Origin of the sequence: Streptomyces sp. NPDC002825 (assembly GCF_040295385.1) — a bacterium.
GTDB lineage: Bacteria > Actinomycetota > Actinomycetes > Streptomycetales > Streptomycetaceae > Streptomyces.
Map to the genome: position 1 here is coordinate 113,031 of NZ_JBEOVH010000013.1, position 54,847 is coordinate 167,877.

Below are 54,847 nucleotides of genomic sequence, written 5' to 3' on the forward strand. Positions count from 1 at the left end.
GGCCAGGGAGGCGGGGGCCGTCCCGGTCGTCCCGGTCTCCGGCGGCTGCTCGCTGACGCTCATGACGGCACCCCAATGTCGGCCTTGCCACGGTTTGCACCAGCATCCCACTGGCCTCGCGTGGCTGCGCCGGGAGCCGCTCGCCCGGTAGGCTTTCCGTGTGATCTTCAAGCGCATCGGAAACGGAAAGCCGTATCCCGACCACGGCCGGGAAAGCACCCGGCAGTGGGCGGACGTCGCCCCGCGCCCGGTCCGCCTCGACCAGCTGGTGACCACCAAGGGCCAGCTGGACCTGGAGACCCTGCTCGCCGAGGACTCCACCTTCTACGGCGACCTCTTCGCGCACGTCGTGAAGTGGCAGGGCGACCTCTACCTCGAGGACGGACTGCACCGCGCCGTCCGCGCGGCGCTCCAGCAGCGCCAGGTGCTGCACGCCCGCGTCCTGGAACTCGACTGAGCCGGGCCGGGGTCTGCCCCGACTGAGCCTTTCGGGGTCAGTTCGCCCCCATCCGGACGCGATCACATGATCATCAAGTAGGCATCGCCGACGGGCGGCATTACGCTGCGTTCATGAGCATGCTCACTCCCCCCGGCATGGGCGGTAAGTACCGCATCACGGGGGATGTCTACCCCCGCATGCGCCGCCCCCACCGCCGGCGCAGGATCGTCCTCGCGTCCGCCGCCGCCGTGGTCGTGCTCGGCGCGGCCGGCTGGGGAACGCTCCAGCTCGTCGACGTCTTCTCCGGCGACGGGGGCACGAAGACGACGGCCGGGAAGCAGGCCGACTGCAAACCCGCGCCCAAGCCGACCCCCGCGCCCGCCGCCTTCCCCAAGCCCGCGCAGATCACGGTCAACGTCTACAACGCGACCCCGCGCAGCGGACTCGCGAAGACGACCGCGGACGAGCTGAAGAAGCGCGGCTTCAAGATCGGCAAGGTGGGGAACGCGCCCACCGCCTACGACAAGAAGGTCCCGGGCGCCGGCCTGATGCTCGGCGCGCCCGCGGCCACCAAGGGCGCCTTCCCGGTCCTCGGCACCCAGCTCGCGGGCGCCACGACCAAGACGGACACCCGGGGCACGGCGGACGTGGACCTGATCATCGGGAACGCGTTCAAGACGCTGTCCCCGAAGGCGACGGCGGACGCGGCCCTGGTCGCCCTGACCAAGCCCGCGCCCGTACCGACCGGGAAGTGCTGAGGGCCTCATACCCGGCCGAGCAGGCTGTGCCTTGCTCGGCCGCGCCGACTGTGCCTTACTCTCCGCCGAGCCGACTGTGCCTTACTCGGCAGAGCCGACTGTGCCTTACTCGGCAGAGCCGTACATGCGGTCGCCCGCGTCGCCCAGGCCAGGGACGATGTAGCCGTTCTCGTTGAGCCGCTCGTCGACCGAGGCCGTCACGACGGTGACCGGCGTGCCCGCGAGCTCGCGCTCCATGACCTCGACGCCCTCCGGGGCGGCGAGGAGCACGACCGCGGTCACGTCGTCGGCGCCGCGCTTGATGAGCTCCTGGATCGCCGCGACCAGCGTGCCGCCGGTCGCCAGCATCGGGTCCAGGACGTAGACCTGGCGGCCCGAGAGGTCCTCCGGCATCCGCGTCGCGTAGGTCGACGCCTCCAGCGTCTCCTCGTTGCGGATCATGCCGAGGAAGCCGACCTCGGCCGTCGGGAGCAGCCGGACCATGCCGTCGAGCATGCCGAGCCCGGCGCGCAGGATCGGGACCACCAGCGGACGCGGGTGCGACAGCTTCACGCCGGTCGTGGGCGTGACGGGGGTCTCAATGTCGACCTGCTCGGTCCGCACGTCCCTCGTGGCCTCGTAGGCGAGCAGGGTGACCAGCTCGTCGGCGAGACGGCGGAAGGTCGCGGAGTCCGTGCGCTTGTCGCGCAGGGTGGTGAGCTTGTGGGCGACCAGGGGGTGGTCGACGACGTGGAGACGCATGACTCAACAGTAGCCCGCCGCGCACTGGCGTCGACCCACGGCGCTGGGGGAAAGTGGGGGCACAGGGACCCAGCGATGGGGTGGTGTGGCCGATGCCCGACCTGGAAGAACCGGCCGAGGAAGCCGCCGAGGGGGCGGCCCGCACGCCGGCACCGGAGACCGACGCGGAGCGCCGCAGGCGCCGCGCCCAGTTCCTCCGCGAGCTGAACGAGGCCAAGGCGCTGCGCGAGCGCGTGCAGCCGCGGCGCGCCCGGGCCGCCCGGATGCGCCAGGCGATGCGCATGCGGACCTTCCGCTGGTGAGGCCCGGCCGGTGATCCCCCGTGCCGATCGTTGTGCGCCCCCTTCGTGCGCCGGGGTCGCACGCCCGCCCGATCGCGGGGTCGTTCAGACTGATGCACGACGCAAGAGCCGAAGACCTCTCCTGACGGCGTCGTATCTGTCACGATGCCGATTGGGCGGGGCATCAGGCTCGCGCCGCCGGAACGTCACACCTCTGATCAGTGGGAGAGAGTCAGGTGTACTTCGCCGCACTGCTCGCGCGCACCGAAGACGGGTGGGAAGCGAGCGACACGGAGCTCGACGACGTGGAGACCCTGTCGGATCTGGCCGAGCTCGCCCGTGAGGCCTCGGACGACGACACGGTGATCGTCTTCATCGAGCAGGAGGACGCGTGGTTCGGGATCGTCCGGATCGAGGGTGAGGAAGACCCTCGCATCTACGTCTCGGACGGGGCCGCCGCCGCCCGTTCCTCGTACGGGGAGATGCTCACCCGGGAGCTTCTCGGTGACGACATGGACGACCTGGTCGACGAACTGGACGACCTGGACCTGGACGGCACCGAGGACGGGGAGCCGCTGGACGCCGACACGGACGAGGACGACGAGGCGGGCTCCGTCGCCGCCGAGGCCGTCCCGGCCGCTCCGGTGGGCGACCGGCTGATCCTGGCGGACCTCGGCATGTCGGCGGAGGACCTGCTGGCCCTCGACACCGACGCGCTCGCGGAGATCGCGGACGCGCTCGGCGCCGCGGACGTCCTGGAGGCCGTCCGCTAGTGGCACCCGCGGTACCTGCAGTTCCCGACGCGACGGGCGACGCGACGGGCGACGCCACGGCGAAGGCCATGACCGAACCCGTACGGGAGACCGGCCCCGAACCTGTGCGGGACGCCGGTCCCGACGCCGTACGGGACCTCGGCCCCGACGCCGTACGGGACCTCGGCCCCGACGCCGTACGGGACGCCGGTCCGGGCGCCGGTCCCGATCCCGTACGGGATCCCTGGCGGGAGGCCATGCGGCTCGCGATGGACGAGGCCGAGGCGGCCGGGCCGGCCGGTGACGTACCGGTCGGCGCGGTCGTGCTCGGTCCCGACGGCGCCGTGATCGCCCGCGCGCACAACGAGCGGGAGGCCACCGGCGACCCCACCGCGCACGCCGAGGTGCTCGCCCTGCGGCGGGCCGCCGCGGTGACCGGCGAGTGGCGGCTGACGGGCTGCACGCTCGTCGTGACCCTGGAGCCGTGCGTGATGTGCGCCGGCGCACTCGTCCAGTCGCGGGTCGAGCGGGTGGTGTTCGGGGCGCTCGACGAGAAGGCGGGCGCGACCGGTTCGCTCTGGGACCTCGTGCGGGACCGCCGGCTCAACCACCGCCCCGAGGTGATCCAGGGCGTCCTCGGCGAGGAGTGCGCCGAGCAGTTGACGGCCTTCTTCCGGACCCGCTGACGGACCGGCCGACGGACCCGCTGACGGACCCGCTGACGGACCGGCCGACGGACGCGCGGCCGACCCCGCCGACGGGCCCGCGGCGACCGGCCGACGGACCCGCGGCCGACCCTCTGACGGACCCCCCGGCCGACCCTCCGACCCCCCTTCTGACCTGCCGAGGGATACGGATTTCATCGCAGCGCCAAGTTGGGCTAAGCTCTCTCTCGGTAGCGTGTCCGAGCGGCCGAAGGAGCTCGCCTCGAAAGCGAGTGTGGCGCAAGTCACCGAGGGTTCAAATCCCTCCGCTACCGCTTCGATCGAAGGGCCCGGTGCATCAGCATCGGGCCCTTCGGCGTATCTCCCGCGCCCCCGCGGCTCCGTACGCGAAAGGCCCCGGTCCGCGCGTGGCGCGGCCGGGGCCTTTCCAAGTAGGACGGGGGGAACGGCATCGGGGGGACAAGCCGCTCCCCCCGATGAGAACCGGACCTGCAAGCCCGTGCCGCAGTCAGGGGGGAAGCATGCGGCGCGGACCCCGCAGTGCGGGCCGGTTCCAGGAGCCCCCCGGATTCCTGCCAGATCCGCCGGGCTCGACATCCATACTGCTCGCCCGTCACCCTTCCGGGGGGCGGCGAAAGGCCCCGATCGCCGGGTCCTTGGTCCATAAAGCCTCGGTTAGAGTGGCGCGGTCGTACGGCGGGGGAACAGGGGAGGGCTGGGCAGATGGCGCAAGCGAAGAAGGTCGCGCTCTACGCGGTCGTGGTCTTTGTGCTGTACACGATCGTCACTTCCCCGGCCCGGGCGGCCGACCTGGTGCAGGTAGGGTTCGAGGGCATTTCCAGCGCTGCCCAGGGAGTCGGTCAGTTCATGACCGAACTCGTCAACTAGGAGCTTTCCGTGATCCGCCATCTGGTCCTCTTCAAGCTCAATGACGGTGTCGACCGCGACGAGCCCCGTGTGGTCGCCGGCGTCGAGGCGTTCCGCGCGCTCGGCGAGCAGATCCCGGAGCTGAAGTTCTGGGAGTGCGACTGGAACATCACGGACCGGCCGATCGCGTACGACTTCGCCATCAACTCGGCCGTCGAGGACAAGGACGCGCTCCAGCGCTACCTCGACCACCCGGCGCACCAGGCGGGCGTCGCCCAGTGGCGCGAGTTCGCTACCTGGGTGATCGCGGACTACGCCTTCTAGTCGTCCTCTTCACCCCCAGGCCCCCTGCCGTCGCGGCGGGGGGCCTTTTCCGTGCGTGACCTCCCCTTTTTCCGCCAACATGCCCTCAACACGTGACTATGCGGTGCTTGCACACAGTGGACATGTCTTGTGATGCTATGACCGCTTTTGACGGATGAGTTGACCGTAGTTGACCCAGTCGACCAGCAAGACCAGCCAAAGGGGTGGCGTGAACGTGCCGGCCAGTACAGCACCTCAGGTCCCGCCCCAGCACGAGGCGGGCGGGCCTGCGGACACCCCGCGGCCCCGGCCGCAGAGCAGCCGCGGCGCCGACACCCGGGCGCTCACCCAGGTGCTCTTCGGGCAGCTCAAGAACCTGGAACCCGGGACCCCCGAGCACCACCGGGTCCGCGGCGCCCTCATCGAGGCCAACCTGCCGCTCGTGCGGTACGCGGCGGCCCGCTTCCGCTCCCGCAACGAGCCGATGGAGGACGTCGTCCAGGTCGGCACCATCGGCCTCATCAACGCCATCGACCGCTTCGACCCCGACCGGGGCGTGCAGTTCCCCACCTTCGCGATGCCCACGGTCGTCGGCGAGATCAAGCGGTACTTCCGCGACAACGTCCGGACCGTGCACGTGCCGCGCCGGCTGCACGAGCTCTGGGTCCAGGTGAACGGCGCCACCGAGGACCTGACGACCGCTCACGGCCGCTCCCCCACGACCGCGGAGATCGCCGAGCGGCTGCGGATCGGCGAGGACGAGGTGCTCGCCTGCATCGAGGCCGGCCGCTCGTACCACGCCACCTCCCTGGAGGCCGCGCAGGAGGGCGACGGACTGCCCGGACTGCTCGACCGGCTCGGCTACGAGGACCCCGCCCTGGCCGGAGTCGAGCACCGCGACCTCGTCCGCCATCTGCTCGTCCAGCTGCCCGAGCGGGAGCAGCGGATCCTGATGCTGCGCTACTACAGCAACTTGACCCAGTCTCAGATCAGCCAGGAACTCGGCGTCTCCCAGATGCACGTGTCAAGGCTCCTCGCCCGCAGCTTCGCCCGCTTGAGATCCGCAAACAGGATCGAGGCGTAACCAGAACGGGTAGACCGGTTCGGAGCAGTTCTCCGACGCCCCAAATGCCGTACACCCCTTGTTTCCTGCGGAAATGCCAGCTCTCCGTGTCGACAAGTCACTACAGCGTGTTGCCGACATGTGACATTCTGCTGGAACCGAGTTTGCCGCAGCCCCGCCGCCGGTATTCAGGTGGAGGCTGCGTTCCTCAGATGGTCGCGGCCACCGCGACCGTCCGCGACCTCAAGGGGGTGGCATGTCCACAGAACTGGGCAGCTCGAAGGTGCTCACGCTCACGCCCGTTCCCGTGCCCACGCAGACGACGGCGCCGACCGCGACCGACAGCACGGAGACCGCGGAGACCGCGCCGCCGCCGATGACGGTCGCGCCCGGAGCCCTCGACACCCGCACCCTCTCCCGCTCCCTCTTCCTGCGGCTGCGCGCCCTGGACTCCGAGGGCGCGGCCGCCGACAGCCCGGAGCGGACCTACGTCCGCGACACCCTCATCGAGCTCAACCTCCCCCTCGTGCGATACGCGGCGGCCCGCTTCCGCTCCCGCAACGAGCCGATGGAGGACATCGTCCAGGTCGGCACCATCGGCCTGATCAAGGCGATCGACCGCTTCGACTGCGAACGGGGCGTGGAGTTCCCGACGTTCGCGATGCCGACCGTCGTCGGCGAGATCAAGCGCTTCTTCCGCGACACCTCCTGGTCGGTGCGCGTCCCGCGCCGGCTCCAGGAGCTGCGCCTCGCCCTCACCAAGGCAAGCGACGAGCTCGCGCAGAAGCTCGACCGCTCCCCCACCGTCCCCGAACTCGCCGCCGTGCTCGGGGTGTCGGAGGAGGACGTCGTCGACGGCCTCGCCGTGGGCAACGCGTACACCGCGTCCTCGCTCGACTCCCCCTCGCCCGAGGACGACGGCGGCGAGGGCTCGCTCGCGGACCGCCTCGGCTACGAGGACACGGCCCTCGAAGGCGTCGAGTACCGCGAGTCGCTCAAGCCGCTGCTCGCCAAACTGCCGCCCAGGGAACGGCAGATCATCATGCTCCGCTTCTTCGCCAACATGACCCAGTCGCAGATCGGCGAGGAGGTCGGCATCTCACAGATGCACGTCTCGCGGCTCCTCACCCGCACCCTCGCCCAGCTGCGCGAAGGCCTCATCTCCGACTGACTTCCCCCAAACCGCTGCCCTGTTGACGCATCGTCAGCCACACTGGGGCGCATGAGGCGAAGGAAGCCGGGACTTGCGGCGGTGGCGCTCTGCCTCGGCGGGGCGCTGACCGCGTGCGGTGGCGGAGGAGACGGCGAGGGGTACGCGGCGGTAGGCGCCGGCCCCTCTCCGAAGGGCGCGGTCGCCCCTTCGGGCGTGGTCACCCTGGTCCCCCTGGAGCCCTCGGAGAGCGGGACGACGTCCAGCACGTCGTCCCCGTCCCCGGCGGCCCCTGGGAGCCCTGGGAGCCCTTCCGGGGCCGGGAGCGAAGCGTCTCCGGGCTCTTCGGGGACGCCGGGAGCGCCTGGAGCCTCGCAGGGGACCTCCGGACCTTCCCGTACGGGATCCAGTACGGGTACGGGATCGGGTACGGCTCCGACGACCGCGCCCGGCAGCGGCGGCACCGGCACCCCGCCCCGTACCCCCTCCAGCACGCCCCGTCCCGCACCGCCCGACACCGGCACACCGCCGTCCTCCCCCGAGCCGACCACCCCGCCCGGGCCCGCCGTGCTCACCGTCTCGGAGCCCGGCCTCGCGGACGCCGACACGCGCTGGTGCCAGCGGGTCACCGTCACCTTCCGCAACACCGGTGGCACCGCCGCCACTTCGGGCACGGTCGGCTTCGCGACGCACATCATCGGCCTGCTCGGCACCGACTGGGGGACGGTCGCCTCCAGTCAGCCGCTGCCCGCGCCGATCGCCGCCGGGACGGCACGGACGCAGACGTACACGGTGTGCGTGGACTCCTGGCGGGTGCCGCTCGGCATGCGCGTCGACACCCGCGAGGTCACCGCCACCTGGCGGTGAGGCGTCACCGGGCGACGAGCCCGTACCGCACCCCCGTCAGCCCCTCCGACAGCTCCCACAGCCGCCGGCCCGTCCCGGAGTCGCCCGCCGCTTCCGAAAGGCGCACGCGGGTCGGGGCGCCCCGGAGTTCGCCCATGCCGTCCGGGCCGATGAACTCGCCGCCCACGACGGACGGTTCGGTCGCCGCGTACAGCTGGGGCAGCGCGCCCCGCTCCGGGCACTGGGCGAGCAGCGGATTCCCGATCCGCCCGAAGAACAGCTTCGCCAGGCCGGAGGTGTCCTTCATCTGGAGGTTCGTCGCCGTGTAGCCGGGGTGGGCGAGCACGCTGCGGACCGGGCTCGCGGTGGCCGTCAGACGACGGTGCAGTTCCTTGCCGAAGACGGCGTTGGCGAATTTCGACTGGTTGTAAAAGGCCATCGGCGTGTAGCCGTGCTCGCCGTTCAGGTCGTCGAAGCGGAGGCTTCCCTGGCGGTGGTTGATCGAGCTGACCGTCACCACCCGGGGATCCGTCCCGGCGGCGAGCAGATCGAGCAGCAGGCCGGTGAGCGCGAAGTGCCCGAGGTGGTTCGTCGCGAACTGGAGCTCGTGGCCCTGGGCGCCGAGCGTGCGGGGCGGCGCCATCACGCCCGCGTTGTTCACCAGCACGTCCAGGCGCGGGTGCTCCGCGCGCAGCCCGTCGGCGAAGGCGCGCACCGAGTCGAGGTCGGCGAGGTCGAGCGGGCGGACGTCGAGGAGGCGCGCGTCGACGGCGGGGTGTCCGTCGGCGCCGGGGCCCGTCCCGGCGACCAGGGCCTCGGCGGCGCGGCGGCCCTTCTCCTCGTCGCGTACGGCGAGGATCACGCGCCCGCCCCGGCGGGCGAGCTCGCGGGTGGTGGCGAGGCCGAGGCCGCTGTTGGCCCCGGTGACGACGAAGACCCGTCCCGTCTGGTCCGGGATCAGGTCGGCGGTCCAGCGCTGCTTCTCAGTCATGCGGCACACGTTGCCGTTGGTGTCACCGAGTGTCAAGCATGGCTGTGGATGCCATGAACGTCACCGCGTTACTATCGGGCCCGTGACCACCCTCGCCCAGCGCAAACGCCAGCTCGTCGCGACCGAGCTCACCGAGGCGGCGCTCCAGCTGCTCGCCCTCCGGGGTTTCGACGCGGTGACCGTCGACGAGATCGCGACCACCGCGGGGGTCTCCAAGCGGACCTTCTTCCGCTACTTCGCGTCCAAGGAGGACGTGGTCGTCCAGTTCCTGGCCGGCATGGGCGCCGACATGCGCGCGGGGCTCGCCGCCCGGCCCGCCGGGGAGCGCCCCTCCGAGGCGCTGCTCCACACCGTCTCCGGACCGCTGAACACCTGCGGCGACCACGCCGAGCGCGCGCTGCCGGTGGTCCGGCTGATCCTGCGGACGCCCGCCCTGCTCGCCCGCTTCCTGGAGCACCAGGCCCGGTGGCGCGAGGAGCTGACGGAGGAGCTGGCCGCCCGGCTCGGGCGCGACCCCGGCACCGACCTCTACCCGCGGCTCGCGGCGGGCATGGCGCTCGCCGCCTTCGACGCCGTGCTGCACCGGTGGAGCGGGGGCGACGGCGCCGAGGACCCGGGCGAGCTGATCGGAGAGGCCTTCGCGGTGCTCGCGCCCGCCCTGGACTCCGTAAGCGCATAAGAAAGTGGGCCGAGTCCGCACGATGCGGATCCGGCCCACCTCTACGGGGGTACGGAACGGTGGTCAGCCCAGGGCCAGCCAGGCGACTCCCGCCAGGACGACGATCACGGCGACGACGCCCACGATCAGGCCGACCCGGGGGCCGCCCGACGCGGCAGCGGCCTGCGGCTGCTGGCGCTGCGGGGTGCCCTCGTCGACGAAGGCGCGGAACATCTGCGTGCTGCCGGCGGGGTCGTAGCCCTCGGGACCCTGAGGGGGCTGGCCCTGGCCGTACGGTGCTTGGGGGTTGTGTGCCATGGGCCAGGACCCTAGCGAAGTCGGGGTGAGGGGCCCAAGCCCCGGCACCACCCCTTCACCTTTACCGATTCTTTAGCGCCGTTTGACCGATTTAGTTTGCCTGAAGCAACCATCCATCTCTATGGTTGCCCTAAGCAACAAGATGGACGGGGGTGCCCGATGGCGACACGGACCACGTACGAGGAGCTCGCCCGCTCGGTGAGCGCGATCGGAGCCGTGAAGCGCGGACTCGCCCGTGCCCTTCCCGTCGAATGCCAGGGCGGCCCGGCGGCCGTACTCGCCCTGGTCAAGCACCACGGAGAGATGCGGATGAGCCGGCTCGCCGAGCTCATGGCCGTCGACATGTCCGTGTGCAGCCGCCATGTGGCCCACACGGTGGACCACGGCTGGATCGAGCGCCTGCCCGACCCGGCCGACAAGCGCTCCCGCATCCTGCACCTCACGGAACCGGGCCACGCGATGCTCGGCGAACTCGACCGCCGCGTGACCGAGGCCTTCGCCCGCCACCTCACGGAGTGGTCCGACGACGACGTCGAACTCCTCACCCACCTGCTCGCCCGCCTCCGCGACTCCTTCGGGGACTGCCGGGCCCACCACGCTTGAGAAAAAGGAAGTTCATGGCTACGACCACGCCCGACACCGGTGCGCGGGACGGCGTCACCGGTACCGGCGGTGGCGGCGACTCCGCCCCGATGACGCACCGGCAGATCATGGAGGCGCTGTCCGGGCTGCTGCTCGGCATGTTCGTCGCCATCCTGTCCTCGACGATCGTCTCCAACGCCCTTCCGCAGATCATCACCGACCTGGGCGGCGGCCAGTCCGCCTACACCTGGGTCGTGACCGCGGCCCTCCTGGCGATGACCGCGACCACCCCGCTCTGGGGCAAGCTCGCCGACCTCTTCTCCAAGAAGCTGCTCGTCCAGATAGCCCTGATCGTCTACGTCGCGGGCTCGGTCGTCGCCGGTCTCTCGCAGAGCACCGGCATGCTCATCGCCTGCCGTGTCGTCCAGGGCATCGGCGTCGGCGGTCTGACCGCCCTCTCCCAGATCATCCTGGCCGCGATGATCGCCCCGCGCGAGCGCGGCCGGTACAGCGGCTACCTCGGCGCGACCTTCGCCGTCGCCACCGTCGGCGGCCCGCTGCTCGGCGGCGTCATCACCGACACCGACTGGCTCGGCTGGCGCTGGTGCTTCTACGTCGGCGTGCCCTTCGCGATCATCGCCCTGATCGTCCTGCAGAAGACCCTGAAGCTCCCCGTCGTGAAGCGCCAGGTCAAGGTCGACTGGGCCGGCGCCCTCTTCATCAGCGCCGCCGTCTCCCTGCTCCTCATCTGGGTCACCTTCGCGGGCGACAAGTACGACTGGATGTCCTGGCAGACGGCCGTCATGGTCGGCGGCTCGGTCCTCCTCGGCGCGGTCTTCGTGCTCGTCGAGTCGAAGGCGAGCGAGCCGATCATCCCGCTGCGCCTCTTCCGCAACCGGACCATCACCCTCGCCTCGCTCGCCTCGCTCTTCGTGGGTGTCGCGATGTTCGCCGGCACGGTGTTCTTCAGCCAGTACTTCCAGCTGGCGCGCAACGAGTCGCCGACGATGTCCGGCGTCCTCACCATCCCGATGATCGGCGGCCTGTTCGTCTCCTCGACCGTCTCGGGCCTGATCATCACCAAGACCGGCCGCTGGAAGGCGTGGCTGGTCAGCGGTGGCGCCCTGGCGGCCGGCGGCCTCGGCCTGCTCGGCACGATCCGCTACGACACGGCGTACTGGCACATCGCGCTGTTCATGGCGGTCCTCGGCCTCGGCCTCGGCATGATGATGCAGAACCTGGTCCTGTGCACCCAGAACCAGGTGGCCCCCGCCGACCTCGGCGCCGCCTCCTCCGTCGTCACCTTCTTCCGCTCCCTGGGCGGTGCGGTCGGTGTCTCGGCGCTCGGCGCGGTCATGGCCCACCGGGTCACGGACTACGTCAAGGAAGGCCTGGCCGAGCTCGGCCCGAAGGCCGCGGCGGCCCTGGGCAAGGGCGGTTCGGGCGGCGGCATCCCCGACATGGACAAGCTGCCGGCCCCGATCCGTACGGTCATGGAGGACGCGTACGGGCACGGTGTCGCGGACGTCTTCCTCTACTCGGCGCCGTTCGCGCTGCTCGCCTTCGTGGTGACGCTGTTCATCAAGGAAGTCGCGCTGAAGAGCAACACGGCGAAGGTCTCCGAGAAGGCCTAGAAAAGCTCCCGGGCGCGCTTCGAGCGGAGGCGCGGCCGGGTCCGGTACGGAGCGGCGGGCAGGGGACGGCCCGCCGCTCCGTCATTTCTCCGTGTCGCCCGCGGCTTCGCGCGCGACCATGACCTCGATGCCGGCGATCAGGACGTCCAGGGCGTAGTCGAAGTCGCGGTCCCAGAGGGCGCTGAGGTCGTCGTGCGAGGTCCGCTCGTCGAGGATCTCCCGCAGGCCCTCGATCCGGTCCGTGAGTTCCGGGTCGTCCCGGAAGGCGTTCACCGAGTCCACGTAGAACTCGTCCTGCGACATCCCGGCCTCCGCCGCGCGCCGGCCGAACTGGGACTCGACCGTGCCGTAGCCGTACACGAACTGGAAGACCGCCGACATCGCGCTCGGCCTCCGGTCGAGGGAGAGACCGGTCTCCTTGATCGTGTCGTGGATCTTGTGGCCGACGGCGATCGAGTTCGGGCCGATGTTGAGGTACTGGCCGGCGCTCGGCGACATCCATCCGTGGCGGACGAGCATCCGCCGGTAGTCCAGGGCGAGCAGCCGGATCCGCTCCTGCCAGGTCCCGGCGGCGTCGACCGCCGCGAGGTCGATCTCGCCGTAGACGCTGTCCATGGCGTACTCGATGATGTCGTCCTTGGTGTCCACGTACCAGTAGAGGGACATGGCCGTGACGCCCAGCTCGGTCGCGAGTTTGCGCATCGACAGCTTGGCGAGGCCCTCGTCGTCGAGCATCCGGACCGCGACGGCGACGATCCGGTCCCGGTCGAGCCCGGCCGGGCCGCCGCCGCTGCGGGTGGCCCGCTTCTCCAGCCACACGCTGGAACGCGCCGGGTTCTTGGCCCGATCGGCTGCCTTGACCATCGCGTTCCTCCGTCTGTCAGCGGTCCGTCACCATGCTAGGCAGCGACGGGCTGCTCGGTGTTCACGGCCTTCTCCGTGCGCTCGGCCCGCTTGAGCAGGGCCGCCGCGAGGAGGCCGCCGGCGAAGACGGCGATCGCGCCCACCAGCTGGCTGGTCTGGAGGCCGGAGGCGAAGGCGTCCGAGATCTGCCGGCGCTCGGCCTCGCCGCCCGCGGCGGCCAGGGCGGCGGGGAGGGAGGTCGCGGTGACGGCGACGAGGGCGGCGAAACGGGCGTTGAGCACGGCTCCGAGGACGGCGACGCCCAGGCCGTTGCCGAACTCCGCGAGGGTGCCGTTGATCCCGGCGCCCACGCCCGCCTTCTCCGGCGGGATCGCGCTCATCACCGCGTTGGCCATGGCCGGTGAGGAGACGGCGATGCCGACGCCCATGAGGACGAGGCCGAGCAGCATCCCCCCGTAGCTGCCGTCCGTGCCGCCGCCGAGCAGAGCGATCGAGGTGAGGCCGGCGGCGACCAGGGTCATGCCGAGGACGACGGTGGGCGGGGTGCCGAGCTTCATGACGATCTTCGGGCCGACGCCGGTCAGGTTGAGGCCGACGATCGTCAGGGCGAGCGGCGCCATCCGGAGACCGGCTTCGAGCGGCTCGTACCCGAGGACGAACTGCAGGTGCTGGGTGAGCAGGAAGAGCGAGCCGCCCATGCCGAAGACGACCAGGATCGAACCGCCGATGGCGCCGATGAACTTCTGGTTCCGGAAGAAGTGCATGTCGAGCATCGGGTACGGGGTGTGCAGCTCCCACAGTGCGAAGGCGCCGAGCCCGAGGACACCGATCCCGGCCGGGACGAGGACCTGCGCGGAGAGCCACCCGTGCTCGGGGCCGCTGATGATCGCGTACACGACGGCGGTCATGCCGATGGTGGAGAGCAGCGCGCCCAGCAGGTCGGGGCGCTCGCCCTGGCGGTTCTTGGACTCCGGGACGAGCTTGAGGACGGCGACGAGGGCGAGCGCCGCGACCGGGATGTTGATCAGGAAGATCATTCCCCACCAGAAGTGGTTCAGGATCACGCCGCCGATCAGGGGGCCGCCGGCGAAGCCGAGCGAGGCGACCGTGGACCAGAGCGCGATGGCCTTGACCCGCTCCGAGTCGTCGAAGATCTGCATCACGACGGCGAGGGTGGTGGTCATCAGGAGCGCGCCGCCGACGCCCATGCCCGCGCGGGCGGCGATCAGCTGGCCGGTGGAGCCGGCGAGTCCCGCGGCGAGCGAGCCGAGGCCGAAGAGCGCGAGACCGGTGGCGAGGAGCTTCTTGCGGCCGTAGCGGTCGGCGGCGTTGCCGGCGGTGAGCAGCAGGCCGGACTGGACGAGCGAGTACGCGTTGATCATCCACTGGATGTCGGTGGTGGAGGCGTGCAGCTCGGAGGTCAGCGAGGGGATGGCGACGCTGAGCACGGTGTTGTCGAGCAGCACGGTGAGCTGGGCGAGACAGATGACGCCGAGGATCAGCCAGCGCTGGGGGTGGCCGCCGGTAGCTGTCATGGGAGGGGACTCCTATACGGTGTACGAGGCCAAGGCTCGTACACCGTATAGGAGCTCTCTTACGGTGTATAGGGATTTTCTTCTTCGGGCTACTTCCTGCTGGTCAGGTCGTAGAAGGTGGCTCCGTCGACCGTGGTCTTGTCGAACGTGGACTCCACCCACGACGTGATCTCGGCCGAGCTGCCGCCCGCGCCGAAGCCGCCGCCGGAGGCGAGGAAGTAGTGGATCTTCCCCTCGGCCACGTACTGCTTGAACTGCGCGAGGGTCGGTGACGGGTCGCTGCCGTTGAAGCCGCCGATCGCCATGACCGGCTTCCCGGTGGCGAGCTGGTAACTGGCCGCGTTCTGCGCGCCGATCGCCGCGCCGACCCACGTGTAGTCGTCGGCGTCCGCCATGAGCTTCCGCTTGGCCTCGGTGCCGACGTCGGCACCGTTGAGCAGGCCGCCGACGGCGCCGGGCCGGGCGCCCTCGGGGAGCTGCGGGCCGGCGGGAGCCTGACCGCCGGGAGCCTGACCGGGGGCCTGACCGCCCTGACCGCCGGGAGCCTGGCCGCCGCCCGGCGGCCGGCCCTGGCCCAGACCCTGCCCCTGCCCCTGCCCCTGGCCCATGCCCTGGCCGCCGCCCGGTCCTGGGCCGTAGAGGACGAACACCGGTCCGCCCCGCATGCCCGGGCCCCGGCCGCCCATCGCCGCGCCGGCCGGACCGGCCGTCACGATCGAGCCCTGATGGCCGTCGGCCAGGGTCGCCAGGGTGTACGCGAAGGGGCCCGCGAGGCCCGCCGCGAGGCCGAGGCCGGCCGCCGCGAGGCCGAACCGCCGGTCAGCCCCTCGGATGCGAACCGCGAGCAGCAGCCCGAGCGCCGCCGCGCACCCGGCGACGAGCACCGTCCAGCGCAGCCACGGCAGCCAGTCCGGCGTACGGCCCAGCAGCATCCAGCCCCACACCGCCGTCACCGCGACCGAGGCGGCGAGGGCCGCCGAGGCGGGGAACCGGGTCCGCTCCTCCCACAGCACCGCCGCGCCCATGCCGGTCAGGGCGGCGAGGTACGGGGCCATGGCCACCGTGTAGTACTCGTGGAAGATGCCGGCCATGAAGCTGAAGACGGCCGTCGTCACCAGCAGCGAGCCGCCCCACACCAGGAACGCCGAGCGCGCCGTGTCCGTACGCGGCGCCCGCCAGGTCACCACGAGCCCGGCGACGAGGAGCAGCAGCGCGGCCGGGAGCAGCCAGGAGATCTGGCCGCCGACCTGGTCGTTGAACATCCGGCCGATGCCGGTCTCGCCCCAGCCTCCGCCGGCGCGGACGGGCAGTTCCATCCCGCCCGGCAGGTTCTCCGTGACCCTGCCGGCGCCGCCACGGCCGCCGACGCTGCCGACCTCGTCGCCGTTGATGCGGCCGAGGCCGTTGTAGCCGAAGGTGAGCTCCAGGAAGCTGTTGCTCTGCGAGCCTCCGACGTACGGACGGGAGGACTGCGGCCACAGCTCGACCAGGGCCACCCACCAGCCCGCCGAGACGAGCATCGCGAGCCCGCCCAGGGCGATCCGGCCGAGCCGCCGCCCGAGGCCGCCGGGCGCGCACACCACGTACACGAGGGCGAGCGGCGGCAGGATCAGGAAGGCCTGGAGGGTCTTCGCGAGGAACGCGAAGCCGAGGGCCACGCCCGCCCGCACGAGCCACTTCGCGCTGCCCTCCTCCCGCTCCAGGGCGCGCAGCACGCAGTACACGGCGACCGTCATCAGGAGCGCGAGCAACGCGTCCGGGTTGTTGAAGCGGAACATCAGCGCGGCGACGGGCGTCAGGGCGAGGACCGCGCCCGCGATCAGGCCGGCGCCGGCGCCGAAGCGGCGCCGGACGGCCGCGTAGAGCACGGCGACCGTGCCCACGCCCATGAGCACCTCGGGCACGAGGATCTGCCAGGAGCCGAGGCCGAAGAGCCGGACGGACAGGGCCATCGGCCAGAGCGCGGCCGGCGGCTTGTCGACGGTGATGGCGTTGGCCGCGTCGAGGGAGCCGAAGAAGAAGGCCTTCCAGCTCTCGGAGCCCGCCTGGACGGCGGCGGAGTAGAAGGAGTTGGCGTACCCGGAGGCGCTCAGGTTCCACAGGTAGAGCAGCGCGGTGGCGGCGAGCAGGCCGAGGAAGGCGGGCCGGACCCAGGGGGCGTCCTCGGCGCGGCCGCGCCACAGCCGCGCGAGCGGGCCGCTGCGGGGCGCCGCGTGGACGGCGATGGGCGGAGTGGTCATCGTTCGTTCCTTGTGGGGGCGCGGTCCGGGAAGACCCAGAGCCGGAAGAGGAGGAAGCGCAGGACGGTCGCGGCGAGGTTGGCGACGATCAGGACGGCGAGCTCGGTGGCGTGCGCCGGATCGCCGGTCGCCGCGTCGAGCGCGGCGAGCGAACCGCTGGTCAGGGCGAGGCCGATGGCGAGGACCACGAGCCCCTGCGCCTGGTGGCGGACGGCCCGGTCCCGGCCCCGTACGCCGAAGGTGAGGCGCCGGTTGGCGGCCGTGTTGGCGACGGCGGAGACCAGCAGGGCGGCGGCGTTGGCGAGCTGCGGGCCGACGCCGAGGCGGAAGGCCGAGTACAGCGCCAGGTAGAACAGCGTGGACAGGGCCCCGACCACGCAGAAGCCGACGAGCTGGCGGGCGAGTCCGCCCGGCACACCGTTCAGTTCACGGTCGCGGGGGTCGTCGCCGAAGGGCCGGGCGAGCCGGTCGAGGGGCAGCGAACCGGTCGCGAGGGCCCGCCCCACCCGCCAGACGCCCTTGAGGTCGTCGGTGGCCGTCTTCACGATGTGCACGGTCGAGTCCGGGTCGTCGACCCAGTCGACCGGCACCTCGTGGATGCGGAGCCCGGCCCGCTCGGCCAGCACCAGCATCTCGGTGTCGAAGAACCAGCCGGTGTCCTCCACCATCGGCAGGAGCCGCTCGGCGACCTCCCGCCGTATGGCCTTGAAGCCGCACTGCGCGTCGGAGAACCGGGCGGCGAGCGAGGAGCGCAGGATCAGGTTGTAGGCGCGCGAGATGAACTCCCGCTTCGGCCCGCGCACCACCCGCGAGGAGCGGGAGAGCCGGGAGCCGATCGCCAGGTCCGAGTGGCCGGAGATGAGGGGCGCGACCAGCGGGAGCAGGGCGTTGAGGTCGGTGGACAGGTCCACGTCCATGTAGGCGAGGACGGGCGCGTCCGAGGCCGACCACACGGTCCGCAGCGCCCGCCCGCGGCCCTTCTGCTCCAGCCGCACGGAGCGCACCTCGGGCACCTCGGCGGCGAGGGCGGCTGCGACGTCGGGGGTCGTGTCGGTGGAGGCGTTGTCGGCGACGGTGATGCGGAAGCCGTACGGGAAGGTCCGGAGGAGGTGCTCGTGGAGCCGGCGGACACACGGCTCCAGGTCCTTCTCCTCGTTGTAGACGGGGATGACCACGTCCAGGACGGGCCGTCCGGCCACGTTCACCGGCAGGTGCTCCCGGGCGGGAAGGGCTTCCCCGAGGGTTTGGGTTCGCATGACAGGGACCCTCCCGGGCCCCGCTGTCACGGCTGTGTGATGAGCCTGTGGCCTGCCTGTGAGTCCCGGGCGGCGTCCTTCTTCGCGGCGGGCAGCCGGACGGTGAAGACGGTCCGGCCGGGGGCGCTCTCGACGGTCACGTCTCCGCCGTGGGCGAGCACGACCGCGCGGACGATGGCGAGACCGAGGCCGGTGGATCCGGCGTTCCGGGAGCGGGAGGCGTCGCCGCGCGCGAAGCGTTCGAAGACGGCGGGGAGCAGCGCGGGCGGGATGCCGGGGCCGTCGTCCCCGATCTCGACGAGCGTGGCCGTGGCTTCGGTGCGGACGCGTGCGGTGACCTTGGTGCCGGGCGGGGTGTGGGTACGGGCGTTGGCGAGGAGGTTGACCAGGACCTGGTGGAGCCGGGCGCCGTCGGCCCGTACGACCGCGCCGTCCGTGGGCAGTTCGAGGCGCCAGTGGTGGTCGGGTCCGGCGGCGCGGGCGTCGCTGACGGCGTCCACGACGAGCGGGACGAGGTCGATCGTCTCGTACGACAGGGGCCGGCCCGCGTCGAGCCGGGCGAGCAGCAGGAGGTCCTCGACCAGGCCCGTCATGCGGGTCGCCTCGGACTCGATGCGGAGGAGGGCGTGCCGGGTGTCGGGGCCGCACTCCTCGTGGCCGCGCCGGGTGAGCTCCGCGTAGCCCCGGATCGAGGCGAGCGGGGTGCGCAGCTCGTGGCTGGCGTCCGCGACGAACTGCCGCACCCGGGTCTCGCTCTGCTGGCGGGCGTCGAGGGCCGAGTGGACGTGGTCGAGCATCCGGTTGAGGGCCGCGCCGACCTGGCCGACCTCGGTGCGCGGGTCTGCCTCGGCCACCGGGACCCGCTGATGGAGCGCCACCTCCCCGCTGTGCAGCGGGAGTCGGGTGACCTGACGGGCGGTGATGGCCACCCGCCGCAGCGGGCGGAGGGCGACCCGGACGAGCAGGGTCCCGGCGAGCGAGGCGGCGACGAGCCCGGCGCCCGTGACGCTCAGCTCGACGAGGACGAGGGTGGACAGGGCGTCCTCGACCTCGGTGAGGGGGATGCCGGTGAGGAACTCGCCGTGGGCGCCGGCGGAGTACTGGACCCGGTACGAGCCGAGCCCGCCGGGCAGCTCGACGGTGTGCGGCCTGCCGTCCCGCGGGACGGCTTCGAGCGCGGCTCCCTGGGCCGCGCTGACCTTCCTGACCTGGAACTTCGCCCCGTACACCCCGCTGTCCTCGGTCTCCGACTGATATCCGGCGGAGGAGACGCCGTCGCTGGTGAGCACGGCGCCGAGCGTGCCGTTCGGCACGCCCGGCCCGACGACGAAGGCGAGCGGCTCCCGGTCCCCCAGCGGATCGGGCGCGCCCAGGGCGACCGGCGGCCCGGCGGCCCGGTTCGAGACGGCCCGCACCTGCTCGTCGGCCTGGTCGTACAGGTACGAGCGGAACGCGATCGTCGTGACCGTACCGATCACCGCCGCGACGACCGCGATGAGCGCGACCGCCGACACGACGAGCCGGGTCCGCAGCGACCACGGCCGCCCGCGTCGTACGCGCACGGAAGCTACTCCCCCGGCTTGATCAGATAACCGGCTCCGCGCCGGGTGTGGATCATCGGCGAGCGGCCCGCGTCGATCTTCCGGCGCAGATAGGAGATGTAGAGCTCGACGACGTTGGCCTGGCCGCCGAAGTCGTACGACCAGACCCGGTCGAGGATCTGCGCCTTGCTGAGCACCCGGCGCGGATTGCGCATGAGGTAGCGCAGCAGCTCGAACTCGGTCGCGGTGAGGTGGATGGACTCGCCGCCCCGGGTGACCTCGTGGCTGTCCTCGTCGAGGGTCAGGTCCCCCACGGCGAGCAGGGACTCGCTGCGCGTCTGCGCGGCCCCCGACCTGCGGATGAGGCCGCGCAGCCGGGCCACGACCTCCTCCAGGCTGAAGGGCTTGGTGACGTAGTCGTCGCCGCCGGCGGTGAGCCCGGCGATACGGTCCTCGACGGCGTCCTTCGCCGTCAGGAACAGCACGGGTACGTCGGGCAGCTCGCGGCGGATCGAGCCCAGCAGGCTCAGCCCGTCGACGTCCGGGAGCATGATGTCGAGGATGACGACATCGGGCCGGAACTCGCGCGCGGAGCGGAGCGCGGCGGCCCCGTCTCCCGCGCTGCGGACCTGCCAGCCCTCGTAGCGCAGGGCCATGGAGAGCAGCTCGGCGAGCGAGGCCTCGTCGTCGACGACGAGCACCCGGACGGCGGTTCCGTCGGCGCGGAGCAGATCGGCGTGGGTGCCGGTGCGGCGTGTGGTGACGGTCATGGCCCCACGGTGTCGGCCGCCGCTGAGAGGCCTCTTTCCCTTTCCTGTGAATTCCCTGAGAAAGCCCAGGGGTTACGGAGCGTGTTTCACGTGAAACAACGCGGCTCCGTTCCCGTACAGGACCCGCCGGAGCCAGTCGTCCCCGAGCCCGAGGCGTTCGAGGGCGTGGAGCTGGTGGACGTAGGGGTACGGGATGTTCGGGAAGTCCGAGCCGAGGAGGATCCGGTCGCCCAGGTCGAGCAGCCGCTTGCGCTCGGCCTCCGGGAAGGGCGCGAGCCGCTCGCTGAAGTCGGTGAAGGCCATGGTGGTGTCGAGGTGGACGCCCTCGTACCGCTGGGCCAGGTCGAGGAACTCGCCGTACTCCGGCATCCCCATGTGGGCGACGATCACCCGCAGCCGGGGGTGGCGGGCGAGCAGCCGTCCCATGGGCCCGGGGCCGGTGAACTCGCCCGGGGTGGGGCCGGAGCCGCAGTGCACCACGACGGGCGTACGGCTGTCGGCGAGCGTTCCCCAGACGGAGTCGAGCCGGGGATCGCCCGGATCGAAGCCCCCGACCTGGAGGTGCACCTTGAAGACCCGGGCGCCGGCGGCGAGCGCCTGGTGGACGTACGCGTCGACGCCCGGCTCGGGGAAGAAGGTCGCCGTGTGCAGACAGTCGGGGGTGCGGGCGGCGAAGTCGGCGGCCCAGGAGTTCAGCCAGGCGGCCATGCCGGGCTTGTGCGGGTAGAGCATCGCGGTGAAGGCGACCGCGCCGAACCCGCGCAGGAGGGCGAGCCGGCGCTCCTCCTCCTCGCGGTAGGTGATGGGCCACTCGACGCCGGTCAGGGGGCCGACGGCGTCGAAGTACGCCCAGACCTTGTCGAGGACGTTCTGCGGCATGAAGTGCGTGTGTACGTCGACGAGTCCGGGGAGCCCGAGACGCGTCAGCAGCCCTTCGGTCTCACTCGCGCTCAAAGCCGTAGCTCCGCTCGACCTTGCCGATGTGGACGCTGTAACTGTCGTACCAGTGCTTCCGCCCGTGCGCCTTGGCCGCCTGGTGCTCGGCGTGGAGACGCCAGGTGTCCAGGGACTCCAGGTCGCGGAAGTAGGCGACGGTGATGCCGATGCCGCCGGGGGTGCGGGCGGACTCGTAGCCGAGGAAGCCGGCGATCTCCTGGACGACCTCCTGCATCCGGGCGGAGGTCTCGGCGTAGCCCTCGGGGGCGTCGGGACGGACGGAGGTGAACACGGCGGTGTAATAGGGCGGTTCGAGGCCCGCCACCAGCTTCGGGGTCATGTGATCACCCTCGCCGGGGCGGAGGCGGGATGTCCACGGCGGCCCGGGAAAGGGATCCAAGACTTTACGAACGGAGAATCCACGGCTCGGAGAAGGATCCGGGCTCGACCAGGACCTGCGGCTCGGCGCAGGACCCGGGATCAGCGAAGGACCCCGGGATCGAGAAGCACCCGCGGCTCAGCGAAAGACCGGGCTCAGAAGAGCCCCTCCTGGGCGCTCTCGGCCACGGGCGGAGCCACCGCCGTCACCGGCACCGAGAAAGCCTCGTCCGGCCCGGCGGCTTCGAGGATCCAGCCGCCCATGAGCCGGGTGTCGAGGGCGAGACAGCGCCCGTCGGGTACGAGGAGGTGCAGGTCGGGACCGGCGGCGGCGAGCAGTCGCCCGGTGACGACACCGCCGCCGACGAGCTCGGCGACCATGCCGGCGAGCGGGGGCAGTCCGTCGAGGTGGAAGGCCTCCGCGTGGTCGCGCGCGGCGAACTCCAGCGGCTCCAGGGTCTCCGTCCAGCCGCCCACCGCCCGGGCCCGCCGGTACAGCTCCTCGACCTCACGGGCCCGGTCCGCGGCGGGCGGCAGGGCGTGCCGGGCGGCCCGCTTGCGCTCGTACGCCACCCGGTCGGGCACGCCGAGGGCCTGCCGCAGGACCTCCTCGGTGCGCCGGGCGGCCATCAGCGGGCCCCGGCCGAGCCAGCTGAACGCGACGGCGCCCTGCTCCAGGAGCCGGGCCTCGCCGCGGGCCTCGGCGGTGATCCCGACCTTGGTCATGCCGGGCCCGAACCAGGCCAGGTAGACGCGGTAGGGCTGCGGGTCGTCCGCGACGGTGTCGGCCGCGACGGAGTGCGCCCGGTCGAGCCGCGCGCACTCCGGGCACCGCCCGCCGGTGGCCCGCCCGGGGACGACGGCCTCCAGCGGGCAGGGATTGCCGCGGGCACCGGGGCACCGCCGGACGCCGACGGCCCGGAAGGCGAGCGCCTGCCCGTACGTGAGCGTGCTGACGCGCCCGCCCCGCCACCGCAGCCCGGGCACGCCGCCGGCCCAGCCGATCCCCCGGCACCACCACTCCACGCCGCCCGCCCTCCTGAGCTCCCCGGATGCGCCATCCTCCTTGAATGCCCAGTCTCCGCCACATCCGCTTCCAGTCCCCGACCAGAAGCCCGCGGGGCCACCACCCCGGGGTCTTCGGCCTCGCCAACGCCCTGGCCAGGGACGGAAGGCTCTCCGCCGACGAATACGCCGTCTGGCGCGCCTCGAACGACTGGTACGACGCGCACTTCCCCGACCCGACGACGGTGGACCCGACGGTCTACGACCCGGCGGTGAACCCGGGGGCGGCCGCCTGGTTCCGGCCGTCGGCGACCGAGGCGCTGGCCCGGGTCGCCCCGTACCTGCGCATCCTGCGGGACCACGGCGTGCCCTGCGTACGCCTGGAGTCGGCGGACCCGGGCAGGATCGTGTACGAGGACGCGTACCAGGTGGTGGCCGTGGGGCGGAAGGATCAGGGCAGCACGTAGATCCGGGTCCCGTCCGGGGCCGGTCTGCCCACCTCGCGCATGCAGCCGCGTTCGAGCAGGAGACGGACGCAGTCACGGACGCGTTCGCAGGAGAGGCCGGTACAGCGGGTGACGTCCTGGGGCCGGTAGCGCACGCCGCCCCGGACGAGCGCGGGCGCCAGGCAGGAGGCGACCGTCCGCATGTCCCCGGTGATGGCCCAGGACTCGACGAGCTCCTGCGGGGTGAGCGCGACGGCGGCGCCGGTGCGCTGGCGGGGAACGGCGAGCCGCTCCAGGGAGTCGGCGACCCTGGAGAGGTTCTGCCGGGTCTCGCGGAGCAGCTCCGCGTACTCGACGTGTTCGGCGTAGGCGGCGGCCCGTTCGTCGAACCGCCCCTCCAGTCGTACGAGGACGTCGACGAGCTCCGGAGGCAGCAGGTACCCGGCGTGCACCGGCGAGGGTTCGAGCCCGTATCCGCCGTATCGCTGGACCGCCGCGACGACCCCCGCCGTCCACGCCCGGAACGGCCCGGCCTCGGGTCTCCGGCAGGCCCCCACGAGCTGGACGAGCCCCTCCAGGCTCACCATCCGCGTCGACGCCCGGATCCCGGTGGACCGGCCGGGGAAGTCCGCTCCCCCGCCGACGTCCCGCGCGGCCGCCAGGCACTCCTCGGGCAGCGTCACGGTCCGCAGCGCCTCCCGCGTCCCCGCGTATCCGAGCCGTCTCGCCACGTCCGCCAACGGGAACCAGTGGGTCCCGTCCGGCGAGGTCAGCCGCCGCAGGCGCGCTCCGGTGGCGACGTACGCCAGGTCATCGATGTCGATCGCATCCATCGATCATCACCTCCGCCTCGAAAGCTAGGCCGAGGGCATATTCAACTGACATGCAAATCAGACAGGTTCACCCAAAAGGGGAGGGTTTTCAGGGATTCCCCCGAAAACCCTCCCCAGGCGCGCCCACTCGGCGACAAGCAGGCGCGCTTACTTGGCGACGAGCAGGCGCGCCTACTTGGCGACGAACTGCGTCAGGATCGCCTGCACCTCGTAGATGTCGACGCCCTTCGTGAAGGTCTTCTGGATCGGCAGCTGGCTGCCCGAGATCCAGATCTTCAGCTCGGCGTCCAGGTCGAACGTGCCGGCCGTCTCGACCGCGAAGTGCGTGATGCTCCGGTACGGGATCGAGTGGTACTCGACCTTCTTGCCGGTGATCCCCTGCTTGTCGACGAGCACGAGCCGCCGGTCGGTGAAGAAGATGGTGTCGCGGATCAGCAGGTACGCGGCGTGCACCTGCTCCCCCTGGCCGAGCAGCCGCGCGAAGTCCTGCTGCGCCTGCGCCGGATCGATCTTGTGCGCGTTCCCGAAGAGCGCCATGCCCCAAACCCCCACATCGGATGAGAAAAGAAAGATCATCAGACCCTAACTCCCGTCCCCTGAGGGCCGCTACGGCCGTGTGCGGTCTGCCGCGGGGAGCCCCGCCCGGACTAAAATCCGGACCATGCCTCTGACCATGAACGACGTGGACCGGTTCGAGGCCTCGCGGCCCCGCCTTGAGGCGATCGCCTACCGCCTCCTGGGCTCGGCGAGCGAGGCCGAGGACGCCGTGCAGGACACCTTCCTGCGCTGGCAGGCAGCCGACGTCGACCGCATCGAGGTCCCCGAGGCCTGGCTGACGAAGGTCCTCACCAACCTGTGCCTCAACCAGCTCACCTCGGCCCGCGCGCGCCGCGAGACGTACGTGGGCGAGTGGCTGCCCGAGCCCCTGCTCGCCGGCGACCCGATGCTCGGCCCCGCCGACACCGCCGAGCAGCGCGAATCCGTCTCGTACGCCGTCCTCGCCGTCATGGAGCGCCTCTCCCCCAACGAGCGCGCGGTGTACGTCCTCCGGGAGGCCTTCGACTACCCGCACCGGGAGATCGCCGAGATCCTCGACATCAGCGAGGCCGCCAGCCAGCAGATCTTCCACCGCGCCAAGAAGCACGTCGCCGACGGCAAGGCCCGTACGGAGATCGACGAGGCCGAGGCGCGGCGGATCGTCGAGGAGTTCCTCGCCGCGGCCACCAGCGGCCGGACCGAGCCGCTCGTACGGCTCCTGACGGGCGACGCCGTCGCGATCGGCGACGGCGGGGGCAAGGTCCCGGCCCGGGCGAGGGCGTTCGAGGGGGCGCTCGCGGTGGCGACGTTCATGCGGGGCCTGTTCAAGCCCGGCATCGCCAAGCGCAAGGTGATCGGCGGTTCGCCCGACGTCTACGCGACGACCGCGAACGGCTCCCCCGCCGCGGTGGCGGTGCTCGACGGCAAGGTCGTCGGCATCATGTGCCTGGAGGTCACGGCCGAGGGCATCACCGCCTTCCGGAACCAGGTGAACCCGGACAAGCTCGAGCGCGCGACGCGGCACTGGGCGACGACGGACCACGGCGCCCCTCTCGTGGAAGCGGCCTTCTGAGAACCATGTGACCCAGCTCACATCCCACTCCTGTCAGGAATCGCGGGGCTGCCCGGTTCAAGGGTCGAAACCGCGTGAGACAGGAGCAGGCACATGCAGCAGCACCGGATCATCGTCCTCGGAGCCGGCTACACCGGAGCCATCACCGCCGGACGCCTCGCCAAGCAGCTCCACAGCGAGGACGTCGCCATCACCCTCGTCAACGCCGAGCCCGACTTCGTCGAGCGCGTCCGCCTGCACCAGCTGGCGGTCGGCCAGGAGCTCACCCCCCGGCCCTTCAGCGAGATGTTCGCGGGCACGGGCGTCGAACTGAAGCTGGCGAAGGTCACGGCGGTCGACGCCGACCGGAAGACCGTCTCCGTCACGACCGGGACCGGCGCCGAGGAACTGGAGTACGACACCCTCGTGTACGCCCTCGGCAGCGGCTGGAACACCCAGGGCGTCCCCGGCACGGCCGAGCACGCCCACGAGATCTCCAGCCGCCCCGGCGCGCTCCGGCTGCGCGAGCGCCTGGCCGCCCTGGAGGCCGGGCAGTCCGTGGTCGTCGTCGGCGGCGGCCTCACCGGCCTGGAGGCGGCGACCGAGATCGCCGAGGCCCGCCCCGACCTCGACGTCGCGCTCGCGGCCCGCGGCGGTCTGGGCGACTGGCTGTCGGAGAAGGGCCGCGCGCACGTACGGAAGGTCTTCGCCGGCCTCGGCATCACGACGTACGAGCACACCGCGGTCACGGCGGTCGAGGCGGACCGCGTGACCACGGCCGACGGCACCACCGTCCCGGCGGCGGTCACCGTCTGGACCACCGGCTTCGCCGTGCACCCGATCGCACGGGCCACCACCCTGGAGGTCGCCGAGAACGGCCAGATCGTGGTGGACGCGACGATGCGCTCGGTCTCCCACCCGGACGTGTACGCGGTCGGGGACGCGGCCCTGGCGATGGGCCCGGGCGACAAGCCGCTGCGGATGTCGTGCGCCTCGGGCACCCCGATGGCCTGGCTGGCGGCCGACGGCATCGCGGCCCGCCTGACCGGCGGAAAGCTCCCGAAGACGCAGCCGCGCTACCACAACCAGTGCATCTCGCTGGGCCGCAGGGACGGCCTGATCCAGTACGTCACCGCCGACGACCGCTCGGTCAGCGCGGCCCTGACCGGCCGGCTCGCCGCCCGCTACAAGGAACTGATCTGCAAGGGCGCGGCCTGGGGCGTGGCCAACCCGAAGCTCGGCGTCCCGACCCGCCGCCGCCGCATCCTCCGCACCCCGGCCACCCCGGCCCCGGCCACGGCCACGGCCTGACCCGGGTAAGGCGAAGACCCCGAGGGCATCCAGGAGACCTGGAGGCACCTCGGGGCCTTCGCCCTACGACTCACGCCACAACGGTCAACGCGTGGTCCACGCCGGTCGAGAAGTCACCGGCGCTCCCCCGGATCCGCAGCCGGTGCTTCCCGGGGGCCAGAGCGGGCAGCTGGAACCACAGCCCGCACCCGACGGCGTCGACGGTCCCGCCGTCTCCGGTCACCGCGTTCCCCGCGACGCTCCGCACGGCGATCGGGTCACCCTGACGGGTCTCCGGCTCGACGGCCTTGCCGTCGAGCACGACGCTCCCCTTCGCGCTCCGCATGAACTCCTCACACTGTGAGGAGTCTCCGAAGGAATTGACGACGGGAGCGGCGATCGGCCGCCGGGCGCGAACCTCGCACACCCGCTCGACCTGTCCACCGGCCCTCCCGGTCCCAGACGAGATCACAGCGCAGTCCGAGCAGGAAACTCCCGGGTTCCGAGCGGAACTCATGCTCCAGGGTGTTCAAAGCCTGATCCATGCGCGGCATCGTGCCAGCTCCCTCCACGACGGCACCGGCCCCGCTCCGCTTCGCCGTGCGTGCCCGTCGCGCCGAAGTGCGCGTGCTCCCGCTCCGGAACACCCGCCGCACGTGCAGCTCGCTCCTGCTCCCGGAAACGCAAGAGGCCCGGACTCTCGTCCGGGCCTCTCACCTGTGTGCACTCGGCAGGATTCGAACCTGCAACCTTCTGATCCGTAGTCAGATGCTCTATCCGTTAAGCTACGAGTGCTTGTTTTTAGTTCTTGTCTCCGTTTCCCGGCCCTTTCGGCCCGCTGTCCCGGCGACAGGAAGAACATTACATGAGTCCCGCCGTCATGTGAAATCCATTCCCCACACCCCTTGTGACCTGCGAAAACGTCGAGGTGGGGGTCGAGTGAGGGTCGGCGGGCGGGGTCGTCGGGGCGGGTTGCGCGAGGGGAAAACGCGCGGAAAGAGACCGGGGTCACACCGTCGGAGGGTGGAGGCGGAACAGGGCCGGGAACGACCGAAGCCCCGGCCTTGGGGCCGGGGCTTCGGTATGGGGCGGAGGCGGAGGGATTTGAACCCTCGATGGGCTTTAAGACCCAAACCGCATTAGCAGTGCGGCGCCATAGACCGGACTAGGCGACGCCTCCATGCACCTCGCGCATACGCGGGTGGTGCGTGCAGATGATGACACAGGCGAACCCGCTGTCACCAATCGATTCTCACCGTACTAGTGCTCCGGGGTCCAGGGCAAAGCCCCGCCCCGCCCGGCGCACCACCGGTTGCGCAACGCCGGGGCGCCCGGAGCGTTAGAGGGGGCGGGCGCGTCGTGCACCCGCGCCCGTCGTACCCCCGTGCTTCTGGAGATCCGCATGCTGCGCAGTCTCGTCCTCGCGACCCTCGCCACCGCCGCCGTCGGGACCGCCGGCCTCGGCCCGCTTCCGCCGCTGAACCTGTTCTCGTCACCAGACTCGCTGACCGTGACGGTCGAGAAGAGCGGCCACCCCAACGCCGACGGCACCTTCGAGCTGACCTGTGGCGACCGCGCCAAGGGCAACCACCCCGCCGCCGAGAACGCCTGCAAGCGCCTCGACCAGCTGGCGCAGCAGGGCGGCGACCCGTTCCTCCCCGTCCCCAAGGACCGGATGTGCACCCAGATCTACGGCGGGCCCGCCCTCGCCCACGTCACCGGCACCTGGCAGGGCCGCAAGGTCGACGCTCGTTTCTCCCGGGCGAACGGGTGCGAGATCGACCGCTGGGAGAATCTGGAGCCTCTGCTTCCCCTCGTCCGGGGGTGACCCCCGGAGGCTCCCTTAGACTCCCCTCAGTGACAGGCTGCGGCCCGAGGGGCAAGATGGGGCCGGCCGGCCGATAGGCAAGCACGTGCAGTGCGTCAGGGAGGAAGCGTCGTCGTGAGCAGCAGGCCATCCCGAGGCGCTGCTCGCCTCGCAGCCATACTCGACGCCCTCCCCGACGGCCTCGTGCTCGTCAACTGCAACGGCACGGTCGTCAACGCCAACACCATCGCCCTCGGCATGTTCGAGACGCCCGGCACCGCGCTCGTCGGGCGCGGCCTGCTGGATCTCCTGCCGACCTTCGACTCGCGCCTCATCCCGGGCTCCATGCGCCGCCCCGACGGCGCCGACGAGCGCGGCCGCACCAAGCCGACCCGGATGATCGCCCGCCGCACGGACGGCTCCGAGTTCCCCGTCGAGGTCACCAGCGCCAGCCTGGAGGACGGCCGCGAGGCCTACGACTCGTACGGCGGCTACACCGGCGACGAGCTGCTCATGCTCGTCGTACGGGACCTCACCGGCACCCTCGACACCGAGGCCGAACTCGCCCGCTCGCAGCGCCAGACCGAGATGATCCTGCGCGCCGCGGCCGAGGGCGTCGTCGGCACCGACACCGAGGGCCGGGTCGTCCTCGTGAACCCCGCCGCCGCGCAGATCCTCGGCTACCGCGCCGGCGAGCTCGGCGGCCAGGAGCTCCACCCGCTGATCCTCGCCAAGCGCGCCGACGGCGAGCCCTTCCCGTACGAGGAGTCCCCGCTCGCCGACACCCTCAAGTCCGGGCGCAAGCACCGGGTCCGGGGCCAGGTCCTGTGGGCGAAGAAGGGCGACCGGGTGCCGGTCGACCTGACGACCGCTCCGGTACGGGACGGCGACCAGCTCGTCGGCGCCGTGATGACCTTCACCGACCGCAGGCCGTACGAGCAGCTCGTCGAGGAGCACGCCGCCGAGCTCGCCGGCCTCGCCGAGCGGCACGCGGCGGAACTCGCCGACCGGGCCGAGCGGCACGCCGCCGAGCGCGAGGCGCAGGCCGAGAAGTACGCCTCCCTCGCCGCCCGCCACGAGCAGCTGACCGCCGTCCTCGCCGAGTCCCTGCGCGGGCCCCTGGAGGAACTCCGCACCCAGCTGGGCACCCTCGCCGCCGACGACGCCGGACAGCTGTGGCCCGAGGCCAACCAGGTCCTGCACCACCTGGCCGCCGGCTACGCCCGGATGACGGCCCTCGTCGACAACGTCCTCGGCTACCAGCGGCTCGACTCCGGTGCCGAGGAGCTCGACAAGGCCGTGGTGCTCCTGGACGGGATCGTGACCGCCGGCATCGACGGCGCCGTCGAGCTCATCGGGCCCGGCCGCGCCCAGTTCGCCGTGCACGCGCCGCCCATCGAGGCCGAGGTCGACGCGGCCCGCCTGACGACCGCGCTCGCCCACCTCGTCGCGGACGTCGCCGGCGTCGACGCGACCGGCAAGAGCAAGGCCGAGCGGACCCCGAGCGACTCCACGATCGTCGTCGCCGCCGCGCAGCGCGGTGACGTCGTACGGATCGAGGTCCGCGGCCCGTACGCGGGCGGCGACCCGGTGCACGGGCCCGTCGTGCGCGGCATCGTGGCGGCGCACGGCGGTGTGGTGCAGACCCACGAGGTGCCGGGCACGAGCGGCGGCGCGTACGTCCTCGAGGTGCCGGTCGGCGCGGGCCGGGGCACCGTCCCCGCACCGCCGCGGGAGGACGCGCCCTCGGGCGGCCGCGAGGCCCTCGCCCTGCCGGCCCAGGCCTCGGGCCCCGACTCGGGGACGCACTCGGGGACGCGGTCCCCGCTGCACTCGGCGACGCCTGTCGCCCCTGGCCTCGCCACCGGTCCTGTCCCCGCCTCCGCTTCCGGTCCTGTGCCCGTGTCCGGCGGGCTGCCCGTCCCCGGTGCCGCCTCCCCGTCCGTCGTCGCTCCCGGCGGGATCCCCGGCGCCGGTACGGCTCCGAGCGCGTCCCCCGGTGCCGCCGTCGCCCCCGAGGGCTCCGGCAGCGGGCGCCGGCGGGCCCGGCGGGCGTCCACCGATGCGTTCCTGGAGAGCGCGGTCGCGCCCGAGGGTCAGGTGGCGGGCGGTGCCGAGCCGAGTGGGCGTCGCCGTGCCCGTACGGGAGAGGCCGCCGAGCTGATCCCCGCCCAGCAGAACAGCGCCGTCGACTCCCCCGTCGAGCCCACCGGGCGCCGTCGGGGCCGGCCCGCCGAGGGCTCCGTCGTGACGGCCGCCGAGGGTGCCCAGGGGCGTGCAGCGCTCGGCGCGGCCGTTCCGCCGCAGGGCGTCGCCGTCGAGCCGGCCGGGGCTCCCGCGCCGGCCCGCGCCCTGCCCGCCGTCGCATCCGAGGAGGCCCCGCCGCAGCCCAGCGGGCGCCGTCGGCGTGCGCTGGCCGCCGCGCAGGAGCGGGCCGCCGCGGCCGAGGCCGGGCCCCGTACGCCGTTCGCGCTGCCGCCCGCCGATGCCGACCGTGACGCCGAGACGGCCGTCGCCGCTCCCGCGGCCGGTCCGCTGCCCGTCTCCGACGAGGGGCAGCACGAGGCCGTACGGGGCGTCCCGGGCGACGGGCACACGCCGCCGCACGCGCATCCGCCGCACGCACACCCGCAGGCCGGGTCCCCGGTCGAGCCGACCGGGCGGCGCCGGGCCGTGGCGGTCCCGCAGCCGGAGGCCGCGCCGCGGCCCGCGCCGCAGAACAGCACGGGTTCCGGGACCGGCACCGGCTCCGTACCGCTGCCTCCCGAGCTGCCGATGCCGATGACGGTGTCGAAGGACTCCACCCAGGGGCGGGCGTTCAGCGTCCGTACCCTCGGGCAGGGCGTTCCCTTCGTCCCGCCGGCCGCGTCCGCCGCACCCGTCGCGCCCGTCCCGCCTCTCGCGCCCGCCGCGCCCCCCGCGCCCTCCAACGGCTCGGGGCGGAGGCGCAGGCTCGCCACTCCGCCCGAGGTCGACCCGCCGGTCGCCGCGGCCGAGGCCAGGCCGCACCCGCAGCCGACCGCCCCGGCCCCCTCGCCGCACGACACCCCGGCCGAGGGCCGCGCCTACGCCATAGGGGCGCCCGCCGCGGGCTCCGCCGAGGGGCCCGAGCCGCTCGACGGTCCCGGCGGCGCGGTCGAGGTCGCGAACCGGCCCGCCCCGCGTCCCGTCGACGACGAGCTGCCCCCGGAGCCGCTGGACAACCCGCGCCGGCTGCTCGTCTGGCCCGCGCCCGACGTCACCACCCAGCAGGCGCTGAGCGACCGCGGCTACCGGCCGGTGATCGTGCACTCCCGCGAGGAGGTCGACGCGCAGATCGCCGCCTTCCCGGCCGCGCTCTTCGTCGACCCGCTGACCGGTCCCATCACGCGTACGGCCCTGCAGTCGCTGCGTCAGGCGGCGGTGGCCGCCGAGGTGCCGGTGCTGCTCGCGGCCGGGCTCGGGCAGGCGACCCGGGAGGCGGCGTACGGCGCCGACCCGGCCGTGCTCCTCAAGGCGCTGGCGCCCCGCGACAGCGAGCAGCACCCCTCGCGGGTCCTGCTGATCGAGGAGAACGAGACCGTCGCCGAGGCGCTCGCGGCCACCCTGGAGCGGCGCGGGATGCAGGTCGCGCAGGCGGAGACGGACAGCGAGGCGGTCATGCTGGCCACCCAGACCCGGCCGAACCTGGTGGTGATGGACCTGATGCAGGTGCGCCGCCGCCGGGCCGGGATCATCGACTGGCTGCGCGCGAACGGCCAGTTGAACCGCACTCCGCTCGTCGTCTACACCTCGGCCGACCTCGTCGAGGAGGAGCTGCCGAAGCTCGACTCCGGCGAGAACGTCCTGTTCCTCGCCGAGCGTTCGAACAGCGCCGAGGTGCAGGCGCGGATCGTGGACCTGCTCGCGAAGATCGGCACCAACTAGCCCCTTCGGGCGCGTTGGTGCCGGCCTCGGCGGATCGGAGCCGCGGGTGGATCAGAGCTGGGTGACGTCCAGCTCGCCCTCCGCGTACTGCTTGCGGATGACCTTCTTGTCGAACTTGCCGACGCTCGTCTTCGGCACCGCCGGCACGATCGCCCAGCGCTCCGGCAGCTGCCACTTGGCGATGCCGCCCTCGTCGGCGAGGAAGGCCCTGAGCGTCTCGTAGTCCGCCGTCGAGCCCTCCTTGAGGACGACGGTCGCCAGCGGCCGCTCGCCCCACTTGTCGTCCGGCACCGCGACGACGGCGGCCTCGGCGACCTCGGGGTGGGCCATGAGGGCGTTCTCCAGCTCGACGCTGGAGATCCACTCGCCGCCCGACTTGATGACGTCCTTGGCGCGGTCGGTGAGGGTGAGGTAGCCGTCCGGGCTGATCACGCCGACGTCGCCGGTCTTCAGCCAGCCGTCCTCGCTGAACTTGTCGGCGGGGCGCAGCTCCTCGGCGTCGACGCCGCCGAAGTACGAGCCCGCGATCCAGGTGCCGCGGACCTCCAGCTCGCCCGCCGACTCGCCGTCCCAGGGGAGGTGCTCGCCGCCGGGTCCGACGAGGCGCGCCTCGACGCCGGCGGGGAAGCGGCCCTGCGTGACGCGGTAGGGCCACTCCTCCTCGGGGGTGAGGCCGTGCGGCGGGTGGGCCATCGTGCCGAGCGGGGAGGTCTCGGTCATGCCCCAGGCGTGGCAGAGGCGGACGCCGAGCCGGTCGTACGCCTCCATGAGGGAGGGCGGACAGGCGGCGCCGCCGATGGTGACCTGGGTCATCGAGGAGAGGTCGCGGGGGTTCGCGGTGACCTCGGCGAGCAGGCCCTGCCAGATGGTGGGGACGGCGGCCGCGTGGCTCGGCCTCTCGCGCTCGATCATCTCGGCGAGCGGGGCCGGCTGGAGGAACCGGTCCGGCATGAGCATGTTGATGCCGGTCATGAAGGTGGCGTGCGGCAGGCCCCAGGCGTTGACGTGGAACTGCGGGACGACGACCAGGGTCGTGTCCTTGTCGGTGAGGCCCATCGACTCGGTCATGTTCACCTGCATGGAGTGCAGGTAGATCGAGCGGTGCGAGTAGACGACGCCCTTCGGGTCGCCGGTGGTGCCGGAGGTGTAGCACATGGCCGCGGCCGTGCGCTCGTCGAGCTCCGGCCAGTCGTACGAGGTCGGGCGGCCGGCGATCAGCTCCTCGTACTCGTGCACGCGCGGCGCGGCGCCGTCCAGGAGGGAACGGTCGCCCGGGCCCGCGACGACGACGTGCTCGACCGTCGGCAGGTGCGGGAGCAGCGGGGCGAGGAGCGGGAGCAGCGAGCCGTTGACGATCACGACCCGGTCGGCGGCGTGGTTGACGATCCACACCAGCTGCTCGGGGGGAAGGCGGAGGTTGAGGGTGTGGAGGACCGCGCCCATCGAGGGGATCGCGAAGTACGCCTCGACGTGCTCCGAGTTGTTCCACATGAGGGTGGCGACGCGCTGGTCGCCGGTGACCCCGAGTTCGTCGCGCAGGGCGTGGGCCAGCTGGTGCGCGCGTGTTCCGGCCTCAGCGAACGTGCGGCGCTGCGGCTCGGGCTCGCCCGTCCAGGTGGTGATGGTGGACTTTCCGTGGATGGTCATCCCGTGCTGGAGGATGCGGCTCACGGTCAGTTGTACGTCCTGCATGGTGCTGTACACGGGGCGTCCTCCCGGTGGGCGCTACGTGGCAGAAAGGGTGGTGAGATTCTGCGCACGTACCGCGCGGTATGTCACTACCCGAGAGTACGTAAATTGCCAGTGATTACTGGCGGGAGCCGCTGGATGGCGTGTCCCCTCACCGCACGGGCGTCAGCTCCGGGTCCTCGCGGAGCTTGCCGAGCGCCCGGGACACCGCGCTCTTCACCGTCCCGACCGACACCCCGAGCACCTCGGCCGTCTGGGCCTCGCTGAGGTCCTCGTAGTACCGCAGGACGACCATCTGACGCTGCCGCTCCGGCAGCTTCAGTACGGCGCGCCACATCGCGTCGTGCAGCACCTGCCGCTCGGCCGGGTCCGGCTCCGGGAGACCGGCGGGCTCGGGCAGCTCCTCGCAGACGAACTCGTCGACCTTGCGCTTGCGCCACTGCGAGGTGCGCGTGTTCAGCAGCGCGCGGCGGACGTAGCCGTCCAGGGCGCGGTGGTCCTCGATGCGCTCCCAGGCCATGAAGGTCTTGGCGAGCGCGGTCTGGAGGAGGTCCTCCGCGTCCGAGGGGTTGGCGGTGAGGGAGCGCGCGGTGCGCAGGAGCACGGGTCCACGCGCCCGTACGTACGAGGTGAAGGTCGGGTACGACGCGTACTGCGAGGCACCGGCGCAGACGGGGCCAGAGGGTGGCGGAGTCATGACTCCACGCTAGGAGCGCACGGACAGCGGCGGATCGGCCCCAGGTCCCGACCCGCCGTCCGCCTCAGGTTGTAGGGGTGGGGATGGCTCCACCTCCTCTGGGTGGAGAGCCCGGGTCCCCGGCTCAGGGTCAGGGTGGAGACCCAGGGGCACCGGCTCGGGGTCGTGGGCTGAGGGAGACCCCGGGTCACCGGCTCGGGGTCGGCGGTGGGGAAAGGCCCCGGGTCACCGGCTCGGGGTCGGCGGTGGGGAAAGGCCCCGGGTCACCGGCTCGGGGTCGGCGGTGGGGGAAGGCCCCGGGGCACCGGCTGAGGGTCAGGGGTGCCGGCCCGGGACGAAGGACAGGGGGACGGGGACGCGGGCGGCGAACCGGGCGGGCGCGGCGACGCGGGCCACGGGCGCGTCCATCGCGTTGCGGTCGATCGACAGGGTGCGGCCGCCGTACGTCTCGGTGACGTTCCCCGCGTACTGGTGGATCCGGGCGTGCGGCGTCCAGGCGTCCGGGTGCAGCACCGACTCGGTGAGCAGCGCCGGCTGGCCCCGCCAGCGGGCGAACCACATCACGTCCGGCAGGTCCTTCGTCCCCGCCCTCCGCTGCGTCTCCATGTCCCGCACGCCCGTCTCGGCGCTGCTGTAGAAGCCGGGGAGGTAGCCGAGGCGCCGCACCTCCCGGTTCCAGGCGCGGACGAACGCGAGGGTGGTCGCGGCGCAGCTCGCGTCGCCCCGCCGGTAGGCCTCGATGTCGAGGTAGAGCGGGCTGCTCGTGCCGATCCCGAGGGCCTTCGCCGCCCGTACGGCGTCCCCGCCCTCCTTGGTGCCCTGGGTCGCGGGCGCGCTGCCGATGGCGAACTTCCGCTTGGCGAGGGAGTCCACGCACGGGGCCTGGGAGCCGACGAAGAGCGGCAGCAGCCGCCAGCCCATGGAGTGGGCGGAGGCGACCCAGGCGGGGGTCAGCTCCTTCTGTACGGGGCAGCCGCGGCCGCGCCCGCCGAAGTAGATCCCGACGGCCCCGTACGGCGACCCCCGCCAGGCCTTCATCACCGCGAGGGACGGCGCCTCACAGGTGTCGAACGCCTTGCCCGAGAAGCGCACGGGAGCGGCGACGGCCAGGGCGGGGGGCGCCGCGGGGGCGGGGGGCGCTGCGGCCGCGCCGGGAGCGCCCCGAGCGGTGAGGGCGCGCGGCGCGGTGACGGAGGCGGGCGCGGTGGCGGAGGCGGGCGCGGTGCCGTCCCCTGAGCGGGTCGTGGGGGCGGAGCCGGGTCCCGTGGCGGCGGCGCCCGTGGTTCCGGACTCGGCCCCCGTGGCGGCCGCTTCCGTGGTCGAGTCCGGTGTCGTCGTCGCGGGTGGGCGTTCCGTTCTCGCGGTGGCCGGAGGCGGGGTGGAGAGGAGGGTCGTCCCGGCCAGCGCCACCAGCATCGCGGCGACCACGGTCCGCGCCCCGGGAGGCGGCGTGGAGCGTGGGCGGGCCGGTGCCGACGGCGGGGCCGGGACGTGCGCGGGGGCGGCTTCGGATGCGGGCGGCGTACGAGTGCTCATGGCGCGAGTGAAGATCCACCCGCCCCGCCCGGCCACCGCTCAGGCCGTCCCCTCAGCCGTCCGTGCCCAGGATCAACCCGGACGTGGGAACCCCCGTGCCCGCGGTGACCAGGGTCCGGGCCGCGCCGGGCAGCTGGTTCACGGACGTGCCGCGGATCTGCCGCACCGCCTCCGCTATGCCGTTCATCCCGTGGAGGTAGGCCTCGCCCAGCTGCCCCCCGTGGGTGTTCAGCGGAAGCGCCTCGGCCGCGACGAAGTCCGCCGCCTCCCCCGGCCCGCAGAAGCCGAACTCCTCCAGCTGCATCAGCACGAACGGCGTGAAGTGGTCGTAGAGGATGCCCACGTCGATGTCGGAGGGCGCGAGCCCGGACGTCCGCCAGAGCTGCCGGGCCACCACGCCCATCTCCGGCAGTCCGGTCAGCCCGTCCCGGTAGAAGCTGGTCATGGCCTCCTGCCTCCGCCCGGCGCCCTGGGCCGCGGCGAGGATCACGGCGGGCGGGCGCGGCAGGTCGCGGGCGCGCTCGACGGAGGTGACGACGACCGCCTGGCCGCCGTCGGTCTCCTGGCAGCAGTCGAGGAGCCGGAGCGGCTCGACGATCCAGCGCGAGGCGGCGTGGTCGGCGAGGGTGATGGGCTTCCCGTGGAAGTGGGCGGCGGGGTTGTTCGCCGCGTACTTCCGGTCGGTGACGGCGACATGGCCGAAGGCGTCCGGGGTCAGTCCGTAGGTGTGCAGGTAGCGCTGGGCGGCCATGGCGACCCATGAGGCCGGGGTGAGCAGCCCGAAGGGGAGCTGCCAGCCGAGCGCGGCGCCCTCGGCGGAGGGCTCGCGCTGCTGGACGCCGGAGCCGAAGCGGCGCCCCGAGCGCTCGTTGAACGCCCGGTAGCAGACGACGACCTCGGCGATCCCGGACGCGACGGCGAGCGCGGCCTGCTGGACGGTCGCGCAGGCGGCGCCGCCCCCGTAGTGCACGCGGGAGAAGAAGGACAGCTCGCCGATGCCGGACGCCTGGGCGACGGTGATCTCGGGGTTGGTGTCCATGGTGAAGGTGACCAGGCCGTCGACGTCGGCGGGGGTGAGCCCCGCGTCGTCGAGAGCAGCGCGCACGGCCTCGACGGCGAGGGAGAGTTCGCTGCGGCCCGAGTCCTTGGAGAACTCGGTCGCCCCGATGCCGACGACGGCGGCCCGCCCGCCGAGCGTGTCCCTGCCGCGGACGCTCATCGCGTCACCTCCACGGTGACCGTGCCGGTGACGTGGTGTCCGAGCCCGTTGGCGCCGACGACCCGGACGCTCGCCGTGTCCCCGTCCACCTCGGTGACCGTCCCGGTCAGGACCATGGTGTCCCCCGGGTGATTGGGGGCGCCGAGCCGGATGGCGACCTTGCGGAGGACGGCCCGGGGGCCGAAGTGGTCGGTGATGTACCGGCCGACCAGGCCGTTGGTCGTGAGGATGTTCATGAAGATGTCCGGAGAGCCCTTCTCCCGGGCCAGCTCGGCGTCGTGGTGCACGTCCTGGTAGTCGCGGGAGGCGAGGGCCCCGGCGACGATCAGGGTGCGGGTGATCGGGATGCTCAGCGGCGGCAGCTCGTCACCGGGCTTCATCACAGGTCCCCCTCCGCGAGCAGGTCGCCGAGTTCGGCGAGGAGTTCGGTGCCGTGGCCCAGGTAGGCGTCGAGCTGCCGGCCCCACAGGAAGTGCCGGTGGACGGGGTGGTCGAGGTCCGCGCCCATCCCGCCGTGCAGGTGCTGTCCGGCGTGCACGACCCGTTTGCCGGCCTCGGAGGCCCACCAGGCCGCGGTGAGCGCCGCCCCCGAGGCGTCGAGCCCCTCGTCGAAGCGCCAGGCGGCCTCGTAGGCGGTGACCCGGATGGCCTCGGTGTCCATGTGGGCGTCGGCGGCCCGCAGTTGCACCGCCTGATGGGTCGAGAGCGGCCGCCCGAACTGCTCCCGTACGGACGTGTGCTCCACGGCCCTGGCGAGGGACCCGGCGCACACCCCGGCCTGGAGCCCGGCGAAGGCGGTGCGCGCGGCGGTCAGCACGTCGTCGTGGGCGCCGGCGCCGCCGAGGCGCTCTCCCGCCGCCCCGTCGAGGACGAGCCGGGCGGCCGCCCAGGGCGCGGTGAGCTCGACGGCCTCGACGGCGGCCGCGTCCTCGGCGCGGACCAGCCACAGGGCGCGGTCCTGGTCCGGTACGAGGACGTGGGTGGCGTCCCTGAGCCAGGGAACCCACTCCACGACGCCGCCCAGTCCCCCCGGACCCGAGGCGACCGTGCCCGGCGCCGGGAACGCGCCGGTCACCACCGTCGTACCGTCGCGGAGGCCGGGCAGGAGGCGGGCGCGCTGCTCCTCCGTACCGTGCCGGGCGACGGCGAGGATCCCGTACACACAGCTCGCGGCGAACGGCACCTGCGCCGTCCTGCGGCCCTGCTCCTCCAGGAGCAGGACCAGGCCGAGCAGACCGGTCTCCTCGACGGCGCCCGGGAGTCCGGCGGCGCAGAGCGCCTTCCAGAGCTCCGCGTCCGTGCCGGTCCCGGCCGCCCTGAGCCGCTCGTGGGTCGCGAGGTCCGCGAAGATCCGCCCGGCGAGCTCCCGGGCGGCCTCCTGCTCCTCGGTGGGGGTGAAGTCCATGTCAGTCCTCCCCTCCCGCGCGGAAGACGGGAAGCTCCAGCTCCTCGTCGACGCGCTGGAACTCGAGCCGCACCGGCATTCCGATCCGCACCTTGTCGTACGGCACGCCCACCACGTTGCTGATCATCCTTACGCCCTCGGCGAGTTCGATCAGTCCGACCGCGTAGGGGGGATCGAATGCCGGGAAGGACGGGTGGTGCATCACGACGTACGAGAAGACCGTCCCGGCGCCGCTCGCCTCGACCGTGTCCCACTCCCGCGAGCCGCACTCGGCGCACCCCGGCAGCCAGGGGAAGCGCGGGCTCGCGCAGTCGCCGCAGCGCTGGATCAGCAGCCGGTGCTGGGCCACGCCCTCCCAGAAGCCGGCGTTGTCCCGGTTGACGACGGGCCGGGGGCGGCGGGGCTTCTCGGCCTTGGGGGACGGCCGGGCGGGCGCGTACTTGAGGATGCGGAAGCGGTGGGTGCCCGTGAGTTCGCCGTCGGCCCGGACGTCCGTCCGCGTCGTCACGAAGTGCCCGGTGCCGAGCCTGGTGGTCTTGCGCTCCGACACGGACTCGATGACGGTGTCGAAGCCGATCTCCGCGCCCGGGCGGAGCGGCCGCAGGTACTCCTGCTCGCAGTCGGTCGCGACGACCGAGGTGTATCCGGCGCCGTCGAGGAGGGCGAACAGCTCCTCGTACGCGGCGGACCGGTCCGTGTGCCCGGAGAGGCCGCCCATCGTCCACGCCTGGAGCATGGTGGGGGGCGCGACGGCGTCCGGTCCCGCGTAGGCGGGGTGGGTGTCCCCCATCGCCTCGCACCAGTGCCTGATCATGGGGAGGTTGACCGGGTCCTTGCCGGTCCCGGCGGTGGCGGCGGCCCGCCCGACGAAGGCCAGGAGCCGCTCGTACAGCGCATCCGGCCGGTCCGGGACCGTCGCCGCAACCCCGCCCGGCAGGTCCGGCCGGTCCGGGGCCGTCGCCGCAACCCCGCCCGGCAGGTCCGACCGGTCCGGGGCCGTCGCCGCAACCCCGCCCGGCAGGTCCGACCGGTCCGGGACCGTCGCCGCAACCCCGCCCGGCAGGTCCGACCGGTCCGGGACCGTCGCCGCAACCCCGCCCGGCAGGTCCGACCGGTCCGGGGCCGTCTTCTCCGTACCGCCGCTCATCGCCGTCCCCTCCCCTTCATGCCGAGCCGCATCCTCGCGACGATCTCGCGCTGCACCTCGCTCACCCCTCCCCCGAAGGTGTTGATCTGCGCGGCCCGGTTCATGCGCTCCAGCTCACCGCCGTCGAACTCCCCCGGCGATCCCGCTCGCACCGTCCCCGGCCCGCCCGCGATCTCCTGACAGATGCGATAGACCTCCACCGCCGATTCGGTTCCCGCGAACTTCACGCCGCTCGCGTCCCCCGGGGCCAGCCGGCCGGCCCCCACGTCGCCCACCAGACGCCAGTTCAGCAGGCGGGTCGCGGCCAGCCGGGCGTGTGCCTCGGCGGCCCTGATGCGGACCCACGGCTCGTCGATGCGGCGCCGGCCCGTCACCGGACCGGGAGTGCGCGCCCGGTCGAGGACGGCCGCGAAGAAGTCCTCGGCCTGCATGCCGATCGCGGCCAGCGCGACCCGTTCGTGGTTGAGCTGGCTGGTGATGAGGCCCCAGCCGCCGTGCTCGGGCCCGACGAGGTTGCCGGCGGGGACCCGTATCCCGTCGTAGTACGTGGCGGTCGTCGTCAGCCCGCCCACCGTCTCGATCGGGGTCCAGGAGAAGCCGGGGGAGTCGGTGGGGACCAGGACGATGGAGATGCCGCGGTGCGGGGCGGCGTCGGGGTCTGTGCGGCAGGCGAGCCAGATCCAGTCGGCGTTCTGGGCGTTGGAGGTGAAGACCTTCTGGCCGTCGACGCGCCAGGAGTCCCCCTCGCGGACGGCCCGGGTACGGAGGGAGGCGAGGTCCGTCCCGGCTTCGGGCTCGCTGTAGCCGATGGCGAAGACGGCCTCGCCGCGCAGGATCCGGGGCAGGAAGAAGGCCTTCTGCTCCTCGGTCCCGTACGCCATGAGCGTGGGGCCGACGGTGTTGAGGGTGACCATCGAGACGGGGGCGCCGGCGCGGTACGCCTCGTCGAAGAAGACGAACTGCTCGTCGGGGCCGCGGCCCTGCCCCCCGTACTCCTCGGGCCAGCCGAGACCGAGCAGCCCGTCGTCGCCGATCCGGCGCAGCAGCCGCCGCTGGGCGGCGGTGTCGGTGGCGGACGGGGGTCCGTCGGGCATCAGGTCCCGGAAGTACGCGCGGAGTTCGGCGCGCAGCCGTAGCTGCCGCTCGGTCGGGGCGAGGTGCACGGCGACGGCCTCCCGGTGGGACGACTGAGGTTTCTGACTGTCCGTCAGATTCCGTACGCCTGTCAAGGTCGACGACGCCCCCGGGCGCTGCCCGCACACAGAAACACGACGGCCCGCACCCCGGTACCGAAGTACCGGCGTACAGGCCGCCGTTCACACCACGGTCACGCCCCCCGTCGGGCCGGAGTCCGTGCTGTCGGTCACCACCACGGGTGGAAGTTGACCACGTTGTTGCCCTGGTCGATGTGGGTGAAGGCGGAGCCGTTCACGCTCGCGGTGTTGTTCTGGTTGGAGGCACCGGAACCGGTCGCCACCTGCTGCGTCGTGGTCGAGTTGCCGAGGTTGCTCCCGCCGACGCCGCTGCCGATGATCGTGGCGACGCTCGTGTTCGATCCGTCGTCCGCGAATCCGCCGTTGTCGGCCTGGGCCACCCCGGCGAAGAGCGCTGCGGCGAGGGGCAGGGCGGCGGCGGCGGCGAGGATGCGGGCGGTACGGATGCTTGCCATGTCTGTTCCTCCGGGAACTGAAAACTGGTGCTTCTGCACGGAACTGCTCTGTGGAACTTCTCTGAACTACGGCCATGTCCAAGGCAGTTGGCCGACCGCCTCGGTCGTTGTGCTCGACGTCGCGAATCCAGAGTTGCCCACCGAATCCCCGGCGAACCACCCCGGAGCGGTCGATTCCCTCGCAAGCGTGAGGACAAGCCGATAAACCCCGGCAGTACGAAGAAAGTCCCAGCTCACACGGGCGGAGGGGGCCGGCACGGGGCCAGGGGGGCGGCACGACCGGTACGCCGCAAGGGAGGAAGCGTTCCGGCAGATTTTCCGCCGATCCGTCTCTCGGAAGAGCGCCACGGCGCGTCCCGGCCCCGGAGAAATCGAAGAGGGGATCCGACGGGGACAGGACGTTCGACCGACGGCGGACCAGAGCTTACGAGGCCTCTCCCAGGGCCGCCTCGAACGCCGCGTACGCCGCCGCGTCGAAGAGGACGAAGCGGACCTCCTCGACCTCCGTACGGGCCGCCCGCACCGTCTCCACGGCGATCCGGGCACCGTCCGCCATCGGCCAGCCGTAGATCCCGGTGGAGATGGCCGGAAACGCGACCGTTCGGTCCCCCAACTCGTCGGCGACCCGCAGCGATGCGCGGTAGCAGGAGGCCAGCAGCTCCGAGCGGTCCTCGTCCCGCGACCAGACCGGCCCGACCGTGTGGATGACGTGCCGGGCCGGCAGCCGCCCCGCCGTCGTCGCCACGGCCTGCCCGGTCGGCAGGCCCTTGCCGTAGTGCGAGCGGCGCAGGTCCTGACAGGCGGCGAGGATCTCCGGACCGCCCCTGCGGTGGATGGCCCCGTCGACCCCGCCGCCGCCCAGCAGCGAGGAGTTCGCGGCGTTGACCACCGCGTCCGCCGCCTCGGCGGTGATGTCTCCCTGGACCAGCACGATGCGCACCACGGCGGATCGGTTCCTCTCCTCCGAATCTGAGCTCCCGGGGTCCGCCCCGGGCGCTTCCCGACGGGCACGTCGGCGGCCTCCACGCGGCGCGCCGAGGCGCGCACCACGCCGAAGGGGTGCCCCGGGACGAACCCGGGGCACCCCTTCACGATCCTGTGTACGCCTACTGCGGCGGCGGCTCGCTCTGGCCACGGTCCGTCGTGCCCAGCTGCTCCTTGAGCTTCTCCTGGGCCGTGTCGACGTGTTGCGCGTACTTGCCCTGCGTCTTCTCGTCGACCATGTCACCGGCCCTGTCGATGCCCTGGGATGCCTTGTCCTCGTGGCCCTTCAGCATTCCCTTGAGCTTGTCCATCATGGACATCCTGGCCTCCTAGCGCGATTCCAGCCCCTCCAGCATCACGGCACCCCATCCGATCCGCATCCGGAGAGCCGACGGAACCCCGCTGACCTGCCGCTTCGCCCGCCGAACCGCCTTGGTCAGCCCTGGGGCACGGCGACGTACGCCTCCATGGGCGTGGTGGTCGGCGTGTAGCGGGAGGCGGCGGTCGCGGTCGGGACCAGGTCCCGGTGGATGACCTTGGCGACGGCCTGGATCGTGGTCACGCCGTAGTTCATCGTGCTGTTGCCGTCGGTGAGCACGGTGATGGTGTAGTCGTGGCCGCCGCCGTTGAAGGTGCCGACGCTGTGCACGCGCCAGCCGCGCGTGGCGCGCTGCAGCCAGCCGTTCTTGACGTGCACGGACACGGAGGAGGGCGCACCGGCCGGGGTCCCCCACCGCTGCGAGGTGATGACGTTGCCCATGAGCTTGAGGATGTAGGCGCGGGAGTTGTCGCTCAGGACGTTGTTCCTGGCGGTGATCAGCGACAGCAGCCGCTGCTCGTCGGTGACGTTGATCCGGGTGAGCCCCCAGTAGCCGCCGGATCCCGGCACCGTCTGCGTCATGCCGGCGGCCGCCAGGAAGCCCTTCACCTTGGTGACGCCGAGCTGGTTCCACAGGGCGGTGGTGGAGGCGTTGTCGGACTTGGTGATCATGGCGGTGGCGAGGTTGGCCTCGCGTGACGTCAGGTACCGGTTGGTCTTCTTGGCGTCCCAGAGAAGCGTCGCGAGGACGGTCACCTTCACGACGCTGGCCGAGTCGTACGCGGTCGTCGCGCGCAGGGTGCACGTGGTGTTCGTGGTGCGGTCGCGCAGGCCGACGGCGACGGTACCCGCGCGCGTGGCGAGGGCGGCGGTGATGTCCCGCTGCAGCTTGGCGGCGAGCCCGGCCGTGCCCGAGGTGCAGCTGACCTGCGGCGCGGTGGCGGCGGAAGCGGGCGTCGCGCCGGCGACGACGGGCACGAGCATCCCGGCGGCGGCCACGACCGGAAGCATGCGGGCGCGCAGGGATATGCGGTGAGTCATGTGGGGTCCCCCTGGAAACGAAGCGAACACGCCTACGGCGCAGTCGCCCTACATGACTCCTGAGCGCGCGAATGGTTGTACGAATCCAGCGAAACCGTCCGACCGCGGGCGGGACGCGCCCATGACGAAGGGGTGCCCCTGTGCGGAGCACCCCTTCTGATCAGTACGTCCTCTGATCTGCTGCGGTGGGTGTGGGATTTGAACCCACGGAGACATCGCTGCCTCGACGGTTTTCAAGACCGTTCCCTTAGGCCGCTCGGGCAACCCACCCTCGCCCCGCACCACCTGGCGCGGAGCGGCTACAGCCTACCGGCTGCGCCGGGGGACCGATGCGGAAGAGGGGTACGGCATCCCGCCGTACCCCTCGGCCCTCGGCGACAGGTGTCAGCTGTCGCCGGTGCGTTCGCCGAGGACGACCGTGGCCGTCGCGGTCTTGCCGTCCCGCTCGTAGGTGATCTTCACCGAGTCGCCCGGCTTGTGCGTCCAGATCTCGCTGATCAGGGTCGGGCCGCTGTCGATCGGGTGGTCGCCGAAGCCCGTGATCACGTCGCCGGCCTTCAGCCCCGCCTTCGCCGCCGGGCCGTCGGGAGTGACCGAGGCCGTGCCGCCCGAGCCCTGGGAGGCGATGGTCGCGCCCTCGCCCTTCTCGTTCATGTTCACGGTCGCGCCGATCACCGGGTAGACCGGCTTGCCCGTTCTGATCAGCTGCTGCGCCACGTTCTTCGCCTGGTTGACCGGGATCGCGAAGCCGAGGCCGATCGAGCCGGCCTGGGACTGGCCGAAGCCGCCGCTGGTCGACTGGATGGCCGAGTTGATGCCGATGACCGCGCCGCTCGCGTCGAGCAGCGGACCGCCGGAGTTGCCCGGGTTGATCGAGGCGTCCGTCTGCAGCGCGCTCATGTACGAGTTGCTGCCGCCGGAGCCGTCGCCCGAGGCGACCGGGCGGTTCTTGGCGCTGACGATGCCCGTCGTCACCGTGTTCGACAGGCCGAAGGGCGCGCCGATCGCGATCGTCGAGTCGCCGACCGCCACCTTGTCGGAGTCCCCGAGCGGCAGCGGCGTCAGGCCCTTCGGGGCGTCCTTCAGCTTCAGGACCGCCACGTCGTAGCCCTCGGCCCGGCCGACGACCTCCGCGTCGTACGTCTTGCCGTCCGAGAAGGTCACGGACAGCGTGCCGCCGTCCGCCGCCGAGGCCACCACGTGGTTGTTGGTGACGATGTGGCCTTCCTGGTCGTAGACGAAGCCCGTGCCCGTGCCGCCCTCGCCCTCCTGGGCGCCGGACTTGGCCTGGATGGTGACCACGCTCGGCAGGGCCTTCGCCGCGACCGCCGCGACCGTCCCCGGGTCGCGCTTGAAGGAGGCCGGGGCCTGGCCGGAGGAGACCGTGGTCGAGCTGAATCCGTTGTCGCCGCGCTCGGCCGCCCAGTAGCCGATGCCGCCGCCGATGCCGCCCGCGACGAGCGAGGCGACGAGAACGGCCGCCACGAGGCCGCCGGTCCGCCGGCGCGGGGCCTCGGGAGCGGGGGGATGCGGGGCGCCCCAGGCCGGGACGGCCGGCGGGGGCGGCGGCCAGCCGCCCGCGGGAGCGGCGGTGGGGGCGGTGACCGGCTCGGGGGCGGGGGTCGGCGCGGGAGCCGCGGCCGGCACCGGGGGCTGGACGGCCGTCGGCTCGTCCGCCCGGGTGGCCGGCTGCGGCTCCGGGGCCGCCGCCTGCTGCGGTGCCGGCGCCGGCTGCGGCGCTTCCTTCGGGGGTGCGGGAGGCGTCGGAGGGGCGGACGGGGCAGCCTGCTCCGCCGGGTCCGGCGTGCCCTCGTTCTCGGTGCTCACAGCTCGCTCTCCTCGTCGACGGCGCGGTTACCTAGGTGGCTCCAGGGTGCGGCACCAGCTTTTCCCACAGGACGTCAGGCCGCTGTAAGGCGGAGCTGTGCGTTCGCACTCCATCCTTTATATACGGACAGAACGGACAGGCTCCGGGGTGCCCGCGCCACCCCGCCAATGGCACCATGACGCCGTGACTCACGCACGGCAGCACCCGAACCGCATCCCCCTCCAGGTCGTCGCCCACCGTGGAGCATCCGAGGACGCACCTGAACACACCCTGGCCGCCTATGTGAAGGCCATCGAGGACGGCGCCGACGCCCTGGAATGCGACGTCCGGCTCACCGCCGACGGCCACCTCGTCTGCGTCCACGACCGGCGCGTCGACCGCACCTCGAACGGCCGCGGTGCCGTCTCCGCGCTCGAACTCGCCGATCTCGCCGCGCTCGACTTCGGCACCTGGAAGGGCCGGGACGACTCCGGCGAGATCCCCGACTGGAAAGACCCGGGATACACCTCCGTCCTCACGCTGGAACGCCTCCTGGAGCTGGTCTCCGACGCCGGGCGCCGGATCGAGCTGGCCATCGAGACCAAGCACCCCACGCGGTGGCGGGGCCAGGTCGAGGAGCGGCTGCTCCAGCTCCTCAAGCGTTTCGGCCTGGACGCGCCCGCGTCCCCCGCGGATTCCCCCGTACGCGTCATGAGCTTCTCGGCCCGCTCCCTGCACCGGATCGCCGCCGCCGCGCCGACGCTGCCGACGGTCTCGCTCGCCCAGTTCGTCTCACCCCGGCTGCGCGACGGCCGGCTCCCCGCGGGCGCGCGCATCGCGGGTCCCTCGATCCGGATCGTCCGGCACCATCCCGCGGTGATCCTTCGGCTCCAGAAGGCCGGGCACCAGGTCCACGTCTGGACGGTGGACGAGGCCGAGGACGTCGAGCTCTGCGAGCGCCTGGGCGTGGACGCGATCATCACCAACCGCCCGAAGCAGGTGCTCGCCCAGCTGGGCCGGGACTGAGCTCCCGGCCGGCTCCGAGGCGCCTCCCTCGTCCCACTTTTCCCGTCCGTCACAGGGGATAACAGGCCTTACAGGGTGTGCACCGGCGCGTTCCGTGCGTACGCGATCGTCACGAGTGCCTCATCACACGTGGATTGGCCGGTTTCCGGTCCAGGCCATTGGGGCATCCACACGGTGGCGTGGGGCAAAGGAGGTCTCGGGGGTGGCGTTGGTGGTGGCACAGGAGGTGCCCACGTCGTCGAGCATGGCCGTACCCCATGGCCCTGCGGGCGTGGGTGAGGCGCGACACCGGATGCGGGACGAGCTGTACCGCAGCGGGGTGGCCGAATCGGTCGTCGACGACGCGGTACTGATCCTTTCCGAACTGCTCAGCAATGCCTGCCGGTACGGCAGGCCGCTGGGCCACGCGGAGCGGGGCGAAGGCGATGTGCGGGCGGCCTGGCGGGTCGACCCGGGCGGCGGCCTGCGGGTCGAGGTGACCGACGGCGGGGGTCCGACACGGCCCGTCCCGTCGACGCCTTCGGTCACCGCACGGGGCGGCCGCGGGCTGAACATCATCGGGGCGCTCGCCCAGGACTGGGGCGTACGGGACAGCGCGAGCGGCGAGGTCACCGTCTGGGTGGTGGTCACCGAGGGCCACCGCCGCGAGGACTTCGCGGCGCGGGTCGGCGGCGGCTCGGGCCTCGATTTCCTCGACGCGTACGACGATCTGGACTGAGACCCGGGAGCGGGGCGCCGTGCAGGGCGTCCGGGCGATGCGCGCCGGGGCTGCCACGCCCCCGGCTGACGCGCCGGCCGCGCTCCCGTGTCGCCCCGCCTGAGCGGGCGCGGCGGTCGGTGCGGCTAGGCTCGCGCCCGGTACAGCACCGCACACAGAGCACAGCCGCGATCGGGAGAAAGCCACACCATGGCCAAGAAGCGCCCCCAGACGAAGGCCGGCAAGGCCGGCCAGGCACAGGTCACGAGCGGGGAGATCCCGGTCGTCGGCGCGCGCGAGCCGTGCCCGTGCGGTTCGGGCCGCCGCTACAAGGCGTGTCACGGCCGCGCCGCCGCGCACGCCGTGACCGAGCTCGTCCAGCGCCCCTTCGAGGGTCTGCCCGGCGAGTGCGACTGGGTCGCCCTGCGCGAGCTGGTCCCGGCCGCGACCGTGCCGCTCACCCTGAAGGGCGGGCTGCCCGAGGGCGTGCCGTCCGTGACCCTCGCGACCGTCCTGCCGATGGCCTGGCCGGCGCTCCGCCGCGACGACGGCTCCGTCCTGCTCGCCCTGCAGAACGACTCCACCTCCGGCGACCTGGCCCGCGACCTCGCGGACACCCTCCAGCGCGCCCTGGAGGCCGAGCCGGGCACCCCGATCCCCGCGCGCCGCGTGCCGGCCGAGGGCCCGCGCCTGCAGGAGCTCCTCGACGCGGACGCCCCGTTCGTCCCCGAGGTCCACACGGGCTTCGAGTTCTGGATCCCGCAGTCCACGGAGGGCGCGGACCCGGAGGTCGCCGCCTCCCTGGAGCGCGCCAACGCGGCCGCGATCCCGACCGTGAAGCTGGCGAGCGTCGACTCCGCGTACTGGTGCGAGGTTCCGGACAAGAACCACCTGCGCTGGGTCATGCCGTACCCGGAGGAGAAGCTCCTCGACGCGCTCGCCCGTCTCCAGGCCGGCGAGGGCACCTCGCTCGGCGCGGACACCCGGCTCGTCGGCTCCTTCCGGGCCCACGGTCTGATGGTGCCGGTGTGGGACCTGCCGTCCTCCATGACGGCCGAGGACTGCGAGAAGCCGGCGGCCGAGTTCGCCGAGCGGCTCGCCGCGGCGCTCGCGTCGGACGCCCCGCTGACGGCGGAGGAGCGCCGGGCGCGCGGCGGCCTCACGAACCGTCAGGTGACTCTCAGCTGATACCCCAGGTGGTATCGGTGACAGGCAGACCGACCGGTCGGTGACTTCTGCCACAAGACGGGTCTTCGGTCGGACAAATCCCTGTCCGAATAACCGAGATCGAATTTGCGAACAGCAGATCTCTTGTTACCGTTCTTGAAGCCCGGTCGCTGGTGCATCCCCCGTCGCCAGCGACCGGGCCTTTCCATGTCCGCTTCCGGCAGGGCCGGAGCGCGCGACGTTCAACTTCCTTCGCCGTCCGCCGTGTTGCTTCCCGCGCGGAGCAGCAGCGGAGTACTGCCGCCCTCGCCGGATCCGGCGAATTCCGCGACCGCCGTATAGGCCGTGGCCGCGCCCCGCGCGCGCTCCCTGGGTGTTTCACAGGTTCCCGGTTCGTCCTGCGCCGGGACCGGGCAGTCCACCTGCACGGTCCGTCCGCCGGGGCCCATGAGGGTCAGAAACGCGTCGAGCCGGCGGCCGGTGGCGTTCCGGTAGTAGGTACGCGCCCAGACGTCGGGGCCCTCGCTCAGGACACAGGTCTGCGCCTCGGCCCCCTCGGGGGAGGCGAGTTCCGGCCCACAACGCGTGACGCGCTCCGGGGCCACGGGAGCGGCCGGAGTCGCGGGGGCGGTGGGAGCGGCGGAGGCGGGTGTACGGGGTCCCAGGCCGAGCCCCCTCAGCAGGCCCCCGGCCTTGGCGTCGCCCTCGGCGCTCGCGCCGGCCGGCCGTACGGGGTCCCCCGTCGGCCGCGCCATGGCGACGAGGGGCAGCAGGACGGCCACCGTGACGGCGGTCCCGAGTCCGACCACACGGAGGTTCACCGGGCTCATGGGACCCACCTGCTCCTGCTCGGCTGGAGATCTGGAGATCTTGGACGGTGGGGTGAACATAGCGGTGGGAAACGGGCGCCCGGCCGGGCGCGCGCGCGTTTCCCGGACAAGTCGGACCAGGACACACCCGTTCGGGTGAACAGCCCACCCTTCCGAAGATCAGTACGCCAGCCGGCTCCCGCCGCCCGGCGCGCTCGTGCTCGCCTCGACCAGGGCGTCGACCACCGCCTCGACGTCAGGCAGCCACGGCCGGGCGGAGCCGGCGAGCGGGGCCCGCTCCCAGCGGACCTGTCCGGTCCCCGCGACCGAGGGCGGGAGGAGCAGATAGCCGCCCTCCCCGTGGAACCGCAGCGAGCTGGGCACGCCGTCCTTCGCGTACAGCAGCTCACCGAGCCGTTCGAGGCCGTACGGGGCGACGAGGATCGACCACCGGGTCGGGGTCGCCACGACCGGCCCCAGCCGCATGCCCTTCGCGTCGAGCGCGGCGAGGGCGCGCGCCCCCGCGACCGCGGGGAGGCTGACCGCGCAGGGCGCGCGGCCGCCGGTGGCGAGGACCACCGGGGCGTCCGGGCGCCGGGTCCACCACCAGCGGACCATGCGCTCGTCGGTGGTGGCCGCGAGCAGTCCGGGCTCGTAGGGGTGCGCGCCGGGCACCACGCAGTCGGGGTCGGGACAGGCGCAGGCCGGTCCCGCGCCCGTACGGGTCGCCGGTTTCAGGGCTCCACCCGACCGGAGGGCTCCGCCCGCGGCCGTGCGGGTCGCGCCGCTCGGGCCCGTGCCCGTACGGGTCGTCGTTCTCAGGCCCGCGCCCGGCAGGACGGGCCAGTTCCACTCGACCGCGAAGGTGACCGCCGCGTCGAGCCGCGCGGTCCTCTCCTTGCGCCGGAACCGGAGCCTGCGTCGCCTTCCGAGGATCTCGCGCATGAGCGCTCGTTCCTTTCCGTTGAACGCCGAATCCACATCACACCATGTGCAGATCTCTTCACCGTGCGTATCAGCGCGTGCCGGGTCGGCGGGTTCCGGACCGCCGAGGGGGCGGTGCGGACCGGGCCGGTGCCGGGTGGATCCCGGGGGAACCGGGTGGAGCCAGGTCAGCCGGAGCGGGTCAGAACACGTTCCCCGCCACTCGGTGGCGGGTTGCGGCCTGCGGCGGGAAAGACGCCGGGGTTCCGCGTCACGTTCCGGGGCGGTGTCAACTGCCCCTGCCTGTCACCGATTACGTACCCAGCACGCTTGGAATGACGCGCTTTCAAACGACGCCAGTCGACCGCAAAAGGTGCACACCGGGGGCAATTTTCAGCCAACTTCCCGCGTACTTCAACCCTTGCGCACGAGCTCACGGACACCACAAGTCCCGTGGGGACAATGCTGGACATCGTTCCTCTTGTGCGTGTACATGTGGATGCATCGAGCGGCTCAGATTGACATGGGGGTTTGCGATGCTATGGCGTCAAACGCACCGGTCGGAAAGCCGACTGACATGAGCGCCCCACACATGCCGAAAGTGGCCGGAATCGATTCCACGGTTCCAGGGCCCCCGCACACTACGTCGCCCCTCCCCGGCGTCCCCGCGGCCGCGGGTCCCGCCGACGCGGCCCTCCCGCCCGGAGCCCTGATCCAGGACCGGCTCGCCTCCTGGGTGTCCGACCTCACCACCCTCCACGAACTCACCGAACGCCTCATCAGGACCGCCTCCCTCGACGAGGCGCTCCGCGAGGTGCTCGGCGCCGGCGCCGCCCTCGTCGGCGCCCGCCGCGGCATGGCCGTCCTCGAACCGGCCGACGGCCACGGCCCCACCAGCACCATCGGCCTCGGCCTCGCCCACTCCGACCTCGGCACCATCGAGACCGTCCCGCGCGGCGCCACCAGCTACGGCCGCCTCCTCGACGGCCTGCCCGACCCCGGGCACCCGGAGCGCGTCCCCGATCCGATCGCCATCCGCGACGTGCGTACGGAGGAGGGCCTCGACCCGCGCCACCGCGAGGTCGCCGCCCGCCTCGGCTACGCCGCCAGCTACGCCCTCCCGCTCGCCACCGAGGAAGCCGGCCGGCTCGGCGCGGTCGTCTGGCTCTACGACGAGCCCGCCGAACCCGACGAGCGCCGACGCCACCTGATCGGGCTCTACGGCCGCTTCGCCACCGAGCACCTCGCCCGGCTCCTCCAGGTCGAGCGCGCCCGCGTCCAGGTCAGCACCGTCGCCGAGGAGCTGCTCCCCAGCCGCCTCCCCCGCGTCCCCGGCGTCCAGCTCGCCGCCCGTCACCGCACCGGCCCGATGGGCGGCGGCGACTGGTACGACGCGCTGCCGCTGCCCGACGGCGCCCTCGGTCTGGCCGTCGGCTCCGTCTCCGGCACCGGCCCCAGCGCGCTCGCCGCCATGGGCCGGCTGCGCGCCTCCCTCCGGGCGTACGCGGTGATGGAGGGCGAGGACCCCGTCGCCGTCCTCTCCGACCTGGAACTCCTGCTCCGGCTCACCGAACCCGCCCGCTCGGCGACCGCCCTCTTCGCCTACGCCGAGCCCGCGCAGCGCCGGATCGTCCTCGCCGGCGCCGGGCACGCCCCGCCGCTGATCGTCGGCGACCGCCGCACCGAGTTCGTCGAGACCTCGCTCTCGGCCCCGCTCGGGATGCTCTCCTGCTGGGAGGCGCCGAGCGTCGAGCTGTCCCCGGCACCCGGAGAAACGGTGCTTCTCTACACGGACGGGCTGCTGCGCCGTACCGGCGACGCCATGGACCGGGCCTTCGCACGTCTCCACGCGGCCGCCTCGAGCGTGCCGCGGGCGGACCGGGGCGACCCGGGCGCCGTCGCCGACCACGTCCTGCGGACCCTGCTCCCCGAGGGCCTCGACCCGGCCGTGGACGGGGAGGACGTGGTCCTGCTCGCGGCGCGCTTCGAGTGACCCGCGGGTGACTCAGCGGTAATGGGTCTTCCGGCCCTGGGCCCCCTTCCGTACGACCGTACGATGGTGGGGGTTCAGTGTCGTACCAAGAGGAGGCAGACCCGTGGCCGAGGAGCTCACCCCGGAGACCCCGGAAGAGACCGAGACCGAAGAGCAGCCGATCAAGCAGCGCAAGAACGGGCTGTACGGGGGCGTGTCCGACAAGCTCGCCGAGAACATGAAGTCCGGCTGGGCCGACACCGAGCTGCACGGCCTCGCGCCGATCGCGCAGGCCGCCCACACGGCCGCCCGCCGCGCCGCGCTCTCCGCGCGCTTCCCGGGCGAGCGCCTGGTGATCCCCGCCGGGAACCTGAAGACCCGGTCGAACGACACCGAGTACGCCTTCCGCGCCTCCACCGAGTACGCGTACCTCACCGGCGACCAGACGCAGGACGGCGTCCTCGTCCTGGAGCCCACCGCCGACGGCCACGAGGCCACGATCTACCTGCTGCCGCGCTCCGACCGCGAGAACGGCGAGTTCTGGCTCGACGGCCAGGGCGAGCTGTGGGTCGGCCGCCGCCACTCCCTCGCCGAGGCCGAGCAGCTCCTCGGCATCCCGGCCAAGGACGTGCGCGAGCTCGCCGAGGCCCTCAAGGAGGCCACCGGCCCCGTCCGCGCCGTCCGCGGCCACGACGCCGGCATCGAGGCCGCGCTGACCGACAAGGTCACCGCCGAGCGCGACGAGGAACTGCGGATCTTCCTCTCCGAGGCCCGCCTCGTGAAGGACGCCTTCGAGATCGCCGAGCTGGAGAAGGCCTGCGCCTCCACCGCCCGCGGCTTCGAGGACGTCGTCAAGGTCCTCGACAAGGCCGAGGCCACCAGCGAGCGCTACATCGAGGGCACGTTCTTCCTGCGCGCCCGCGTCGAGGGCAACGACATCGGCTACGGCTCCATCTGCGCCGCGGGACCGCACGCCACCACCCTGCACTGGGTCCGCAACGACGGCGACGTCCGCTCCGGCGACCTGCTGCTGCTCGACGCCGGCGTGGAGACCAACGAGCTCTACACCGCCGACATCACCCGGACCCTGCCGATCAACGGCCGGTACAGCGAGATCCAGCGCAAGATCTACGACGCCGTGTACGAGGCGCAGGAGGCCGGCATCGCCGCGGTGAAGCCCGGCGCCGCCTACCGCGACTTCCACGACGCCGCCCAGCGCGTCCTCGCCGAGAAGCTCGTCGAGTGGGGCCTCGTCGAGGGCCCGGTCGACCGCGTCCTGGAGCTCGGCCTCCAGCGCCGCTGGACCCTGCACGGCACCGGTCACATGCTCGGCATGGACGTCCACGACTGCGCCGCCGCGCGCACCGAGATGTACGTGGACACCACCCTGGAGCCGGGCATGTGCCTGACCGTCGAGCCCGGTCTCTACTTCCAGGCCGACGACCTGACCGTGCCGGAGGAGTACCGCGGCATCGGCGTCCGGATCGAGGACGACATCCTCGTCACCGAGGACGGCAACCGGAACCTCTCGGACGCGCTGCCGCGGCGCGCCGAAGAGGTCGAGGCGTGGATGGCCGCGCTGAAGGGCTGATCCCCGCGTACGTTGGAACCGAAGGGCCCCCGCCGACCGACCGGCGGGGGCCCTTCCCCGTGCGTCACGCCATGAGGAGCGACGGGCTGTCCCGCCACTTGAGGATCTTGTCGAAGCTGACCACGGCGCCGCCCCGGCCCGAGCGGTTGCCGAACTGGACGTGATCGGCAAGCTCCTCGATCAGGCGGAGGCCGCGGCCGTGCTCGGCGTCGTCCGACGGGGCCGCCGGAGCGTCTCTTCGCCGGAAGCCCGGACCCGAGTCGGCGACCTCGATGCGGCAGGTCTCGCCGTCCAGGTACGCCGTCACCCGGTACGCCCCGCCGTGTTCACGGGGACCGCCCGCGCCGCCGTGCTCGACGGCGTTCGCGCACGCCTCGGTCAGCGCGACCGACAACTCGTACGACACGTCGGGATCGACACCCGCCGTCTCCATCGTGCCCAGCAGAAGCCTCCGCGCGAGCGGCACGCTCGCGGCCTCGCGCCGCAGATGGAGTGACCACCAGATGCTCATGCTCCAGCCTCCCGGCAGCGGCTCGACATACCGATACGTATTGCCGGAGCGGACGCTCCGTAAGCGCAAGGAGGCGTCAAGAGCGCTCGTTCGGCGGATGCACCGGGGGCGTGCGCCGGTGTATGTCACCGCAAGCCCCCCAAGAACGACCTTCCGGACCTGCCGCATGGCGGTCCTGCGCGTGGTGCGATGAT

Annotated in this window: 54 protein-coding genes, 4 tRNA genes and 1 pseudogene (1 of these 59 running past the window's edge); 24 read left to right on the top strand and 35 right to left on the bottom strand. The window is 72.6% G+C overall.

Annotated features, from left to right (window positions below):
• Positions 1-63 carry the 5' end (the start) of a helicase HerA-like domain-containing protein gene (locus tag ABT041_RS18795; RefSeq protein ID WP_351185621.1) on the bottom strand. 1,527 nt of this gene lie to the left of the window's left edge, so 63 of the gene's 1,590 nt are visible here — the first part of the coding sequence; its start codon is at positions 61-63; its stop codon lies off the left edge, out of view.
• Between the two features lie 97 nt (positions 64-160).
• Between ABT041_RS18795 and ABT041_RS18800 the strand changes: the two genes are divergently transcribed.
• A complete protein-coding gene (locus tag ABT041_RS18800) occupies positions 161-457 on the top strand; it encodes a type II toxin-antitoxin system VapB family antitoxin (protein ID WP_030209440.1) in 297 nt (98 codons plus the stop codon).
• A gap of 113 nt (positions 458-570) precedes the next feature.
• On the top strand, positions 571-1,197 hold the full coding sequence (locus tag ABT041_RS18805) for a LytR C-terminal domain-containing protein (protein ID WP_351185624.1): 627 nt from the start codon (positions 571-573) through the stop codon (positions 1,195-1,197).
• A gap of 105 nt (positions 1,198-1,302) precedes the next feature.
• On the opposite strand, the gene upp is transcribed toward ABT041_RS18805, so the two are convergent.
• Positions 1,303-1,938 (bottom strand): uracil phosphoribosyltransferase, encoded by a 636-nt coding sequence (gene upp, locus ABT041_RS18810; protein WP_017240523.1) that lies wholly within the window; start codon positions 1,936-1,938, stop codon positions 1,303-1,305.
• Between the two features lie 92 nt (positions 1,939-2,030).
• Between upp and ABT041_RS18815 the strand changes: the two genes are divergently transcribed.
• The 9 genes from ABT041_RS18815 (at position 2,031) to ABT041_RS18855 (ending at position 7,886) form a co-directional block, all read left to right on the top strand.
• Complete coding sequence (locus ABT041_RS18815) at positions 2,031-2,240, top strand: hypothetical protein (RefSeq protein WP_051787381.1); 210 nt, start codon at positions 2,031-2,033, stop codon at positions 2,238-2,240.
• Positions 2,241-2,455: 215 nt separating this feature from the next.
• On the top strand, positions 2,456-2,992 hold the full coding sequence (locus ABT041_RS18820; protein WP_351185873.1) for a tRNA adenosine deaminase-associated protein: 537 nt from the start codon (positions 2,456-2,458) through the stop codon (positions 2,990-2,992).
• Between the two features lie 236 nt (positions 2,993-3,228).
• A complete protein-coding gene (tadA, locus tag ABT041_RS18825; protein WP_351185876.1) occupies positions 3,229-3,657 on the top strand; it encodes a tRNA adenosine(34) deaminase TadA in 429 nt (142 codons plus the stop codon).
• Positions 3,658-3,865: 208 nt separating this feature from the next.
• Positions 3,866-3,950, top strand: a tRNA-Ser gene (locus tag ABT041_RS18830).
• A 409-nt stretch (positions 3,951-4,359) separates the two neighbouring features.
• Positions 4,360-4,524, top strand: coding sequence for a hypothetical protein (locus tag ABT041_RS18835; protein WP_177181689.1), 165 nt, complete (start codon positions 4,360-4,362; stop codon positions 4,522-4,524).
• Between the two features lie 9 nt (positions 4,525-4,533).
• A complete protein-coding gene (locus ABT041_RS18840; protein WP_351185629.1) occupies positions 4,534-4,827 on the top strand; it encodes a Dabb family protein in 294 nt (97 codons plus the stop codon).
• A gap of 214 nt (positions 4,828-5,041) precedes the next feature.
• Positions 5,042-5,890 (top strand): RNA polymerase sigma factor SigF, encoded by an 849-nt coding sequence (locus tag ABT041_RS18845; protein WP_351185632.1) that lies wholly within the window; start codon positions 5,042-5,044, stop codon positions 5,888-5,890.
• A gap of 235 nt (positions 5,891-6,125) precedes the next feature.
• Entirely contained in the window at positions 6,126-7,040 is a 915-nt protein-coding gene (locus tag ABT041_RS18850; protein ID WP_351185635.1) for an RNA polymerase sigma factor SigF, read from the top strand.
• A gap of 546 nt (positions 7,041-7,586) precedes the next feature.
• Positions 7,587-7,886 (top strand): hypothetical protein, encoded by a 300-nt coding sequence (locus ABT041_RS18855; RefSeq protein ID WP_351185638.1) that lies wholly within the window; start codon positions 7,587-7,589, stop codon positions 7,884-7,886.
• Positions 7,887-7,890: 4 nt separating this feature from the next.
• Here the strand turns inward: ABT041_RS18855 and ABT041_RS18860 are convergent, their stop codons facing one another.
• Positions 7,891-8,856 (bottom strand): oxidoreductase, encoded by a 966-nt coding sequence (locus tag ABT041_RS18860; protein WP_351185641.1) that lies wholly within the window; start codon positions 8,854-8,856, stop codon positions 7,891-7,893.
• Between the two features lie 73 nt (positions 8,857-8,929).
• On the opposite strand from ABT041_RS18860, the gene ABT041_RS18865 reads away from it, so the two are divergent.
• Entirely contained in the window at positions 8,930-9,535 is a 606-nt protein-coding gene (locus tag ABT041_RS18865) for a TetR family transcriptional regulator (protein ID WP_502976529.1), read from the top strand.
• A 63-nt stretch (positions 9,536-9,598) separates the two neighbouring features.
• Here the strand turns inward: ABT041_RS18865 and ABT041_RS18870 are convergent, their stop codons facing one another.
• Positions 9,599-9,832, bottom strand: coding sequence for a hypothetical protein (locus ABT041_RS18870; protein WP_351185647.1), 234 nt, complete (start codon positions 9,830-9,832; stop codon positions 9,599-9,601).
• A gap of 159 nt (positions 9,833-9,991) precedes the next feature.
• On the opposite strand from ABT041_RS18870, the gene ABT041_RS18875 reads away from it, so the two are divergent.
• Positions 9,992-10,435: a MarR family winged helix-turn-helix transcriptional regulator gene (locus ABT041_RS18875; protein ID WP_351185650.1), complete on the top strand. Its 444-nt coding sequence runs from the start codon at positions 9,992-9,994 to the stop codon at positions 10,433-10,435.
• Positions 10,436-10,524: 89 nt separating this feature from the next.
• Positions 10,525-12,027: pseudogene (locus tag ABT041_RS18880) on the top strand (MDR family MFS transporter); the annotation flags it as partial.
• Between the two features lie 102 nt (positions 12,028-12,129).
• Here ABT041_RS18880 and ABT041_RS18885 read toward each other — a convergent pair.
• The 9 genes from ABT041_RS18885 to ABT041_RS18925 all read right to left on the bottom strand — a co-directional run bounded on the left by ABT041_RS18885 (position 12,130) and on the right by ABT041_RS18925 (position 22,594).
• On the bottom strand, positions 12,130-12,912 hold the full coding sequence (locus tag ABT041_RS18885) for a TetR/AcrR family transcriptional regulator (RefSeq protein ID WP_351185656.1): 783 nt from the start codon (positions 12,910-12,912) through the stop codon (positions 12,130-12,132).
• A gap of 35 nt (positions 12,913-12,947) precedes the next feature.
• Entirely contained in the window at positions 12,948-14,447 is a 1,500-nt protein-coding gene (locus ABT041_RS18890) for an MFS transporter (RefSeq protein ID WP_351185659.1), read from the bottom strand.
• Between the two features lie 89 nt (positions 14,448-14,536).
• Complete coding sequence (locus ABT041_RS18895) at positions 14,537-16,687, bottom strand: ArnT family glycosyltransferase (protein WP_351185662.1); 2,151 nt, start codon at positions 16,685-16,687, stop codon at positions 14,537-14,539.
• A complete protein-coding gene (locus tag ABT041_RS18900; RefSeq protein WP_351185665.1) occupies positions 16,684-17,943 on the bottom strand; it encodes a bifunctional glycosyltransferase family 2/GtrA family protein in 1,260 nt (419 codons plus the stop codon). The genes ABT041_RS18895 and ABT041_RS18900 overlap by 4 nt, the downstream gene beginning before the upstream one ends.
• Positions 17,944-17,969: 26 nt before the next feature.
• On the bottom strand, positions 17,970-19,505 hold the full coding sequence (locus ABT041_RS18905) for a sensor histidine kinase (protein ID WP_351185668.1): 1,536 nt from the start codon (positions 19,503-19,505) through the stop codon (positions 17,970-17,972).
• 5 nt (positions 19,506-19,510) lie between these two features.
• Positions 19,511-20,254 (bottom strand): response regulator transcription factor, encoded by a 744-nt coding sequence (locus tag ABT041_RS18910; RefSeq protein ID WP_351185671.1) that lies wholly within the window; start codon positions 20,252-20,254, stop codon positions 19,511-19,513.
• A 72-nt stretch (positions 20,255-20,326) separates the two neighbouring features.
• Entirely contained in the window at positions 20,327-21,208 is an 882-nt protein-coding gene (locus ABT041_RS18915; RefSeq protein WP_351185674.1) for an amidohydrolase family protein, read from the bottom strand.
• Positions 21,195-21,530 carry an antibiotic biosynthesis monooxygenase family protein gene (locus ABT041_RS18920; protein WP_351185677.1) on the bottom strand — a complete coding sequence of 112 codons (336 nt, stop codon included), beginning with the start codon at positions 21,528-21,530 and terminating at the stop codon, positions 21,195-21,197. The genes ABT041_RS18915 and ABT041_RS18920 overlap by 14 nt, the downstream gene beginning before the upstream one ends.
• Positions 21,531-21,724: 194 nt before the next feature.
• A complete protein-coding gene (locus ABT041_RS18925) occupies positions 21,725-22,594 on the bottom strand; it encodes a DUF2797 domain-containing protein (RefSeq protein WP_351185680.1) in 870 nt (289 codons plus the stop codon).
• 44 nt (positions 22,595-22,638) lie between these two features.
• On the opposite strand from ABT041_RS18925, the gene ABT041_RS18930 reads away from it, so the two are divergent.
• On the top strand, positions 22,639-23,040 hold the full coding sequence (locus tag ABT041_RS18930) for a hypothetical protein (protein ID WP_351185683.1): 402 nt from the start codon (positions 22,639-22,641) through the stop codon (positions 23,038-23,040).
• Here the strand turns inward: ABT041_RS18930 and ABT041_RS18935 are convergent.
• Together ABT041_RS18935 and ABT041_RS18940 are read right to left on the bottom strand one after the other, a co-directional pair.
• Positions 23,025-23,852: a BRO family protein gene (locus ABT041_RS18935; protein WP_351185686.1), complete on the bottom strand. Its 828-nt coding sequence runs from the start codon at positions 23,850-23,852 to the stop codon at positions 23,025-23,027. The genes ABT041_RS18930 and ABT041_RS18935 overlap by 16 nt on opposite strands.
• Positions 23,853-24,023: 171 nt before the next feature.
• On the bottom strand, positions 24,024-24,389 hold the full coding sequence (locus tag ABT041_RS18940) for a PH domain-containing protein (RefSeq protein WP_351185689.1): 366 nt from the start codon (positions 24,387-24,389) through the stop codon (positions 24,024-24,026).
• 124 nt (positions 24,390-24,513) lie between these two features.
• On the opposite strand from ABT041_RS18940, the gene ABT041_RS18945 reads away from it, so the two are divergent.
• The gene (locus ABT041_RS18945) at positions 24,514-25,461 is read left to right on the top strand and encodes an RNA polymerase sigma-70 factor (RefSeq protein ID WP_351185692.1); all 948 of its coding nucleotides are present in this window, start codon (positions 24,514-24,516) and stop codon (positions 25,459-25,461) included.
• A 93-nt stretch (positions 25,462-25,554) separates the two neighbouring features.
• Positions 25,555-26,751 carry an NAD(P)/FAD-dependent oxidoreductase gene (locus ABT041_RS18950; protein WP_351185695.1) on the top strand — a complete coding sequence of 399 codons (1,197 nt, stop codon included), beginning with the start codon at positions 25,555-25,557 and terminating at the stop codon, positions 26,749-26,751.
• A 70-nt stretch (positions 26,752-26,821) separates the two neighbouring features.
• Here the strand turns inward: ABT041_RS18950 and ABT041_RS18955 are convergent, their stop codons facing one another.
• The 3 genes from ABT041_RS18955 to ABT041_RS18965 form a co-directional block, all read right to left on the bottom strand.
• Positions 26,822-27,076 carry a hypothetical protein gene (locus ABT041_RS18955; protein WP_351185697.1) on the bottom strand — a complete coding sequence of 85 codons (255 nt, stop codon included), beginning with the start codon at positions 27,074-27,076 and terminating at the stop codon, positions 26,822-26,824.
• Between the two features lie 376 nt (positions 27,077-27,452).
• Positions 27,453-27,525: transfer RNA gene (locus ABT041_RS18960), tRNA-Arg, on the bottom strand.
• A gap of 294 nt (positions 27,526-27,819) precedes the next feature.
• Positions 27,820-27,910 (bottom strand) — tRNA-Ser (locus ABT041_RS18965).
• 222 nt (positions 27,911-28,132) lie between these two features.
• Between ABT041_RS18965 and ABT041_RS18970 the strand changes: the two genes are divergently transcribed.
• Both ABT041_RS18970 and ABT041_RS18975 read left to right on the top strand, forming a co-directional pair.
• Complete coding sequence (locus ABT041_RS18970; protein ID WP_351185700.1) at positions 28,133-28,558, top strand: SSI family serine proteinase inhibitor; 426 nt, start codon at positions 28,133-28,135, stop codon at positions 28,556-28,558.
• Between the two features lie 114 nt (positions 28,559-28,672).
• Positions 28,673-32,443 carry a response regulator gene (locus tag ABT041_RS18975; RefSeq protein ID WP_351185703.1) on the top strand — a complete coding sequence of 1,257 codons (3,771 nt, stop codon included), beginning with the start codon at positions 28,673-28,675 and terminating at the stop codon, positions 32,441-32,443.
• A gap of 51 nt (positions 32,444-32,494) precedes the next feature.
• On the opposite strand, the gene ABT041_RS18980 is transcribed toward ABT041_RS18975, so the two are convergent.
• The 14 genes from ABT041_RS18980 to ABT041_RS19045 all read right to left on the bottom strand — a co-directional run bounded on the left by ABT041_RS18980 (position 32,495) and on the right by ABT041_RS19045 (position 45,976).
• Positions 32,495-34,147 carry a long-chain fatty acid--CoA ligase gene (locus ABT041_RS18980; RefSeq protein WP_351185706.1) on the bottom strand — a complete coding sequence of 551 codons (1,653 nt, stop codon included), beginning with the start codon at positions 34,145-34,147 and terminating at the stop codon, positions 32,495-32,497.
• Between the two features lie 136 nt (positions 34,148-34,283).
• Complete coding sequence (locus tag ABT041_RS18985; RefSeq protein ID WP_351185709.1) at positions 34,284-34,829, bottom strand: SigE family RNA polymerase sigma factor; 546 nt, start codon at positions 34,827-34,829, stop codon at positions 34,284-34,286.
• Between the two features lie 315 nt (positions 34,830-35,144).
• A complete protein-coding gene (locus ABT041_RS18990; RefSeq protein ID WP_351185712.1) occupies positions 35,145-36,365 on the bottom strand; it encodes a DUF1906 domain-containing protein in 1,221 nt (406 codons plus the stop codon).
• A gap of 52 nt (positions 36,366-36,417) precedes the next feature.
• Positions 36,418-37,584, bottom strand: coding sequence for a lipid-transfer protein (locus tag ABT041_RS18995; protein WP_351185715.1), 1,167 nt, complete (start codon positions 37,582-37,584; stop codon positions 36,418-36,420).
• The gene (locus ABT041_RS19000; protein WP_351185718.1) at positions 37,581-37,964 is read right to left on the bottom strand and encodes a MaoC family dehydratase; all 384 of its coding nucleotides are present in this window, start codon (positions 37,962-37,964) and stop codon (positions 37,581-37,583) included. Before ABT041_RS19000 ends, ABT041_RS18995 begins: the two co-directional genes overlap by 4 nt.
• Positions 37,964-38,989 (bottom strand): acyl-CoA dehydrogenase family protein, encoded by a 1,026-nt coding sequence (locus tag ABT041_RS19005; RefSeq protein ID WP_351185721.1) that lies wholly within the window; start codon positions 38,987-38,989, stop codon positions 37,964-37,966. Before ABT041_RS19005 ends, ABT041_RS19000 begins: the two co-directional genes overlap by 1 nt.
• A 1-nt stretch (position 38,990) precedes the next feature.
• Positions 38,991-40,136 carry a bifunctional MaoC family dehydratase N-terminal/OB-fold nucleic acid binding domain-containing protein gene (locus ABT041_RS19010; protein WP_351185724.1) on the bottom strand — a complete coding sequence of 382 codons (1,146 nt, stop codon included), beginning with the start codon at positions 40,134-40,136 and terminating at the stop codon, positions 38,991-38,993.
• Positions 40,133-41,299 carry an acyl-CoA dehydrogenase family protein gene (locus ABT041_RS19015; protein WP_351185728.1) on the bottom strand — a complete coding sequence of 389 codons (1,167 nt, stop codon included), beginning with the start codon at positions 41,297-41,299 and terminating at the stop codon, positions 40,133-40,135. The genes ABT041_RS19010 and ABT041_RS19015 overlap by 4 nt, the downstream gene beginning before the upstream one ends.
• Before the next feature lie 200 nt (positions 41,300-41,499).
• Positions 41,500-41,805 (bottom strand): hypothetical protein, encoded by a 306-nt coding sequence (locus tag ABT041_RS19020; protein WP_351185731.1) that lies wholly within the window; start codon positions 41,803-41,805, stop codon positions 41,500-41,502.
• Between the two features lie 424 nt (positions 41,806-42,229).
• Positions 42,230-42,748 (bottom strand): O-acetyl-ADP-ribose deacetylase, encoded by a 519-nt coding sequence (locus tag ABT041_RS19025; RefSeq protein WP_351185734.1) that lies wholly within the window; start codon positions 42,746-42,748, stop codon positions 42,230-42,232.
• Positions 42,749-42,911: 163 nt separating this feature from the next.
• Entirely contained in the window at positions 42,912-43,109 is a 198-nt protein-coding gene (locus ABT041_RS19030; RefSeq protein WP_351185737.1) for an antitoxin, read from the bottom strand.
• A gap of 116 nt (positions 43,110-43,225) precedes the next feature.
• Complete coding sequence (locus ABT041_RS19035) at positions 43,226-44,149, bottom strand: serine hydrolase (protein ID WP_351185740.1); 924 nt, start codon at positions 44,147-44,149, stop codon at positions 43,226-43,228.
• A 183-nt stretch (positions 44,150-44,332) separates the two neighbouring features.
• Positions 44,333-44,419, bottom strand: a tRNA-Ser gene (locus tag ABT041_RS19040).
• Between the two features lie 114 nt (positions 44,420-44,533).
• Entirely contained in the window at positions 44,534-45,976 is a 1,443-nt protein-coding gene (locus ABT041_RS19045; protein WP_351185743.1) for a S1C family serine protease, read from the bottom strand.
• Positions 45,977-46,160: 184 nt separating this feature from the next.
• Here ABT041_RS19045 and ABT041_RS19050 point away from each other — a divergent pair, with 184 nt between their 5' ends.
• From ABT041_RS19050 to ABT041_RS19060, 3 genes are all read left to right on the top strand, one after another.
• The gene (locus ABT041_RS19050) at positions 46,161-46,982 is read left to right on the top strand and encodes a glycerophosphodiester phosphodiesterase (protein WP_351185746.1); all 822 of its coding nucleotides are present in this window, start codon (positions 46,161-46,163) and stop codon (positions 46,980-46,982) included.
• A 115-nt stretch (positions 46,983-47,097) separates the two neighbouring features.
• Positions 47,098-47,700 (top strand): ATP-binding protein, encoded by a 603-nt coding sequence (locus tag ABT041_RS19055; protein ID WP_351185879.1) that lies wholly within the window; start codon positions 47,098-47,100, stop codon positions 47,698-47,700.
• 189 nt (positions 47,701-47,889) lie between these two features.
• A complete protein-coding gene (locus tag ABT041_RS19060; protein WP_351185749.1) occupies positions 47,890-48,867 on the top strand; it encodes a DUF5926 family protein in 978 nt (325 codons plus the stop codon).
• Between the two features lie 221 nt (positions 48,868-49,088).
• Here ABT041_RS19060 and ABT041_RS19065 read toward each other — a convergent pair whose 3' ends face one another.
• Positions 49,089-49,676, bottom strand: coding sequence for a hypothetical protein (locus tag ABT041_RS19065; RefSeq protein WP_351185752.1), 588 nt, complete (start codon positions 49,674-49,676; stop codon positions 49,089-49,091).
• Positions 49,677-49,835: 159 nt separating this feature from the next.
• The gene (locus ABT041_RS19070) at positions 49,836-50,600 is read right to left on the bottom strand and encodes a bifunctional DNA primase/polymerase (protein WP_351185755.1); all 765 of its coding nucleotides are present in this window, start codon (positions 50,598-50,600) and stop codon (positions 49,836-49,838) included.
• A gap of 520 nt (positions 50,601-51,120) precedes the next feature.
• On the opposite strand from ABT041_RS19070, the gene ABT041_RS19075 reads away from it, so the two are divergent.
• Positions 51,121-52,572 (top strand): PP2C family protein-serine/threonine phosphatase, encoded by a 1,452-nt coding sequence (locus ABT041_RS19075; protein WP_351185758.1) that lies wholly within the window; start codon positions 51,121-51,123, stop codon positions 52,570-52,572.
• Positions 52,573-52,675: 103 nt separating this feature from the next.
• Positions 52,676-54,142: an aminopeptidase P family protein gene (locus tag ABT041_RS19080; RefSeq protein ID WP_351185761.1), complete on the top strand. Its 1,467-nt coding sequence runs from the start codon at positions 52,676-52,678 to the stop codon at positions 54,140-54,142.
• A gap of 64 nt (positions 54,143-54,206) precedes the next feature.
• Here ABT041_RS19080 and ABT041_RS19085 read toward each other — a convergent pair whose 3' ends face one another.
• Positions 54,207-54,653 (bottom strand): ATP-binding protein, encoded by a 447-nt coding sequence (locus ABT041_RS19085; protein ID WP_351185764.1) that lies wholly within the window; start codon positions 54,651-54,653, stop codon positions 54,207-54,209.
• Positions 54,654-54,847: the final 194 nt, after the last annotated feature.

What these genes read in the sequence shown, in the direction of transcription:
- ABT041_RS19010 (WP_351185724.1), bottom strand. Translation starts at nt 40,136, where the DNA reads ATGAGCGGCGGTACGGAGAAGACGGCCCCGGACCGGTCGGACCTGCCG.
- ABT041_RS18835 (WP_177181689.1), top strand. Translation starts at nt 4,360, where the DNA reads ATGGCGCAAGCGAAGAAGGTCGCGCTCTACGCGGTCGTGGTCTTTGTG.
- ABT041_RS18900 (WP_351185665.1), bottom strand. Translation starts at nt 17,943, where the DNA reads ATGCGAACCCAAACCCTCGGGGAAGCCCTTCCCGCCCGGGAGCACCTG.
- ABT041_RS19075 (WP_351185758.1), top strand. Translation starts at nt 51,121, where the DNA reads ATGGCGTCAAACGCACCGGTCGGAAAGCCGACTGACATGAGCGCCCCA.
- ABT041_RS18955 (WP_351185697.1), bottom strand. Translation starts at nt 27,076, where the DNA reads ATGCGGAGCGCGAAGGGGAGCGTCGTGCTCGACGGCAAGGCCGTCGAG.
- ABT041_RS19005 (WP_351185721.1), bottom strand. Translation starts at nt 38,989, where the DNA reads ATGGACTTCACCCCCACCGAGGAGCAGGAGGCCGCCCGGGAGCTCGCC.
- ABT041_RS19030 (WP_351185737.1), bottom strand. Translation starts at nt 43,109, where the DNA reads ATGTCCATGATGGACAAGCTCAAGGGAATGCTGAAGGGCCACGAGGAC.
- ABT041_RS18885 (WP_351185656.1), bottom strand. Translation starts at nt 12,912, where the DNA reads ATGGTCAAGGCAGCCGATCGGGCCAAGAACCCGGCGCGTTCCAGCGTG.
- ABT041_RS18950 (WP_351185695.1), top strand. Translation starts at nt 25,555, where the DNA reads ATGCAGCAGCACCGGATCATCGTCCTCGGAGCCGGCTACACCGGAGCC.
- ABT041_RS19070 (WP_351185755.1), bottom strand. Translation starts at nt 50,600, where the DNA reads ATGCGCGAGATCCTCGGAAGGCGACGCAGGCTCCGGTTCCGGCGCAAG.
- ABT041_RS18940 (WP_351185689.1), bottom strand. Translation starts at nt 24,389, where the DNA reads ATGGCGCTCTTCGGGAACGCGCACAAGATCGATCCGGCGCAGGCGCAG.
- ABT041_RS19060 (WP_351185749.1), top strand. Translation starts at nt 47,890, where the DNA reads ATGGCCAAGAAGCGCCCCCAGACGAAGGCCGGCAAGGCCGGCCAGGCA.
- ABT041_RS18805 (WP_351185624.1), top strand. Translation starts at nt 571, where the DNA reads ATGAGCATGCTCACTCCCCCCGGCATGGGCGGTAAGTACCGCATCACG.
- ABT041_RS18970 (WP_351185700.1), top strand. Translation starts at nt 28,133, where the DNA reads ATGCTGCGCAGTCTCGTCCTCGCGACCCTCGCCACCGCCGCCGTCGGG.
- ABT041_RS18990 (WP_351185712.1), bottom strand. Translation starts at nt 36,365, where the DNA reads ATGAGCACTCGTACGCCGCCCGCATCCGAAGCCGCCCCCGCGCACGTC.
- ABT041_RS19020 (WP_351185731.1), bottom strand. Translation starts at nt 41,805, where the DNA reads ATGGCAAGCATCCGTACCGCCCGCATCCTCGCCGCCGCCGCCGCCCTG.
- ABT041_RS18930 (WP_351185683.1), top strand. Translation starts at nt 22,639, where the DNA reads ATGCCCAGTCTCCGCCACATCCGCTTCCAGTCCCCGACCAGAAGCCCG.
- ABT041_RS18995 (WP_351185715.1), bottom strand. Translation starts at nt 37,584, where the DNA reads ATGAGCGTCCGCGGCAGGGACACGCTCGGCGGGCGGGCCGCCGTCGTC.
- ABT041_RS18815 (WP_051787381.1), top strand. Translation starts at nt 2,031, where the DNA reads ATGCCCGACCTGGAAGAACCGGCCGAGGAAGCCGCCGAGGGGGCGGCC.
- ABT041_RS18910 (WP_351185671.1), bottom strand. Translation starts at nt 20,254, where the DNA reads ATGACCGTCACCACACGCCGCACCGGCACCCACGCCGATCTGCTCCGC.
- ABT041_RS18870 (WP_351185647.1), bottom strand. Translation starts at nt 9,832, where the DNA reads ATGGCACACAACCCCCAAGCACCGTACGGCCAGGGCCAGCCCCCTCAG.
- ABT041_RS18935 (WP_351185686.1), bottom strand. Translation starts at nt 23,852, where the DNA reads ATGGATGCGATCGACATCGATGACCTGGCGTACGTCGCCACCGGAGCG.
- ABT041_RS18860 (WP_351185641.1), bottom strand. Translation starts at nt 8,856, where the DNA reads ATGACTGAGAAGCAGCGCTGGACCGCCGACCTGATCCCGGACCAGACG.
- ABT041_RS18895 (WP_351185662.1), bottom strand. Translation starts at nt 16,687, where the DNA reads ATGACCACTCCGCCCATCGCCGTCCACGCGGCGCCCCGCAGCGGCCCG.
- ABT041_RS19085 (WP_351185764.1), bottom strand. Translation starts at nt 54,653, where the DNA reads ATGAGCATCTGGTGGTCACTCCATCTGCGGCGCGAGGCCGCGAGCGTG.
- ABT041_RS19065 (WP_351185752.1), bottom strand. Translation starts at nt 49,676, where the DNA reads ATGAGCCCGGTGAACCTCCGTGTGGTCGGACTCGGGACCGCCGTCACG.
- ABT041_RS18920 (WP_351185677.1), bottom strand. Translation starts at nt 21,530, where the DNA reads ATGACCCCGAAGCTGGTGGCGGGCCTCGAACCGCCCTATTACACCGCC.
- ABT041_RS19000 (WP_351185718.1), bottom strand. Translation starts at nt 37,964, where the DNA reads ATGAAGCCCGGTGACGAGCTGCCGCCGCTGAGCATCCCGATCACCCGC.
- ABT041_RS18875 (WP_351185650.1), top strand. Translation starts at nt 9,992, where the DNA reads ATGGCGACACGGACCACGTACGAGGAGCTCGCCCGCTCGGTGAGCGCG.
- ABT041_RS18945 (WP_351185692.1), top strand. Translation starts at nt 24,514, where the DNA reads ATGCCTCTGACCATGAACGACGTGGACCGGTTCGAGGCCTCGCGGCCC.
- tadA (WP_351185876.1), top strand. Translation starts at nt 3,229, where the DNA reads ATGCGGCTCGCGATGGACGAGGCCGAGGCGGCCGGGCCGGCCGGTGAC.
- ABT041_RS18985 (WP_351185709.1), bottom strand. Translation starts at nt 34,829, where the DNA reads ATGACTCCGCCACCCTCTGGCCCCGTCTGCGCCGGTGCCTCGCAGTAC.
- ABT041_RS18890 (WP_351185659.1), bottom strand. Translation starts at nt 14,447, where the DNA reads ATGACAGCTACCGGCGGCCACCCCCAGCGCTGGCTGATCCTCGGCGTC.
- ABT041_RS19035 (WP_351185740.1), bottom strand. Translation starts at nt 44,149, where the DNA reads ATGACTCACCGCATATCCCTGCGCGCCCGCATGCTTCCGGTCGTGGCC.
- ABT041_RS18850 (WP_351185635.1), top strand. Translation starts at nt 6,126, where the DNA reads ATGTCCACAGAACTGGGCAGCTCGAAGGTGCTCACGCTCACGCCCGTT.
- upp (WP_017240523.1), bottom strand. Translation starts at nt 1,938, where the DNA reads ATGCGTCTCCACGTCGTCGACCACCCCCTGGTCGCCCACAAGCTCACC.